Raw genomic sequence first — 57,671 nt, forward strand, 5'->3', positions numbered from 1 at the left:
GCGCAGTTCCATGACATGTTCGAGAACATACTGATTGCAGGAGACCTGGCTTGTTCAACAAGATACTGATCGCAAACCGTGACGACTCGCAGCGCGTGCCCTCACCCCGACCCCTCTCCCGCTGATGCGGGAGAGGGGAGAAGTCGGCGCTCGGTGGTGTCTCCCTCGCCCGCCTCAGCGGGAGAGGGTGGCGCGCAGCGCCGGGTGAGGGCAGCGGACGCGTTTGCCGCGCAGTTCCATGACATGTTCGAGAACATACTGATTGCAGGAGACCTGGCTTGTTCAACAAGATACTGATCGCAAACCGTGACGACTCGCAGCGCGCGCCCTCACCCCCTGCTCCTCTCCCGCTGATGCGGGAGAGGGGAGTAGTCGGCGCTCGGCGGTGTTCCCTCGCCTGCCTCAGCGGGAGAGGGTGGCGCGCAGCGCCGGGTGAGGGCAGCGAGCTCTTTTGCCGTCCAGTTCCATGACATGTTCAAGAACATACTGATCGTAGGAGACCTTCCGTGTTTAAAAAGATACTGATCGCAAATCGCGGCGAGATTGCGTGCCGCGTCATCCGCACGGCACGCCGCATGGGTATCGCCACGGTGGCCGTGTATTCCGAAGCCGACCGCGCCGCGCTGCATGTGGAGCTGGCCGACGAAGCCGTGTGCATTGGTCCGGCGGCGGCGCGCGAGTCCTATCTGGTGATCGACAAGATCATCGCCGCCTGCAAGGCGACCGGCGCCGAGGCGGTGCACCCGGGCTACGGTTTCCTGTCGGAGAACGAAGCCTTCTGTGCTGCGCTGGAACGCGAGGGCATTGTGTTCATCGGACCGAAGGCGCACGCCATCGGCGCCATGGGCGACAAGATCGCGTCGAAGAAGCTGGCGAAAGAGGCCGGCGTGACCACCATTCCGGGCTGGAATGACCCGATCGAAAGCCCGGAGCGCGCGGTCGAGATCGCGCGCGGCATCGGCTATCCGGTCATGATCAAGGCCAGTGCCGGCGGTGGCGGCAAGGGTTTGCGGGTGGCGTTCAACGATGCCGAGGCGCATGAAGGTTTCGCCTCCTGCGTCAATGAGGCGAAGAATGCCTTCAACGACGATCGCGTGTTCATCGAGAAATTCGTCGAAGAGCCGCGCCACATCGAAATCCAGGTGCTGGGCGATGGCCACGGCAACGTGGTGTATCTGAACGAGCGCGAGTGTTCGATCCAGCGTCGTCATCAGAAGGTGATCGAAGAGGCGCCGTCGCCGTTCATCGATCCGGACACCCGGCGCGCGATGGGCGAACAGGCGGTGCGGCTGGCCAAGGCGGTGCAGTACCAGTCTGCCGGTACGGTCGAGTTCGTGGTCGGGCGCGACAAGTCGTTCTACTTCCTCGAAATGAACACCCGGCTCCAGGTCGAGCACCCGGTGACCGAACTGATCACCGGCCTGGATCTGGTCGAACAGATGATCCGCGTGGCGGCGGGCGAAAAGCTCGCTTTCACACAGGCCGACGTGAAGCTCGAAGGCTGGGCGATGGAAGCGCGCATCTGCGCCGAAGACCCGGCGCGCGGTTTTCTGCCGTCGGTCGGTCGGCTGATCCGCTACCGTCCGCCGGTCGCCAGCGACCGCGTGCGCGTCGACACCGGCGTGTTCGAAGGCGGCGAAGTGTCGATGCATTACGATTCGATGATCGCCAAGCAGATCTGCTACGGCGCCACCCGTGCCGAAGCGATCGCGCAGCTGCGCGACGCGCTCGACGCGTTCTGCATCCGCGGCCCGAACCACAACATCGCCTTCGTGTCGGCGGTGCTCGGTCACCCGCGCTTCGCCTCCGGCGACTTCACGACCGCCTTCATCGCCGAAGAGTATCCACACGGTTACGATCCGGCGACCGCCGCGTACGAGGACGAGGCGTTGCTGGTGGCGGTGGCTGCCACGGTGCACCAGCGCTACATCGAACGCGCGTCGCGCATCGTCGGACAGTTGCCCGGACACGAATTCCGCATCAGCCCGGATGCGGTGGTGCGCCTGCGCGGCGTTGAACACCGGGTGCATATCGAAAACGACGGCGACCACCACGCGGTGCTGATCGACGGCGTGCGCCACCGAATGGTGAGCGACTGGCGCGTGTCCGAACCGGTGTATCGCGGCGAGATCGATGGCCGCCCGTTCACGCTGCAGGTCGAGCGCGTCGGCCTGCGCTACCGGCTGCAGCACCGCGGCGCGCGCGTTGACGCCGAAGTGATGAGCGAGCGCGCCGCCGAATTGCTCCAGCGCATGCCGGTCAAGGCCGCCCCCGATCTGTCGCGCTTCCTGCTGTCGCCGATGCCGGGCCTGCTGCGCGAAGTCGCGGTGAAGCCGGGCCAGGCGGTCAAGGCCGGCGAACGGCTGGCGGTGATCGAGGCGATGAAGATGGAAAACATCCTGCGCGCCGAACGCGACGGCGTGATCGGCAAGGTATCGGCGCAGCAGGGCGAAAGCCTGACGGTGGACCAGATCATTCTGGAATTCGCAGCCGACTGAGCCATGGCTGCGGCAGCAGTGCCGCAGCCATGGCTCAAGTCCGCGGCTCCGGGTGTCGTTAAACTTTACTGCCTCCCATTTCTGGCGTAACGACACTTCCGGACCCATGAATTTCCGACACTTCAGCCCCGCCCGGCCGCGGGTGGCAACCGGCCGTTCGCGCGTCGGCGGGGTACGCTGACATGCGCGCCCGGATCATGCTGGTGGAAGACCAGCCCGAGATTCGCCAGTTGATACGCATGACCCTCGAGTTCGGTGATTTCGAGCTGGCCGAGGCGCCGGATGCGGATGCCGGCTGGACGCTGTTGCAGCAATGCCCACCCGACCTGATCCTGCTCGACGTGATGATGCCGGGCTCGATGGACGGTCTCGAGTTGTGCCGCAGAGTGCGCCAGCATGCGGCGTTGCACGCAATTCCAGTCATCCTGCTCACCGCACGCAGCCAGCAGCGCGACATCGAGATCGGCTTCGAAGCCGGTGCAAATGCCTACCTGACCAAGCCCTTCAGCCCGATGGAACTGCTGGACCGCATCGCCGGGTTGTTGAATCCGCCTGACGCGAAATGAACCTGTACGACCGGGTGTCTGCCGAAACGTCCGGCGCATCCGGCAACGCCGTGCCGCCCTTGGCGCGCGCGCTGCGCGATCCGTCGCTGCTCGCCTGGCCGGCGCTGGCGCTCGGCATGCTGGTCACGCTGGTGATCACCTTTCTGCTGTGGGACAGGCTGGCCCAGGCCACGGCCGAGCGCTTCGACAACGAGGTCGACAAGGTGGTCGCCCAGATCAGCCTGCGCATGGAGGCGCACGAGAACATCCTGCGGGCGGCGGCCGGCCTGATCCAGGCCAGCGACGAGGTGACGCGCGCGGACTGGTACAACTACGTAAATCAACTGGGGCTGGAGCGCAACTTTCCCGGCGTGCTCGGAGTGGGGTTGTCGCTGCGCGTTCCGGCGGCACAACTGGCTGCTCATGAAGAGACGATCCGGCTCAATGACATGCCGGCCTATGCGGTCTGGCCGAAGCACGAGCGCGACGAGTACCACAGCGTCGTGTTTCTCGAGCCGCTGGATGCGCGCAACTTCAAGGCCATCGGCTACGACATGTATTCCGAGCCGGTGCGGGCCACCGCGATGCGGCGCGCGCGCGATACCGGCAACGTGGCGCTGTCCGGGCGGGTGACGCTGGTGCAGGAGGGAAAGGGGTCGATACAGCCGGGCTTCCTGCTGTACTACCCGCTGTACGCGCGCGACGAGCAGGCCGACACGCCGGCCGAACGCGGCCGCGCACTTCTTGGCTTTATCTACAGTCCATTCCGTGCGCACGATCTGTTTGGCGACATCCTGCTCGGCTTCGCCGACAAGGTGGTCGTGATGATCCACGACGGACGGGGCGTATCGCCCGCCACGCTGCTGTACAGCAGCGCCAACGACAAGCCGGTTTCGTCGCTCGAAGCGGTGCGCGAGATCGAGCTGGCGGGGCATGCGTGGACGGTGCGCCTGCGCGCACCGGCTGATTTCAGCGCCGACCACCTCGTGCTCTGGCTGGTTCCGCTGATGGGTGCCGGCCTGAGCGCGCTGCTCTTTTACCTGCTGCGCCTGCTGGCGACGACGGCGCGTGCCAATCGCAGCGCGCACGCGATGACGCAGGCGCTGACCCTCAGCGAATCCCGTCTGGTGACATTGCTCGATACCGCTGCCGACGGCATCGTCACCACCGACGAATCCGGCATGGTGCTGACCGTCAATCGTTCGGCCGCCGAAATGTTCGAGATCGGCATCGATGCAGTGATCGGGCTGCCGCTGGCGCGCCTGCTGCCGATGTTCGATGCCGCATGGTTTGCCGGCCAGGCGGACCCGCACTCGATCGGGCTGCGCTGGCGCTTCCGGCAGGACGTGCAGGGCGTACGACGCTCGCGACGTTTTCCGGTCACCGTGTCGGCCAGCCGCTTCAACCTGCACGGGCGACCGGTGTATTCGCTGCTGATGCGCGATATCACCGAACAGGTGGAGGCGCAGACGCGCATGCGTCTGCACGACCGCGCGCTCGAATCGTCGAGCGAGGCGGTGATCATCCGCGACGTTCAGCGCGGCGGTTACCCGGTGGTGTATGTGAATGCGGCGTTCGAACGACTGACCGCCCGTGTGGCCGACGAAGTGATCGGCCGCACCTTCACCCTGGCGTCGGGAGAACAGAACCCGGAGCACGTGCTGGATGAAATGCGCTGGGCGATCGCTCACCAGAAGCCGTTCAGCACCACGGTCGACGTCAGGCGCGCCGACGGCCGGTCGATCTGGGTGGCGCTGTCGTCGTCTCCGGTGCGCGATAACGAAGGCCGGGTCACGCATTACGTCGACGTGTTCGGCGACGTGACCGAGCGCATCGAGTTCGAACGCAAGCTGATCCGCCGCACCAACCGGCTGCACACCGTGTTTTCGTTGTCGCCGGACGGTTTCGTCACCTTCGACGTGGCCGGCACGCTGACCAATGTGAATCCGGCGTTCCTGCGCATGACCGAACTGGCGCAGTCCGAACTGATCGGTCTCAGCGCCGCCGCATTCGACAGCCGGCTGGCCCGGCTGGCCGACCCGGACAAGCCGTGGCCGGGACTGGTACTTGATGAATCGACCGCCGAACCGCAGCGCCTGTGGCTCCGGCTGCCCGAACCGCGGGTGCTCGAGCGCAGTGCTCGCGTGGCGCCCGAGGGCCGCTCCGAGACGGTGTTGTACTTCCGCGACATCACGCAGCAGTTCGAGGTCGACCGCATGAAGAGCGAGTTCCTTAGCACCGCGGCACACGAACTGCGTACGCCGCTGGCGTCGATCCTCGGCTTTGCCGAACTGCTGATCAACCGCGAGTACGACGAGCAGGCGCGTCGGCGCATGCACACCATCATTCATCGCCAGTCGCGCGTGCTGGTCAATCTGATCAACGATCTGCTCGACCTGGCGCGCATCGAGGCACGGGCAGGGCAGGATTTCCGGTTCGAAGATCTGTCGGCGAAGGGTGTCATCAGCGCCACGCTGGAAGCGCTGACCATGCCGGACGACAGCCATACCGTGCGGCTGGACATGCCGCCGGCGGTGCCGCGCATCCGGGTCGATCACTCGAAGATGGTGCGCGCGCTCGGCAACGTCATCACCAACGCCTTCAAGTATTCACCGGGCGGCGGCGAGGTGGTGGTGACGGTGTGCGAAGCCCTGCGCAATTCGCGCCTGATGGCCGGCATGTGCGTGATCGACCGCGGCATCGGCATGACGCCGGACCAGCAGGCGCGCATCTTCGAGCGTTTCTACCGCGCCGACCCGTCGGGCAACATTCCGGGCACCGGTCTGGGCATGTCGCTGGTGAAGGAAATCATGGATCTGCATGGCGGCGAGATCGAAATCGAAAGCGCGCCGGGGCTCGGCACGACGGTGACACTGTGGCTGCCGGTGATGGACACGGCGACCACCTGATCCTCGAAGTTCTGCCATGATCCGCGCATTCATCGGAGATTGACATGCGACTGGGCGACGGGCGGGAAAGCGACAACATCGAGGACCGCCGGGGCGCACGTGGCGGCGGCATGATGGGGGGCGGCGGGCGCAAGATCGGTATCGGCACCATCGTGCTGGCGCTGGTGGCGATGTATTTCGGCGTCGATCCGTCAGTGGTGCTCAATATGGGTGCCGGCGTGCCGCAGACTTCGCAGCAGGCGCCGGTGTCACCCGGGGTGCAGTCCACCGGTCGGGCCGAAGACGATGCACTGGCGCGTTTCACCGCACAGGTGCTGGCTGACACGGAAGACACGTGGAACGAACTGTTCCGCGCCGGCGGCAAGCAGTACCGCGAACCGAAACTGGTGCTCTACACCGGCGGCACGCAGACCGCCTGCGGCACCGGGCAGGCGGCGATGGGGCCGTTCTACTGCCCGGGCGATGAGCGTGTCTATCTTGACCTCGACTTCTACCGCGATCTGCAGGCGCGCTTCGCCGCGCCAGGCGATTTTGCGCAGGCCTACGTGATTGCGCACGAAATCGGCCATCACGTGCAGCACCAGCTGGGCATTGCGGAGAAGGTGCAGGTCACGAAGCAGCGGGTCAGCGAGCGCGAAGCCAATCAGCTGCAGGTGCGCATGGAACTGCAGGCCGACTGCTTCGCCGGCATCTGGGCGCACCACGCCGACCGCTCGCGCGGCATTCTCGAGCAGGGTGATATCGAAGAGGCGCTGCGCGCCGCCTCCGCCATCGGCGACGACACGCTGCAAAAACAGGCGCAGGGCTATGTGGTGCCGGAAAGTTTCACCCACGGCAGCGCCGAACAGCGCGTGCGCTGGTTCAAGCGCGGCCTCGACAGCGGCGAAATGAAGGCCTGCGACAGCTTCGGCGCGCGGGCGCTGTAGCCGCCCCGGTGGACGCGGCCGCTGGGGTGCGGCGCGATGGTCACCGCACTGATCGCGACGGGGGCGGAGCGGGGATTTCGGCGAGCACTGCTCGCCGCCCGCAGAGCCGGCTGGCCATGCAGGGCCAGCCGTGGATCGTCGCTCCCACGGGCCGCTCCCGCCGCCGCTCAGCCGATGCTCACGACAACCTTGCCGACGTGGGCCTGGCTCTGCTGATGTGCAAGCGCCGCGCGTGCTTCGTCGAAGCCGAACACGCGGTCGATGACAGGGTGGATCTTGTGCAGTGAAATCACGCGGTTCATCGACTCGAACATTTCACGCGAGCCGACGAATACGCCGCGTACCGTCGAGGTGGTGAACAGCAGCGGCAGCGGATTGATCTCGCCGCCGGTCAGCACGCCGATTAGATGCGCCTGACCGTTCTGGCCGAGCGAAGCGATCGAGCGCTGCAACGTGCCCGGGCCGCCGACTTCGACCACGTGGTCGACGCCCACGCCGCCGGTGGCCGCGCGCACTTCCTGATCCCAGTCCGGATGGCTGCGGTAGTTGATCAGCGTGGTCGCGCCGAGCGCCTTCGCCTTTTCGAGCTTGGCATCACTCGACGACGTGGCGATCACCTCGGCGCCCGCTGCTTTCGCCAGTTGCAGTGCGAACATCGACACGCCACCGGTGCCGAGCACCAGCACGCGGTCGCCAGCGCGCAGCGGGACCGGACCTTCGAACAGCGCATTCCACGCGGTCACGGCGGCGCACGGCAGGGTTGCCGCTTCCTCGAAGCTCAGGTGAGCCGGTTTGGCCACCAGCGATTCCTGCGGGAACAGGCGGTATTCGGTCAGCACGCCGGGCGCGGTGCCGCCCAGCGTCTTGCCGAAGTAGTCAGGCTGCAGCCGACCGGCGATCCAGGTTTCGAAGAAGGTGCCGATCACGTGGTCGCCCGCGGCAAAGCGATCAACGCCCGCACCTGTCTCGACCACTTCGCCTGCGCCGTCGGACAGCGGAACCAGATCCTTGGAGTCGACGCCGGGATACAAACCCTGAAGGATGAACAGATCGCGGTAGTTCAGTGACGCTGCGCGCATCTTCACCAGCACCTGACCGGGACCGGGGCGCGGCACGGCGGCGTCGATCATCGTCAGGCTGTCGGCATTGCACTGCTCAAGATAGGCTTGGTAACGCATTCGTGTGAACCTCCGTTTGATATTTTCGTGGGCGCAGGGACCGGGCTGCTTTGCGATGGTGCCATGCCCGGGTGCGGTCAGGTGTCTCGCACACGGCCCGCCTCTATGTAGACTGACGACCTTGCCGGATTGCCTTCCGAACGCGACATGCCGAAATTCCCGTCCTGCCTGCGCCACCTGCTGCCGGCCCTGCTGCTGTTCTGCGTACCTGCTGCAAACGCCCTCGGCCCTGGCGAACTTGCGATCATCGTCAATGTATCGGATCCGGCGAGCGTCGAAGCGGCCGCCTACTATCGCCAGCAGCGCGACATTCCGGCCGCCAACGTCATCGAGGTGAGCTTTCCGCACGAGCGCGGCGCGTTGTCGCGCGAAGAGTTCGAACGTGTCCATGCCGAGGTCGGCGCGAAGCTGGCGCCCGGCATCAAGGCCTTCGCACTGGCCTGGACGCGTCCGTGGCGTGCCGGATGCATGAGCATCACTTCCGCCTTTGCCTTCGGCTACGACGAAAGCTTCTGTTCATCGACCTGCGGCCCGACGCGGCCGAGCGGCTACTTCAACAACGGCCGCAATGCGCCCGAGAACGCCGCCATGCCGCGGCCGGCCATGTTGCTGGCGGGCGAATCGGTCGAGCAGGTGAAGCGCCTGATCGACCGCGGCGTGGCCGCCGACTACAGTTATCCGAAGGGCACGGTGTATCTGGTGCGCACCGAAGACACGGCGCGCAATGTTCGCTCGCTGCTGTTCGACGAAACGATGGCTCAGGTGCGTGGCCTCCAATTCGCCAGCCCGAGGGCGGCTGAAGCGTTCGGCCAGCAGGACGTGATCGGCTACTTCACCGGCGCGGTGCGCGTGCCGGCGCTGCCGACGCTGGGCTTTCTGCCGGGCGCACCGGCCGACCACCTGACATCGGTCGGCGGCACGCTGCTCGACAATACCGCGCAGATGAGCGCACTCGAATGGCTGACGGCGGGCGCCACCGGCAGCTACGGCACGGTGATCGAACCCTGCAACCACCTGGGGAAATTCCCGCACCCGGGCATCCTGATGAGCATGTACGCGGAAGGCGACACGCTGATCGAGGCCTACTGGAAAAGCGTCGCCTGGCCGGGCGAGGGCGTGTTCATCGGCGAGCCGCTGGCGCGCCCGTTCGGCACCCGCACCGTGCGGGATGAAGCGGGCTGGTGGGTCGAGTCACATTCGGCGACCGGCCGGCGCGCAGCGATCGAAGTGGCGCCAAGCGTGGTCGGGCGCTACCGCACGGTGGGTTTCGTAACCTTGCCCGCCGGTTATGCGAGGCAGAAGCTCCCGGTGCTGTCGGCGGGTGCGGTCAGGGTCAGATGACCGGAGCGCAGGGCGGGCGATCACCGTCTGCCAGCCGGTCGAGCCGGGGCTGCAGCAGGGGTCGGATCAGGGCCATGCAGCGTCCGGTCGCGCCACGATGCGAGGCCGCAAAGGCGCGACCTTCGTCTGACATGGTTTTCAGCGATGCCGGATCCGCAAGCAACCGGCATGTGGTCGCCGCCATCTCGTCGACATCGGCTGCGCGCAGCGCGGCGCCGGCAGCGAGTGCATCTTCGGTGGCCTGGGCGAAGTTGAACGTGTGCGGTCCGATGATTACCGGACAACCTGCCGCGCAAGCCTCGATCAGGTTCTGACCGCCCAGCGGCAACCAGCTGCCGCCGATGACCGCCAGATCGGCGAGTGCGTACCAGGCGAACATTTCACCCATCGAATCGCCGAGCCACACCCGGTCGTTGTCGCCCGGCAGCGTGCCGGCACTGCGCCGTGCCAGCGTCAGGCCGCGACCGGCCACCAGGCGCGCAACCGCGTCGAAACGCTGCGGGTGCCTCGGCACCAGCGCGATCAGCACGTCATCCGGCAGGCAGGCTTCGAGCGCCGTCAGCAGCAGCGTCTCTTCGCCGTCGCGCGTGCTGGCCAGCAGTACGATGCGGCGCCGGCCCAGCGCCGCGCGCCAGCGCTCGCCGAGAGCGAGTTGATCCGGCGGCGGTGACAGGTCGAACTTGAGGTTGCCGGCGACCGTCACCGCCCGCGCGCCCAGCGCGCGCAGTCGCCCGGCGTCCGCCTCCGTCTGGGCTGCAACGCCCGACAGGCTTTGCAGCATGGCGCCGACCAGCGACGGCAGACGCGCATAGCGGTGCGCCGATCGTTCGGACAGGCGGGCATTCGCCAGCACCACCGGCACGCCGGCGCGTCGGCATTCGGCGATCAGGTTGGGCCACAGTTCCGTTTCCAGCAGGATGCCGATGGCCGGACGCCAGACGCGCAGGAAGGCCCGCTGCGACCACGGCAGATCCCACGGCAACCACGCCAGCGTCACCGCGTCGCCATACAGCGACTGTGCGGTGGCCCGACCGGTCGCCGTGGTCTGGGTCAGCAGGATGCGGGCGTCCGGCCAGCGGGCGCGCAGGGCGTCGATCAGCGTTTGCGCGGCCCGGGTTTCGCCGACCGACACGGCATGCAGCCAGATGGTGGACCGCAGGGTGACCGCACGAAAAAATCCCAGCCGTTGCATGATATTCCGGGCATACCCCGCTTCGCTGCGCGAGCGCCAGAACAGCCGCAGCAGTGCCAGCGGCAGCACCAGGATCCAGAGGGTTGAATAAAGGAAGCGCATGCGTAGGTCGGCCGCAGTTCGGGGAAGCAAGGCGCCATGTTGTCCGGGGGCTCCGAATCGTACAGCGATGCGGTGACCTGACAAGACAGTCATGCGGCAGCGGAGTGCGTCCGTTCCATCGGCCGGGATGTGTGGCCACCTTCGGCCGCCCGAACACCGGTGGTCGGCCTGGCGGCTTTGCTGCCCAGCTTCAAGCGGCGGCGCGCTGCGTTTGTCGCCAGCCTGTTAATATTCGCACGTGCTCGCAAAGTGTTTCTGCGGGCTCGTCTGTGCGTTGGTCCAGAAGCTGCACCGCGGGTAGCACGCCCGCCCCGTCAGAGGCTGGGTTCGCCTCGCCGCTCGCGTAGGCAGCGGTTTCCGCTTCTTCAGACCTTACTTATTGATGGTTCTTTTTCGATGAAGGGCAACGCGCCCGTACCCGCCGGCACGAGTGGTCGCGGCGATGCGATGCTGCGCAGTACGCTGGTCGTAGCCGGCCTTGTCCTGCTCGGCCGGGTCACGGGATTCGGCCGGGAGTGGTTGATTGCACTGCGCGCCGGCGCAACGGACAGCACCGACGTCGCAATCGTCCTCCTTACATTTCCGGATCTCATGGTCAACCTGCTGCTCAGCGGCGGGCTTGCAGCTGCCCTGGTTCCGGCCTTCAAGCGACTTGAAGGTGGCGCCGACACAGCGCTGTTCTTGCAGGCATCCCGACTCGTCGGCGGGCTGTTCCTGCTGCTTGCTCTGGTGCTGTTCGCGCTGGCTCCGCAGATGCTCGGCGTTCTCGCTCCGGGTTTGCCTGCCGCGACGCTCGCGCCTCACGGCAACGCTTTTCGTCTCATGACTGTGGCGCTGCCACTGGCCGCGCTGTCCGGCGTCGTGGTGGCGCTGCTGAATGCGAACGGGCGCTTCGCAATCGGTGCTGCGGGAACACTGGTGTTCAACCTTGCAGTCATCTCCTGCCTGCTGATGGCGGACGCTGACAAGACCGTGCTGGCCATCGCTGTTGGCGTGACAGGGGGGTGTCTGCTGCGGCTGCTGATGCAGGCATCCGAACTCAGGCACGACTGGATCGCGCCGACTGAGCGCAAAAACCTCATCGACCGGTCGTTGATCCGGCATTTTCTGGGCAGTTTCAGCTTCATCACCATTCTGGTGGCGCTGCCACCGCTTGCCCGCGCCATCTCGTCACTCGAAGAGGCGGGCGCGCTGTCCCTGTTCAACTACGCCTACAAGTTGGTCGAGTTGCCCATGGGGGTGGTGATCGGGTCGATCAGCACGGTATTGCTGCCGCGTCTTGCCGCTGACGTTGCCCACGGTACGCGTGATCGCGTGCAGGCAAACCTGGCGCTCGGCATGCGGGTGGTGATCGGCATTTCCATCGGCATCGCGATTCCCGCGGCAATATTTTCGGATACGCTCGTGCAGCTTGCCTTCTTCAAGGCATCGTTCGAGTCCGGACAGGTCGAAGCCTTGTCGGTGCTTGCGGCGATCGGTTTTGTGTCCCTTCCGTTTCAGGGCTTGCTGACCATCTATGGTTCGGCGTTCGCGGCCAGCGGCCACACGCGCCCACTGGTCGTGACGGCGGCCATCATGCTCGTCGCCGTCGCAGCCACAGCCCCGATTGCCCGCAACCTGCTGGGTCTGCCCGGGGTGATGGCCGCTTATGCCGGCGTCTATGCGCTGGGTGCCGTCCTGTTGTCGTGGCAGGCGGGCAGGCGATTCGGTCCTGGCACTGTTCCGCTCGCCTTCAGGGACGCGCCGAAGGCTCTTTTACTTCCCGCATTGATTGCGGCGGGTATCGCGCTCCTTGGCGACCGCAGCAGCGATGGTCTGCTTGCCCGCGCTGCGTGGGCCAGTGCGTCCTTCGCGGCATTTCTGGCCAGCGCCGCGATCCTCGATGGCAGACTGCGTGCATCGTTTGCAAGGTCCACGAAAAAGAGTGCCTCATGATGAAACTGATGATGATCGTCAATCGGCCCGACATTGCACGGTTCGTTGCGCAATGTGGAGTCGATCGTATTTTTGTGGATCTGGAATACCTGGGAAAGCAGGAGCGACAGGGGCATCTGGATACCTGGGTTTCGCGCCATGTTCCGGCGGATATAAGCCGGGTAAGGGATGCGATCGGCGACACCACGCTGCTGGTGCGACTCAACCCCTGGCATGCGGGTTCAAGCGAGGAGATCGAAGACGCGATTGCCCGCGGGGCAGATATCCTGATGCTCCCCATGTTTCATAAGGTGAGCGAGGTAGAGGCCTTCTGTGCTGTGGTCGGCGGTCGCTTGCCTGTCATCCCGCTGGCGGAGACAGCCGCGGCACTCGACGTATTGCCCCAGGTCGCAAGCGTGCCCGGTGTTGCGGAAGTCTTCATCGGTCTGAACGACCTGCATCTTTCGCTTGGGCTGAAATTCATGTTCGAACCGCTGGCCGAAGGTCTGCTTGATGGCGCGGCCGCGCAGCTGCGCCAGCTCGGTGTTCCGTTCGGATTCGGCGGGCTGGCGCGGGTCGGTGAAGGGCTGCTGCCCGCTGAGCGCATCATCGGAGAACACGTCCGCCTGGGTTCGAGCTCCGCCATCCTGTCGCGTACCTTTCACCGACAGGCGGCGGATGTTCAGGCCATGCAGTCCGAGATGGATTTTCCGGGGGAGCTCGCGCGACTGCGCGCGGCATTCGACGAATACAGCAAGGCGGATGACGCCACCCTCGCGGCGAATCATGCGGAAGTCGTCCGCATCGTCCGCGAAATTGCCGGCAGATAGATTTCACTGACAAGGCCTCGCGCGTGCGCGCAGGTCCTCGGCCCCCTACGGAGCAGATCGATGTGCGGAATATTCGGCTATTACGACCGGCACCACGTCCGGATGGACGATGCAAGACTGCAGGCCATGGGACGCCTGCTTCGTCACCGGGGGCCTGACGACACCGGCGTCCGCGAGCGTGACGGCATCGCCATCGGCAACCGCCGCCTCTCCATCATTGATATCGCAGGAGGCCACCAGCCATTTGTCTCGGACGACAAAACGATTGCCATTGTCCAGAACGGCGAGATATTCAATCATGTAGAGCTGGCGGCGGAGCTGTCCGGCACCCCGTTCGAGTGCCGGACCCATTCCGATACCGAAGTTTTGCTCCGCCTCTACGAGCGTGATGGCATCGACTTCCTGCACCGTCTCAATGGCATGTTCGCCATTGCGATCCACGACGCGCGAATCGATACGCTGTTCCTGATACGCGACCGCATCGGCGTGAAGCCGCTCTATATCCACGACGACGGCACGCGGCTGTGCTTCGCCTCGGAAATCAAGTCACTGCTGAGCGCCGGTGTGCCGCGGAAGATGGACCCGGTCGCACTGCACCACTACCTGACGTTCAACTACGTCCCGCCACCTCACACGCTGTTCGAAGGCATTCGCCACCTGATGCCCGGGCATCTCGCACGCATCGATCGCGCGGGCTGTACCGAATCGCGCTGGTGGTCACTGGCCGACCAGCAGGCCGAAACGCGCACGGAAGGCGACTGGATCGATGCCTTCAATGAAACGCTGGACGACGCCGTGCGGCTTCGTCTGCGGTCGGATGTACCTTTCGGCGCCTTTCTTTCCGGCGGGGTGGATTCGAGCACCGTGGTGGGCATGATGAGCCGTCACATGACCGAGCCCGTCAATACGTATGCCATCGGATTTCATGAGGAGCGATTCGACGAAAGTCCCTATGCCGCCCGGGCGGCCGAACTGTTCGGCACCCGGCACACGCTGCAGAAGGTCGATGCAGACATGCTGGACCTCTGGCCACTCGCCGTGTGGCACTGTGACCAGCCGCACGGAGATGTGTCTTTCCTGCCCACTTACCGGGTCGCCCAGCTCGCCGCACGCGAGGTGAAGGTGGTATTGACCGGCGACGGAGGCGACGAGCTTTTCGCCGGCTACGACAAGCACCGCAATTTTTTCGCCCGTCCGACGGCCGCCTCAGCGTCCGATGCCGATTTCCGGCACGCCTATCACGCGAATCTCAGCCTGTTCGACGAAGCCGCAAAGCGCACCCTTTACTCGGGCACGCTGTCCAGGCAGATCGGTGACGTCGATTCCCGCAGCGTCACCGATCCGCTGTTCGACGATGCGCGGCACATGGACCGCATCAACCAGGCGCTGTACATCGACATGCAGCTGCTGCTGTCCGGCAACAATCTGGTCAAGCCCGACAGAATGGGCATGGCGGTATCGCTTGAGGCGCGTACGCCCTTTCTCGACTACCGGATGATGGAACTTGCCTTCCGCATGCCGGGCTCACTCAAGCTGAAGGACGGCGAGACGAAGTACCTCTACAAGAAGGCCGTGAGCTCGCTGATCGGAAATGATCTGGCCTATCGCCGGAAGCAGATGTTCACGGTTCCGGTCGGCGAGTGGTTCCGCGACAGCCTGTCCGGCTTTGTCGAAGAGGTTCTGCTCGGCGAACGAACCATCGGGCGGGGATTGTTCGATCCGAAGGTGGTCCGGACATTGATCGACGAACACCGGGGCAGCAAGACCGATCGGACGCGCGAACTGCGCGCGCTGATCGCCGTCGAGCTGTGGGCGCGTACATTCATCGATCCGACCGACTTCGTTGATGTGGCGGCCCCCGACTTCCAGTCGCTGGGTCTCGATCTTCGAACGGCGCCCGTTGCCCGTTCCTGAACGGACCCTGTGCATCAACACATGAAACGTCTGATCGACATTGTTTTCGCACTGCTCCTGCTGGCGCTGATCTGGCCACTGCTCGTCGTGCTTGCGCTGATCGTGCGAACCGACTCGCCCGGCCCCGTGGTGTACCGGCAAGTCAGGGTCGGCCTTCACGGGCGCTCGTTCGGGATGTTCAAATTCCGCAGCATGGTGATCGACGCCGACCGGATCGGTGGCTATCAGACGCACCAGGGCGATCCGCGCATCACGCGTTCAGGCAGATGGTTGCGAAAGACCAGCCTGGACGAATTGCCGCAGTTGTTCAACGTACTGCTCGGCGACATGAGTTTCGTCGGGCCGCGCCCTGACGTACCTGCGCAGCGAGAACTTTATTCGGAACAGGACTGGGCATTGCGAACATCGGTGCGCCCCGGCATCACCGGGCTGGCGCAGGCAACGCTGCGGTCCGAAGCCAGGGCTGGGCAGCGGCTCGCGCTTGACCTCGAGTATGTACGCCGGCAATCGTTCTGGCTCGATCTGAAAATACTGGTGATGACCGTGCGTCAGGTGCTCGGCAAAGGCAGCTACTGATGGGCGCTCGACGGTCGCACCTTGTGCGGATGTCACCCTGGCGGAGTGATGCGCTGTGACCCCCGTCGCGACGCCGCGCATGCACGCATTCGATCTGCTGCGAGGCTGTTGTGCCATCGCAGTCGCGTGCTACCACCTGCTCACCTGGCAACACGTGGTAACCCTGGACGCGATCGGTCTGTATGCGGTCTATGTGTTCTTCGTGCTGTCCGGCGCGAGCATCACGCTGGCCTACGCGGACAAACTGCGCACGCTGGCGGATTTCCGGTCATTCATGGCGATTCGCTATCTGCGGCTGGCGCCGCTTTACATGGCGGTACTGGCGCTGGCCATGGCGTATCGGGTCGTGGCCCGGGACAACGACGCGCTGCTGCACAAGGCGCTGCAACTGCTGCCGAACATCACGATGCTGTTCGGAGTCGGCAATCCCGGCGCATCTTCGCTCGTCATTGGTGGCTGGTCGCTCGGCATAGAGTTTCTTTTCTATCTGCTGTTTCCTGCATTCCTCGTCTGCGCGTCGCTGGCCCGAGGCAAACCCTGGCTTGCTGCAGCGATGCTCGCGCTGACGCTGTTGATCCAGCAGGGTTTCGTCAACAGCGTGCTTCAGTCCGGGATGGTCCGGTTCAGCGATCACGTGTTCGCCTATACGCAGTTCGCCGCATTCATTGCCTACTTTTCCGGTGGTTGCGCCATCGGCATGTTTCTGCGCTCCAGGCCGGGGCGTCGCTGGAGTGCGTGGGCGTGGATACCTGCCATCGCGTTGCTGGTACTGCTTTTTGCCGATCACACGAGCCCGCAGGCAAGCATGCTGACCGGACTGGAGGGGGGCGGCCGTGCGATGCTGACGGTACTTGTGGTCCTCGCGTGGAGCCGACTCCCGGTAGGAGATATCATGCAGAAGTTCTCGGGCAGCCTGGGCGATGCCAGCTACGGAATCTATCTTCTGCACCCGGTCCTCTTTCACGGTTTCGCCGCACTCGGTGGAAACGGCGGTTTCCTTCCGGCGTTATCCCAGGGTGCGAACGCAGCGGTGCTCTGCGTGATGATTGTGGTGTGTTCGTTCGTGCTGTCGATCGCCTTCCATCGTCTTGTCGAAATGCGTGTGCTGCGCTGGGGCAAGGAGCGATTCGTCTTCGACCATGCCGCGCGCGGCCACACCGGCGTGCCAGCCGCGGCAACCGGACGCACGCCGGAATTCAAGACGGATCGACACGAAAGAACCCCATGAGAGTCATCGCAAAACTTGACGTCAAACCGCCCTACGTCGTTAAGCCGGTTCATTTCGAGGGACTGCGCAAGATCGGTGAGCCGGCGGAGCTCGCGCGGCAGTACTACGAGCAGGGTGCAGACGAGATATTTTATGTGGATATCGTTGCGTCGCTGTATCGCAGGGAGATTCTGTTCGATGAGATCCGCAGAGCCTCGGCCGATATCTTCGTACCGTTTGCCGTCGGAGGAGGGATACGTTCTCTGGACGATATCTCGCGCATGTTCCACAGCGGCGCCGACAAGGTCACCCTGAACACCCACGCTGTCCAGCAGGAGCCCGACCTGATCGACCGCGCGGCGCGAACCTTCGGCTCGCAAGCCATCGTCATCAATGTCGAAGCAAAACGCTGGGATGGCTGGTGGGAGTGTTACACCGATTGCGGCCGCGAGCGCAGCGGCAAGGATGTGATGCCGTGGATACGCGAGGCGGAACAGCGCGGAGCGGGCGAGATTCTGGTGCAGTCGGTCGACTGTGACGGCCGTCGTGCGGGTTTCGACATCGAGCTGATTTCGCAGGTGAAGAACAGCGTTTCGGTTCCGGTCGTGGCGGCCAGCGGCGCCGGAAGTCTGGGTGACATCGTCGCCATGGCGCGCAAGGCCCGTCCGGATGCCGTTGCGGTGTCGAGCGTGCTTCACTATGGTCTTTGCAGCATCCAGGACATCAAGAACGCACTGAAAGACGGAGAGTAAAGGTCACATGTCGAGAACGATCGGTGTCGTGGATTACGGCTCGACGGGAAACATCGAGAGCATCCGCAAGGCGCTTGTCGCGGCGGGTGCGCAGGTACGGATCATCGACAACGCCTGCAATCTTTCAGGTGCAGACAAGCTCGTGCTGCCTGGTGTCGGCAGCTTTGCAGAGGCCATGCGGCAGGTTCGCGAGCGCGGCATGTTCGATCCGCTGATCAGTGCGGCGGAATCGACGCCTGTGCTGGGCATCTGTCTTGGCATGCAGATGCTGGCCAGAGTCGGCTACGAGTTCGGCGAAACGCCCGGTTTCGGCCTGATAGATGGCGAAGTGAGGCCGGTGATCTGCAAGGCAGCCATACCGCATATCGGTTTCAAGCAGGTGCGCACGATCGGCGATTCGCCGCTTTTTCGCGGCCTGGCCAGCGACGCCGAGTTTTACTTCATGCACTCGTACGAGTTCGTGAATTACACCGATGTGTCCGGCCTGACCATCCACGGCGAGCACCAGTTCGTCTCTGCCGTTGCGAAGAACCACCTGTTCGGCGTTCAGTTCCATCCCGAAAAAAGCCGGGACGCCGGTATTCGACTGCTGAAGAACTTCGTTGAGCTCTGACAAGATCATGACTGCCACACAGGGAAAGTACGGACTTCCTCTCGAAGTGAAGTTCTGCCGGAAATGCACGATGAGCAATCAGCGTCCGGCTTCAACGGTCGAGTTCAGGAACGTCAGGGGACAACCCAAGCAGTCGCTTGTGTTCGACGAGCACGGCGTCTGCGACGCCTGCAAGTTCGCCGAACTCAAGAAACAGATCGACTGGAATGCACGCGAGCAGCAACTGGTCGAACTTTGCGACCGTTTCCGCCGCAGTGATGGCCGCTACGACGTCGTTGTCCCTGGCAGCGGCGGCAAGGATAGTGTCATGGCGGCGCACGTGCTCAAATACAAGTATGGCATGAACCCCATCCTCGTGACGTGGCCCCCGGCCATCTACACCGGCATCGGACAGCTCAACTTCAACAAGTGGCTCGACATCGGGTTCGCCAATTACACGTATCACCAGAATCGCAAGGTGCACCGGATACTCACGCAACAGGCTTTTCTCAATCTGTGTCATCCATTCCAGCCCTTCATCCTCGGGCAGAAGAATCTGGCGCCCAAGATGTCGGCGCTGCTCGACATTCCTCTGGTCATCTTCGGCGAGAACGAGGCGGAGTACGGAAACCCGATCGTGGACAACGAGAAGCCGACGCGCGATCCGAAGTACTACAGCGCCGAGGGCCGTCTGGATGATCTGTACCTCGGCGGCGTGAGCGCCCGCGAGCTGATGGATCGCTACGAATTCACCAAAGCCGATCTCGAGGCCTACTTGCCGGTCGATCCCAACCGTCTTCTCGAAACCGGCACCGAAGTTCACTACCTGGGTTTCTACCTGCGCTGGCACCCGCAGGAAACGTATTACTTCGCTGTCGAGCATTCCGGATTCGTGCCGAACGTCCATCGGACCGAAGGCAGCTACAGCAAGTACAGTTCGCTGGACGATGAGATCGACTGGCTTCACTACTACACCGCCCATGTCAAATTCGGCATCGGCCGTGCGACCTACGATTCGGCGCAGGAAATCCGCAATGGCGACATCACGCGTGACGAAGGCATCGCCCTGATCAAGCGCTACGACGGTGAATATCCGCATCAGTACCTGGCCGACTGTCTCGAGTACATGGACATCACCGCCGATCAGTTCCATGCAGTGATCGAGGACGCTCGCACGCCGCACCTGTGGGTGAAGGACGGCGAACAATGGCGCCTGCGCCAGCCGATCTGGGAAAAAGGGTGATCGGCCGTCCGGCGGGCAGCTACAAGCACCTCTGCAATTCACACTGAATGGACACGCACGATGGTCACCGATGATCCGCGCAAGGGCTACTGGAACGAGGCGTACTACAAGTACTGGAAGTCGCGCGTTGATGAAGCCGGAGTCGGTAGCAGTCAGGTCATCAAGGGGGATGCCAATACCGAGGATGACGACGTCTATCGGGCGTTGTTCTCGACCTATGGTTTCAACAGCGGGCGCGTGCTCGAGGTCGGCTGCGCATGGGGCCGCATGTTTCCTTTGTACCTGGCACACGGCCTGACGCTCAGTGCCGTCGATATTTCCGCAGCGATGGTCGGGGCCGCCAGTGAGCGGTGGGCGGGACATCCCGACATCGAGAGCATCCAGGAGTCGCCCGCCGAAAGCCTGCCTTTCGATGACTGTACGTTCGACAATCTGGCCTGCATCGCGACCTTCGACGCAACTTTCCAGGATCAGGCCCTGCGCGAGTTCCTTCGCGTGACCAAGCCCGGTGCTCGCCTGTTCTTCACCGGCAAGAATGATCTTTATCACCGCGATGATCAGGCTGCGCTGGACGCGGAAATCGGTGCGCGGCGCAAGCAGCACCCGAATTTCTTCACGGATACGCGCCGCATGGTCGAACTGCTGCAAGCTGAGGGACACAAGGTCGACGCCTTGCTGTGCTTTCCGCGCCGCGGTGACTTCGCCAAGGCGGCTTACGTGACGCCGCCTCCGGATCATTTCTACGAATACATGATCGTCCTCACGCGGGGACCGGTGGTCGGTGACTTTCCGCCGTTTGCCAGCGAACATTCGAAAACTTTCCTCGCCGGTGAGCACGGATGATGAGCAGTGCGACCCACGCCGGCACGGTGGATGACACTGAGCCCATCATGATCTCGGGCGTTTACCGATCCGGGACCACCTTCCTCACCGCCATGCTCGGTGCGCACCCGGAGATCCGGGCGTCCTCGTCGACGGTCAAGTTCCTTCGCTTCTGCCTGAACCGATATGGCGATATGGGCGTCCGGGAAAACCGTGCGGCATTGATCGCCGACACGCACGCGCGCATTCGCAAGCGCTGGAAGCTGTCCCTTGATGAACAAGGCATCCTGCGCCAGGCTGATCTTTCAGCGTCGCCGAGCTACGCTCTGATGTACGACCTCATCATGCAGGACATGCTCGGCCAGGGAGCGGGGAAGCGCGTTCGATGGGCCGAAAAACTGGCCGCCCAATGGGAAGACATCCCGATCTTTCTGCAGATGTTCCCGCGCGGCAAGGCCATTCACATCTTCCGCGATCCGCGCGATGTCGCGGTGTCCTACAAGTTGATGACCTTCGAGCCGGGCAATACCTTCCTTGATGCTGCGTTCAATTTCCGGGGTTCGGCGGAGTACCTCGAGCAGCTGACGCAACAGTTTCCGGACCGCGTGCTGGCTGTGCGCGCCGAAGATGTAGCGCGGGCGCCCGAGCACCACGCACGTCTGATGTGCGATTTTCTCGGCCTGACGTACTCGCCGTCGATGATCGATGCCGGCAAGCTGCAGGCCGATGGCGAAGACTGGGCGTCGAACACGTCGTTCGGCACGACCTACAAGACATTGCCGGACGCGCGCCCGCGCTGGCCCGAACACCTGAGCCGTGCGGAAACCATTTTCATCGAACTCGTCTCGCAACCCCATTTCTCCCGTCTCGGCTATCAGACTTCAGGTTTCATCCCCGACAAGGGAGAGTGGGACCGGATGTTCGATTTCGTCACCGAGCCTTTTCTGGACGAACGATTCCGCACCTGGCTGACCACGGGACGAGGCTCGCAGGGCTATCGCACGGACCCCTACGAGTACGAGATGCGCCTTGTTTTCCCGGAACGCTTCGCAGGATGAACGGGAACAGGGGAACGCGATGACCGGAACCGTACATATCGTCCACGCGATCGACACCGAAGGTCCGCTTTACGAGTCGCTGCATGCCAAGTTCGAGCGACTCGAAGACCTTTTCGGCATCGTGGGCATCGAACCGACGCCCGGCAACCTTCGCAGACTGCAGGAGGGCGAGATCGATCTCGGCGATCGCACCGACGCCGTGCGAAGCATGCTGCGCAGCCACCGGGCCAACACGCTGGGTACCTGGACTGAAATCGACCAGATGCTGGAAGTTGCCTGTTCGCGCGAATTCCGGCACCGATATCCGGACAGTCAGGGGCGCGGCTGGGCCTACACGTGGTTCTGCATGGACCACGTCGGCTATCTCGAAAATCCGCGCAAGCGCGACATCGGCCATCACAATGTGCACGACCATTACACCGCACTCGTGAGCCGGCAGGCCTGGGCGCGGGATTCGGTCGAGTTCCATTTCCATCCCATGTCGACCTACCGCGATGCTCACCGCTGCGCGACGCATTACCTGCGTACCGACGATCTTTACCAGATTCTTTGCCGCCGCATCATCGACCGCGGTTTTTTCCCGTCCTCCTACCGTGCGGGTTTTCAGGCGGAACGACCCGACAGCCACTGGTTTCTGGAACAGTTCATCCCGTATGACATTTCCAACATGGCGACGGCGGACACGTCCGACATCGACGCTTCGATCGACTTCAGGAACGGACGCTCCGGCAACTGGCGCAAGGCACCGCATGACTGGACGGTCTATCACCCCGATCACGACGACTATCAGGTGCCCGGGCGCTGCCGCAGACTGATCGGACGCGCACTGAACCTGAACAGCCGGATCGCCCGGATGACGCAGGACGAAATGGATCAGGGGTTCGCGCGCGCGCGCAACGGCGAGGACGTGCTGATCGGATTATGCAGTCACGACTGGCGTGATCTCGTGCCTGAGGTGGAAAACGCCTTCCGCTTTCTACAAGAAGCGAAATCGAGGTATCCGGAGGTGCCCTTCCTGTACAGCAGCTGCCGCGACGCATTTCGCGCGCAACTGCCGCCGGATCGGGCCGCTGAAGCGCCCCTGTCCATGTCGCTTCGGTTTCAGCCGGAGCAACCCGGTCGGGACGTGCCATACATCGAAGTCCGAACGGAACAGGGTACGGTCTTCGGGCCTCAACCCTTTCTCGCGATCAAGACCCGGTCCCGCCGGTACATCCACGACAATTTCGACTTCGACACGTCGGGCCGTGTCTGGTACTACGCCTTTCACGGCGACACGCTGCCGTGGTCCGACGTCGATACGATCAGTGTCGCAGCCAACGACATGATGGGAAACACGGTCGTACTGCGTCACGACAACGAGGATCGCTGACCCGTGCGGCGGCACACGGTCAAGGTACTGATCGCCTGCTACGGCGGAGGGCACGTACAGAGCCTGCTTCCCGTCGTTCGCCAACTGTCGGATCAACCGGACATTTCCGTCACGGTGCTCGGCTTCACCACTGCCCTGGCGACATTCCGGAGTGCGGGCATCGCGGCCGACGGCTACTGTTCGCTGCTCGACGCCGACGATGCGCCCTGGCTTTCCCAGGCGCAGACCTGTGTTGAAAAACCGCTTCATCCGGATGTTTCGGAGCAGGATTCGGCTGCTTACTACGCACTCGGATTGCGCGATCTGCACATCGACCATGGCGCGGACAAGGCCCGCGAACTATTTGCCCGCGACGGCCGCAAGGCCTTCATGCCGGTGCATGCAATGCGTCGCCTCCTCCGGCGATCCACGCCCGATCTGGTGGTTGCCACTACAAGTCCGCGTTCAGAACTGGCGCTGGTGCGTGCCGCCCGGCTCGAGGGCATCGAATCGCTGGCCGTGTCCGACCTGTTTCTTCAGCATGAGTCGTCCTACATCTGCGCGCCGGGCTATGCGAACCACCTGACGGTGATGGCCGCGGCAGTGGGTGAAGACATGGCACGCAGGGGTTTTCCTGCCGAACGTATCCACGTCACCGGCAGCCCGGCGTTCGACAGCCTTTTCGACGGCACGCATGCGGCGGCGGCCGCCTCGCTGCGCCAACTGCTGGGCATGGGCGATCATCAGAAGCTGCTGCTGTGGGCCTGCCCGTCCGCACCCGTGTCGCTGATCGGAAAGCCGTTCATCGACACGGCTTCGATGATCGCCTTCCTCGAGGCGTACTGCGACAAGTGGCCGGACACCCGGTATCTGATCCGCCAGCATCCCAGCAAGCCGGTGGTGCCGCCGGGAACCCCGCTTCGACGCGGTTCGGTCTGCCCACCCGGCGTCACGATAGAAACCTGCCTGCACGCGTGCGATCAGGTCATTCTGGAAACGTCCACGGTCGGGCTCCAGGCTGCGCTGCTCGGCAAGCCCGTCGTCACCGTCGGCGCCGGGGACTATCCGCCTTACGCGGCATACGGGCTCGCCGTTGATGTTCCGGTGCTTGCCGAAGCGGGCGCTGCGCTGCGCCGGATGACAGCGCCGGATCTCGCTCGGCTTGCCTACCCCTTGCAGGAGCGCGCGACCGACCGCGTAGGCCGACTGGTGCGCGAACTCGCCGGTCTGGACGGTGTGAATTGACCTCGCGGGGACACGGATCATGACCCCGGCCCAGGCTTCGCTGCTCGACAGCCTCCGCGCTGCGGCCGCGCAGATCGTGCTGTTCGGGCATATCTATTCCCTGGTGCTGCGCCCCGAACGCACGCTCGGCATCGGTGACCTGGGCGTCGTCGTTTTCTTCGTGCTGTCGGGCTTTCTCATCGGCTATACGACCTTGAACAGGTGCAGCCTTGATGATTACGACCTCCGGCGCTATCTGGTTGATCGTTTCTGCAGGATTTTCGTGCCCTACCTGCCGGCGCTCATACTGATACTGCTCATCGACAGTGCGGTGTTCGCGTGGACCGATACCCGTACCTACATCGAGCATTACACGATCAAGGACTTTGTCGCGTCCCTGCTGATGCTGCAGCAACACCCGGCCGGGTTGTTTTTCGACGAGATTCTCGGTGCATCAAATCTTAAGCTATCGACCTTTTCGAGCGCCCGACCGCTGTGGACGGTGGCCGTCGAGTGGTGGCTCTACCTCTGCTTCGGTCTGCTCGTTTTCCGCGCAAGACAGATCGTGTCATCATGCCGCTGGCAACTGCTTTTCGTCGTATTCGCGAGTGTGCCGCTGTTCAATGCCACCGCCGGTACCGGCGCCGGATTGAGCCTGGTCTGGTTCGCCATGTGCGGACTGGCATGGGTATACTGGAAGGAGCGGAAGAAAATCGACGGTGGGGTCGCCGCCATCATGATCGGCGCGGGAGCCGGGCGCGCCCTCCTTCGCGCCGCGCCATACCTTCTGTTGTTGCTGATCGCTGCCCGCCTGCTGTGGACCGGATTTCTGGAAACACGACAGCCCTTCGATCGCTTGTTGTTCTACGACTTCAACCTGTACGGACTGATCATGGCGCTGTGCGTTGTGTTGTTTCTTCTGAAGGGCACAACGATCGACGGCGAGCGCAATCGCACGCTCGTTTCATTGCCGATTATTCCTATTCGCTGTACCTGATTCACTACAGCGTTATTTTCATGCTTCACGCCTTTGGCCTGAAGTCCGGCAGCGACATACTCGACCTATTCATGTATTTCTTTGCCTGCAATGTTGTTGCGATCGTATTCTGGTACGTTTTCGAACGGAACTATCGGAGATTCGGCGAACGTCTCGCCGGGCGTTTCAGGGCAGTGCCAGCGCGAGGCCTGCCATGATCAGCACATATATGTACGCGTCCGAGAGGTCTGGACAATGAGAGTGTTTCTCACCTGTTACGGGGGCGCTCACGTGTCGGCGATCATCCCGCTGTATCAGGTACTGGTGAGGCGCGGGCACACCTGCCACCTTCTTGCACTCACGACTGCAGCGGAGACGGCGCGGCGCTGCGAGTTGCCCTTCTTTCGCCCGATCGACTTCGTCGACACGGCCGACTCGGACATTCGAAAATGGGGGGAGCGACTGGCGCAACGACACCATACCGAGGGCAAGGGGCTTTCCCGCGAGGAGTCCATTGCCTATCTGGGCGTCTCGTTCTGCGAGCTGGCAGCGGATCTCGGTGAGGCGGAAGCCTGGCGACGCTACGAGAAATCGGGTCTGAATGCCTTCGCGCCGGTCCGTTTCATGCGCCGGGTCATTTCGCATTTCGAACCTGACGTCGTGGTCGCCACCACATCGCCACGCATGGAAAAGGCGGCCTTGCGCGCAGCTTTTCAACTCGACATACCCAGTCTGTGCATGGTCGAATTGTTCGGGCTGCTCGAAGAACCATGGCTCAGCCGGCCCGACAACGGTCATGTCCTGGCCGTGTCTCGTGAAGACGTCCGGAGACGCCTCGTGGCCGCCGGTCGCCAGGCCCGTGACATTCACCTCACGGGCAGTCCGATGTTCGATCAGCTTGCCGATCCGGATCTGCCCGCTGCGGGTCGCAGATGGCGCCATGAACGCGGGGTTGCCGACAACGAAAAACTCGTGTTCTGGGCTGAACAGCCGGAACCGGGTGATCCGGAACTTCCGCGCAGGGTTCGTCTGCATCTGGCGGATCTTTGCCGCAACAAGGGGTGGCGGCTGGTCGTACGCCTGCATCCCAGCAGTACCGATCATCGTGCGGAGAAGATTCCGTCCGACTGCCTGCAGAGCCATGCGCACGAACCGCTTTCGCATGTCATGCATGCATGCGATTCGGGCGTTACTCTTACGTCTACAGTTGGGTGGGAGCTTCTTCTCTGCAGCAAGCCTTTACTCGTCATCCGCATATCCGAGTTCAGCAATGCCGTAACCTATGGGGCCGATGATGGCGCCCTTGTCGTTGACACGCTTGAGCAGGCTGCCGGAGGTTTGTCCGATCTGTTGCATGACACCTCCGAATCAGCACGGCTGCAGCAGTTCAGATCACGGTTGCCGAGCCCCGGTGGCGCGTCGCACCGGATCTGCGATCTAATAGAGAAGACCGTCCATACGCGCAACTACAGTCTCGAAGATAGCAGGCGCGCCCGCACACATGCCAATTGATCAATTGAAGATACCGGTCCTGCACGTCGTGCACTGCATCGACACAGAAGGGCCACTTGATGAAGACATCGATGCGACTTTCAAGCGCATCGAGGGTCTCTTCGGCGTCCGGCTGCCCGTTTCAGCCGCGACGCTGACGGCGCTGCAGCGCCGGGACATTCCCCTCGATGGCCTGGAACATGAGATCGCTGCGGTCATCACCCCCAACCTGCTGGCCTACAACCGGAACTGGGCTGAAATCCGGAACATGCTGGGCGAGGCGCTCAGCCCCGCGTTCAGGCGCGAAATGACGGACGAAACAGGGCGCGGCTGGGTCTTCAGCTGGCATTGCCTCGATCACCTGGGTTACACGGCGAATCCACGCCGAAAGGATCTTGGCTACGGGAAGGTTTTTCACTTCTATCGCAGCGTGCTCGCAGAAACCGGAAGCCTCGACGACGAAATCAACTGGCACTTCCATCCGCTTTCGCTCACCCGGGAACCGCTCGCCGCCGCGACTTCCTACTCGAACAGCATGGATGTCCTGCTGTCAGTGCTGGCACGACGTATCATCGAAGACGGTTGGTTTCCGACCACCAACCGCCCGGGCTTTCACTCCGAAAGGCCCGATTCGCACGCGTTTCTTGAACAATGGATTCCGTTCGACTACGCAAATCAATCGTGTGTACTTTCGGAAAGCGAACAAAAGGACACGCATCTGGGGCGCTTCGGCGACTGGCGGCGCGCACCTCTCGACTGGATCGGCTATCACCCGCACCACGACGACTACCAGCTGCCGGGCCAGTGTCGCCGGTGGATTTTCCGGTGCCTGAACGTGGGAACCCGTCTGCGTCAGCTGACCGAAGCCGACGTGCATGATGCGTTCCGCGATGCACTGACGCAGGGAAGTGCGATTCTTGCATTCGCCGATCATGACTACCGCGACATCAGGCCAGATGTCAGACATGTCAGGATGTTGCTGGAGAAGGTCGGCAGGGACTATCCGGCGGTCCGGTTGCGCTTTTCCGGCGCAGAAGAGGCCGCCCGTCTGCACACCACCGCGCTGGCGAATGAAACGCCCGATGCGCCGCCTGAGTTTTCGATCGAACTCGAAGGCAATCGCGTGCATGTGCGGCTCGCGCAAGGCAGTCTGTTCGGTCCGCAGCCCTTTCTGGCATTGAAAGCCCTATCCGGTCAGTACCACCACGACAACTTCGATGTGGTTGAGCCGGGTCGCCACTGGACCTATGTGCTGGACGAGCAGACGCTGCCGTTATCCGACGTCGATTGCGTGGGTGTCGGGGGCGCCGGGCGATGCGGCGGCTACGGCGTCGCGAGGATCGTGGTCGGCGACTTGCAGCATTCATGACAGCTGCGAAAGTGCGAAGCGTTCCCGGTTGGCTGTTCCCGGCCTTGTTGTTTCTGCTGTGCGGCGCGATAGCGCTGCCGATGCTGCCAGTCTGGCAGGGTGGCGTTCGTCTGCTTGCGGGCATCGCACTGATCAGCGTTCTGGCCGATCGCCCGGGCATGCGCCGGATGATTGCAGCCGTTCTGGCCGTTTGTGCGCTGATCAGTGGCGCCGCGTGGCTGGCCTGGCTGGCCGCTGCGCCGTTCGACCATGTGATACACGCCCTGACCGATGTATTCGGACAGCCGCTCGGACTGTTGCCCGACTTCAGCCTGCTGCTGTATGACGCGCTTTGCGTTACGGGCCTGCTGTGTATCCTCTTGCGCCGTGACCGCCGAGGCGGATGGCCGTATCTTGCCTTTGTGGCCGGACTCGGGACTTTCTGGTGGTGGGGCGTGCTGACGGTTGCCGCGAGGGGCGCTGGTGCGGCGTCCGGAGCCGAGCTTTCACAGATGGCTACCGGTCTGTCGGGGTGGGCTACGTGGGTCTATTGGGCTGGACTGACCTTGCTGCTCGTTCGCGACGAGTCGCAGGTGCAGCACACCCTGAAGGCGCTGGGCATCGGCGGGTTGATTGTCGGCGCGGCCATTGCCCTGCAGTGGGTGGGCGCCGATTTTTCCTATGTCATCGCATCGGTTCCGGGCGTGTCGGAAGGCTTTCATCGGGTGCGCGGCACCGATTACTATCATGCGCCCGCCGCCTGCATCGTCGGCCTGACAGCCATCGCCCTTCTGGGCCTGACGGGCGAGCGACGACGCTTCGGAGCGTTGCTGGGCGCTGCGGCACTGATCGGACTGACCATCCTCAACAACACGCGAGCCGTCAGTCTGGCGCTCATGAGCGCCCTCGCCGTTCTGCTGATGGCCTCGCTGTGGCGACGCCAGTGGCGGACTGCTGCGATGTCGTTACTCGCTGTCGCACTCGTCGCACCACATCTGCTCTATCTGAAGCCCTCGCTGACGGGTGCGCCTGCGCAGGTGTCGACGACTGCAGCGCAGGATGGCTGGACAGATTTCGGACCGTCCTCCGATCCGACGGCCGCGACCGGGGGTACGCCTCCGCGCAGGGTGGGGGTGGCCGATGTGGCAAGGGCGAACGCTCCGCGTTCGGCGCTGGCTGAAAGCGGCCTTGCGATCCTGCCGGACGCCTGGCTGATCGGTCATGGTGTCGGCACGCTCGATCTGCCTCTCGAAGGCGATTCATTCGGCGGCCTGACCAGCACGTACTCCACGCACACTCTTTACCTGGACATGGCATTGATGGCGGGCATTCCGGCACTGCTTGCCGCGCTGGTCGTGTTCGCGTCGGGCGCAGTCGGAACCCTGCAGGCGCTCCTGGGCAGCAAGTCGTCGCCGGTTCGCGCCGGCAGCGCCGCGGCGTTGCTTGCAATGCTGACGATGTTTGCCGTCATATCGCTGTTCCTGCCGCAGGAGCGCAACGAAGTCATCGGCATCGCGTTTGCCGTTGCCGCGCTCGCGCTGGCCGCGGCCGGCCGGTCGAGCACTGAGGCAACCGGCCCGGCGCTGCAGCACGTAGCGGCCTGGGTCCCCGGCTATGTGCTGATTGCGCTGGGTGCAGCCGGATGGACCATCCTGACGAGTCCGACCTACATCTTCCCGGCTCTGGAACTGGTCGTTCGATACGGCGCCGAAATCGTTCGCGATCGCCAGCACGTCTATGTGAACGAACCTGCGATGCGCCCCGTGCTGGCGTCGCTGTTGCGACTGCGCGGCGGCGATGCCGCTCAGGTTTCGGTCCTTGCGGACGGCGCGCAGGCCCTCGAGGCGAGGCAGGCGTGGATTGTCTGGAACCCAGGTCGCCTTCCGGCCTACCCGGCGCTGGCCAGCCAGCTTGGAAAGCCGCGCCATCCGCATCGCAACCAGGCCCTCGCCATTTCGATGCCGGCGCACTGGTGGCTGATGCCCTCCGCGCAGCCGACGGCGAGTTTCCTGTTTGCCGGGGCAAGGACCAAAGTTCCGGCGGGCGGCCTTCACCGGAACGTTGATGACGCGTCGATTCAGGTGCCTGTATTGCCCAACCATGCCCCTTTCGCCACTATCCGCCTCGGGCCGACCATCGGCGGGCGGGCCGAACATGTTGCCGACTTCAACCAGGGATCCGCGGTGTCGTGGAATGCCGCGCACAATGCGGAAATCCGCTTTCATGTCCCTGAAATGGCGCAGCAACCGCTGCGGGCATACCGGATGAACGCGTTGATTAACCGCAGCATGCAGGCGGCGGAGCGCTACACCTGGACGATGGAAGGGTCCGCAGACGGTCGTGACTGGACGCAGATCGACAGTCGAAGCGGCGAGCGGGTCAGCCACGATGTTTCGAGGCCTTCGACTTACTTGATTCCGGATGCGCCAGCATTTCCGTTTTACCGTATCCGCTTCGTGCCGGCCGGAAATGCGCCCGGCGCTTCCGCCGGTCTTTCGGAGATGGAACTGTATTTTTCACCAGACGGCCGATTTACTGATTGACGACACGATGAACGAAAAGATTGCAGTCCGTGATATTCACGCAGCAGGTGTAGCCGAAGAATTCGACCGTCTGATGCAACTCGACATTGACGATCTGCGCGCGCATGAGCACGCCTTTGTCGACACGGCGTGCCCGGCTTGTCATGGAAACGATGTGCCGCACGCCTTCGTGCATCAGTCGCTGTCCTACCGTCGGTGTGGCCGGTGCGAAACGCTGTTCGTCTCGCCCGGCCCGACCGAGAGCCTGCACCTCGATTTCGTCCGCAGCAGCCGTGCCATGGAGTTCTGGCGCGAACACTTGCCGGCGGACATGAAACGAACACGCCGCCCGATGTATCAGGAGCGGGTCGCCTACGCGCTCGATGTCTGGGCGCGTACCGGTGTCAGACCGCACACAACGCTGGAATTCGGAGCGGGCAACGGCGAATTCGCCGAAGAACTTTCGGCGACGGGTGCCGTGGAACGCATCGTGCTGCTGGAACCCCAGGCTTTGAACCTGGAGCAGCCCGGAATCGAGATCATGACCGAAGGTTTCGAGGCGCTCGAGACCGCCGGCCGCAGTTTCGATGCGGTGTTCGCCTGGGAGCTGATCGAGCACCTCATCGAACCCGATCAGTTCCTGCGCGTGGTGCGCCAGGTGTTGAAGCCGGGTGCCCCGTTCATCCTGTCGACGCCCAATGAACGCAGTGTCGAGACACGCAGGCTGGGTACCGATTCGTCGAACATCCTGTTTGATCACGTGCGTCTCTACAATCCGGCATCGATCTCCACGCTGCTCGAACGCAATGGATTCCGCGTCGTCGAGCTGTGCACGCCGGGCAAACTCGACGTTGCGCGGCTGCAGGGATACCGGGCGGAGCGTCCGGAGGTGTTCGGCGACGACCCGTGTCTGAATCTCATCCTGAGCGACGAGCGAGCGAGCGAGTCTTTTCAGACTTTTCTTCAGCAGAGCCTGCTGTCGAGTCATATGCGCGTCGTCGCCGTGGCCGACGGGGACTGGCGTGGCAGCCGGACGCCCTTGCTGCGCGGCTGATATCGGCGAGTTTCACAGCCATGGAAATGATCTACAGCGACTTCGTCGGCAGCCAGACGGATCCGCTCACCTGGTACGACCTGCTGCCGGGCGACCCGGTGCGGATATCCGGCATGCCCGACAATTGCCCGGGCGCCGACCTGGCCGACGCGCTGCTTGCCGCCGATCTGCCTGACGATCCCGCTTTGCTCGACCTGCTCACTGCCCGGCTGTTGAACGATACAGACGACCTCTCCCGGTACCCGCACTGGCGCGAGCTTGCAACGCGACTGTCGCGCCTCATGTGTTCGCAACTGGTCGCAGGGGGCGCACGTCCGCTGAGGATGCGGGCACAGCGTCTGAATTACTGCATCCAGAGCCTGCTCGATCGCGGGCGTCCGGCAGCCTTCACGCCGTCGGATTTGATCGAAACCACGCTGCCGGGGAGCAAACCCTGGGACTGCGTTGTGCATCAGGGTGCGCGCTGGTGGCTGACTTCCGACGAACTCAACGTTCATCGAGAAGACGCATCCGGTGCGGTCGGCTGGCGACGCGGCTTGCCGACCCAGCTCGACCCGCTGCCCGACGGACGCTTGTCGGTCGGGTCGATCTACACGCCGGGCGCGCATCTGATCGATGGCCTGACGTGGACCGAAATCACGCACGATCGGCCGGTTCCGCTTGTTTTCGAGCACGACGGCGCAGTGTGTTTCCTCGACCACTCCGGCGCTATCTGGCGCGACCGTCCGCGCGCCGTCCTGTGGCGCACACCCTGCGCCCAGGTGCATTTTGCACGGTTGATCGATGGGGTCATATTTTGTCTGGACAATGCTGATTTCGGACATCTGACGAGCTGCGACCTCGCGTCGGGCGCGATCACGCGCCACGCGACAGACCCGGTTCAGGTGTGCAATGACGTCACGCTGGCCGACGGCCACCTTTACATGATCGACAAGCAGCAGGGCAGCGTCTTCAAGTTCGACCGGGATTTCCGTTTCGTCGGGCGCGCGTTGCGTTTCGGTCGAGGTCCGGGCGAACTGCTGGACCCGGTCGGGCTGCGGTTCCAGGGCGAAAAGCTGCACGTGGTAAGCTGGCTTTCAGGTCGGCTGACGGAGCTGACACCCTTCTGAACCGCGCCCGGAACCTGCTGCCCACTGCGCTGCAAGCCATCGCCCTCCACGGCGGATGAAACCGGGCTGTCGGTGCCGCTTCAGGCTCGGCGGCAAGCGGAAAATGAACACCGCTTCATGCGGGCTGCAACGGACTGACTCACAGGACCGATTCCCTTACGAACACGATGGCTGAACGAATGCTTTGCACGATCTGCGCCCGCGGCGGTTCCAAAGGCGTGCCCAACAAGAACGCGCGCGTAGTCGCCGGCAAGCCGCTGCTTGCACACACGGTCGAACAGGCCATCGAAAGCGGGCTGTTCGATGCCATTGCCTTCAGCAGCGACAGCGAAACCTATCTCGATCTGGCGGCCAGGGCCGGCGCAACGGTGCTGATCCACCGACCGGCAGAACTTGCCACCGATGTCGCAGGCAAGCTGCCGGTGATCCGGCATTGCGTGTCGGAGGCTGAAACCAGCCTGGGTTTCCGTGCGGACGTGGTCATCGATCTCGACTGCACATCGCCGCTTCGCCTGCCGTCGGACATCCGCGCCTGTGCAGAGCTGCTCCGCATGAGCGGCGCCGGAAACGTCGTGACGGCTGCACCGGCGCGACGTTCGCCCTATTTCAATCTGCTCGAACGCTTGCCCGATGGACGGATAGATCTCGCCAAGCGGCCGGAAGTGCCCATCCTGCGTCGACAGGATGCGCCCGCCTGCTTCGACATGAACGCATCGATATACGCATGGACACGTGACGCCCTGTTCAGCCGTGACGGGCTGTTTCATCCAGATACCCAGCTTTATGTCATGGCCGAGGAGCGCTCCATCGACATCGACAGCGAACTTGATTTCGAGATCGTCAGTCTGCTGCTGGAACGCAGGGCCGCTGAGTCATGAAGTGTCTGGTAATCGGCTTCGGATCGATTGGCCGGCGTCATGCCCGGGTGCTGGGCGAGATCGGATGCGAGGTTGCAGTGGTCACGTCCGCAACGGACACGTCCCTGCCCGCTTTTCGTGATCTCCGGAGCGCGCTCGATGAGTTTGCACCGGGCTATGTCGTGATCGCCAACGATACCCGCCTGCATGGCCCGGCACTCGCTGCGCTGGCCGGGCACGGCTTTTCCGGGACCACGCTGGTTGAAAAACCGATGCTCGCCGGATCGGGCGAATTGCCCGTGCTGCCGTCAGGGCCGGTTTTCGTCGGCTACACCCTGCGATTCCACCCGCTGATCACCCGCTTGATGGAACAAGTCGATGGACAGGCGCTGTGGACCTTCACGGCCTATGTCGGTCAGTATCTTCCTGATTGGCGTCCCGACCGTGATTACCGGCAAAGTTACTCGGCAAGACGCGAGGACGGCGGTGTGGTTCGCGACCTCAGCCACGAACTCGATTACGCCCAGTTGCTCGCGGGGCGATGGCGCAGCACCATCGCCGCAGGCGGCAAGCTGAGTACGCTGGACATAGACAGTGAAGATGCCGTGACGGTGCTCGCCCGCTGCGAGCGCTGCGAGCTGGTGACCGTGCACATGAATTACCTCGATCGAACAGTGTCGCGATGGATTCTGGTCAATGGCCCGTTCGGCACCCTGAAGGCCGATCTTGTCAAAGGCACGCTGGCGATCAATGGCCATGAGTATCAGGTCGTGGTCGAGCGGGACGCGATGATGCGGCAGCAGCATCTGGCTGCGATGTCGGGCGACGATCCGCGGTCGTGCGACGCAGCGACCGCGCTGTCGACCGTGCGCTGGGTGGATGCCATTCATCAGTCACTTGCAGACGGGCGCCGGATCGATGCAGACCCACACATTGCTTGAACGAACCAACCGGATCCGCTGAATGGACACTCGAACATCCTACTTGCGCCTCGAGGACAAGGTCGCCGTCGTGACCGGCGCGGCTGGCATCATCGGCAACGTGATCGCGCGGCGTCTCGCCGGATTCGGAGCGAAGGTCGCGCTGGTGGACATCGACGCAGCCGGCCTTGAAAGGCTGGCTGAGGAGATCGGCAGGGAACAGGGCGATACGACCTGCGTTCGCGCCTTTGCCTGCGATCTGGCGGATGCCGGTGCCATCACGCGCACGGTCGGCAACATCGTCGCCTGGAGTTCGCGCATCGACGTGTTGTTCAATAACGCGGCAAGCAAGACCGGCGATCTCGCGCGCTTCTTCGACCCGGTCGACGAGTACTCGCTGGACACCTGGCATGAAGTCATGGCGGTCAATGTCGATGGCCTGTTCGTCATGGCGCGGGAATGCGCTGCACACATGCGCGAACAGGGCGGTGGCGCCATTGTGCAGACGGCGTCCATCTACGGTGCCATGGCGCCCGACATGCGCATTTACGAAGGCTCGTTCTATCTTGGTCAGCAGATCAACACGCCGCCGGTCTATGCGGCCTCCAAAGGCGCCGTCATTTCGCTGACGCGCTATCTGGCCGCTCTGTGGGCGGCCGACGGCATCCGCGTGAATGCCATCTCGCCGGGTGGCGTATCGAGCGGGCAGAACGGTGTTTTCCATGACAGGTATCGGGCTCGCGTGCCGATGGGGCGGATGGCCGAGGCACAGGAGATCGCCGACGCTGCGCTGTTTCTCGCCTCACCGGCATCTGCCTACATGACCGGCCAGAACCTGCTGGTCGACGGGGGGTTGTCGATATGGTGAGCAGCGGGGTATCGACGGCCCTGCAGCGCTGCCTGATCATCGCCGAGGCCGGCGTCAATCACAACGGTTCGGAAGACAACGCGCTGAGACTGGTGGATGCCGCCGTGGCGGCTGGCGCCGACATCGTCAAGTTCCAGACCTTCAAGGCGGAGCGTCTGGTGACGCGCGCCGCGAAGAAGGCCGCATACCAGGAAACGCAGACCGGCGAAGGCGACCAGTATTCCATGCTCAAGGCGCTCGAGCTGGACGAGGACGCGCATGCGCGCATTGCCCGTCACTGTGCGGAGCAGGGCATCGAATTCCTGTCGACCGGGTTTGACGAGGCGTCGACCGATTTCCTGTTGTCACTGGGCATACGCCGGCTCAAGCTGCCCTCCGGCGAACTGACGAATGCGCCTTTCGTCCGTTTTCTTGCGTCCAAGGGTTTGCCGCTCATCGTGTCGACCGGCATGGCCACCCTTGATGAGGTTGCGCAGGCGGTCGACTGGGTGCGTGACGCCCGGCAGGCCGCAGGCCAGGATGCCCCTTTGATCGAAGTCCTGACGCTGCTGCATTGCACGTCGAACTATCCGACGCCGCTGACCGACGTGAACCTGCTGGCGATGCGCACGCTGCAGGACCGTTTCGGCTTGCCGGTCGGCTACTCCGATCACACTGCCGGCATCTTCGTCGCGCCGCTGGCGCGCACACTCGGTGCCAGGGTGTTCGAAAAACACTTTACCCTCGACCGCTCGATGCCGGGCCCCGACCACGCTGCGTCGCTCGAGCCTGCCGAGCTGGCCCGGATGATCAGCGCCATCCGCGATACCGAACTGATACTGGGAGATGGCTTCAAGGCGCCGACCGGGCCCGAACTCGAGGTCAGGGTGGCGGCTCGACGCAGTGTGACGCTCGCGGGAGACGTCCAGGCGGGTCAGCAGCTCCGTGCGGAAGACCTGACCCTGATGCGGCCTGGCAACGGCATCCCGCCGGCGGAACTGGACAGCGTCGTTGGATGCACGGTCATCCGCTCGATGCATGCGGGCGATACGCTGCGCCGGGAGGATATTGCGCCGTGAGACGCATTGTCTATGTCACGGGTACTCGCGCAGATTTCGGGCTGATGCAGCGTACGCTGAGCGCGATCGACCGTGATTCCCGGCTAGACCTCGGACTGTGCGTCACCGGCATGCACCTGCTGCCGGCCTATGGTGAAACAGTGAACGAAATCGAAGGCTTCGGCCTGAAGATCATCGGTCGGGTGCCGGTGGTTCTCGACGGCTCTTCGGGCGCGACGATGGCCCGGGCGCTGGCTGTCCAGCTGGATGGAATGACCCGCCTGTTCGAAGACTATCGCCCGGATCTCGTGCTGGTGCTGGGTGATCGCGGGGAAATGCTGGCGGCCGCGCTGGCCGCCCTTCACCTGAATATCCCGACGGCACACATCCACGGAGGCGAATTGTCGGGCACCGTGGACGAGCCCGTCCGTCACGCGATCTCGAAGATTTCGCACTACCATTTCACCAGTACCGAAGGGGCGCGGCAGCGGCTGATACGCATGGGTGAGCGACCCGAGCACGTGTTCGTTTCGGGCGCGCCAGGCCTGGACGGACTGACCGAAGCGGTCGCAGCCGACCGCTCGGCGCTGAGCCTTCGCTTCGGATTCGATCCGGTACGTCCGCTGGCGCTGATGGTGTTTCACCCTGTGCTGCAGGAAGCCGATACCGCGCGACACCAGGCACGCATGCTGCTCGATGCATTGCATGACCGGGGGTGCCAGACGATCTGCCTTCTGCCGAACAGTGATGCAGGTGGTGCCGCAGTGCGGGCAGAGATCGAGGCGCGTGTGTTGGCGCCGGACTGCGCTGTGCTCGCGCATCTGCCGCGCGACGAGTATCTGACGTGTCTGGCGTCCGCTGATGTGCTCGTCGGCAATTCGAGCAGCGGCATCATCGAGGCGGCGAGTTTCGGGTTGCCGGTCGTCAATGTTGGCACCCGTCAGCACGGTCGCGAACGCAGCAGCAACGTGATCGACAGCGAAGCAAGCCGTCCGGCGCTCGACGACGCACTCGACGCCGCGCTGAAGCGCGGCCGGCAGGTCTGCGAAAACGTCTATGGCGACGGGCAGACGAGTCGGCGTATCGTCGAATGGCTTGCCACGCTGCCGCTCGACGCCGACTTGATGAAAAAACAGAATGCCTACTGATACCTGCCTGCTGATAGGCGCGGGCGGCCACGGCTGCGTGGTTCTCGATGCGCTGCTTCTGGCCAGCCCCGAAATCGACGTGTGTGTGCGCGACGACTTTCCGACATCGCTGCCTCTTCTGGGCCGGACGGTCGTCAGTCCGGCATTGCCGCCCGGAGTGTTCGAAGGGGCGGTGCATGTCGCCATCGGTTCCAATGAAGTCCGTTGTCGTCTCGCCAGCCTGATGTGCGAGCGGGGCGGTCGATTGTTGTCGGTCGTGCATCCCGTGGCTACGGTATCGCCGCATGCGACGCTGGGCGAGGGCGTGTTCGTCGCCGCACGGGCCGTCATCGCGCCTCGCGCGCGCGTAGGTGACGGTGTGATCGTGAATCACGGCGCAGTTGTGGATCACGACTGCGAGGTAGGGGCGTGGAGCCACATTGCGCCGGGATCGGTGCTGGGTGGTGGCGTCACCACAGGGCGGCGCGTACTGGTAGGCAGCGGTGCCATCATCCTGCCTGGCCTGCATATCGGGGATGACGCTATCATCGCAGCCGGTGCAGTAGTCACGAAAGACGTTGCTGAGGGACAATTGAAAGTCGGCATTCCGGCGCGAAACAGACATGGATAGCGTAAAGAAACTTCTGATAGACGAGCAGGCCGACATACGTACGGCCCTGGCCCAGCTGGAGCGAACCGCACGCGGCCTGCTGCTGCTCGTCGATGGCGACGGCCGCCTCAAGCGGACGGTGACCGACGGGGACTTGCGTCGGCTGCTGCTCAGCGGAGCGAATCTTGACGACCGGCTGTCGGATCTGCCCGCCTGCGAGCCAAAAACCATCAGCGACGACGCCAGCCCGGAGGCTGCACTTGAATTGATGAACCGCCACCGGGTGGACCACATTCCACAGATCGATGCGGCGGGACGTCCTTCGGGCCTGTTGCTCCGGCGCGATCTATGCAGTCCCATCCTGCTGTCCACGCCGCATCTCGGCAGCGGCGAGCGGGGCTTTGTGGACGATGCGTTCCGAACGAACTGGATCGCCCCGCTAGGGCCGAACGTTGATGCGTTCGAAACCGAGCTCGCGGCTCACGTCGGCATCGGCCACGCGGCTGCACTGTCCTCCGGTACTGCAGCGATCCATCTGGCGCTAGACCTGCTGGGCGTGGGCCCGGACGACGAGGTGCTCTGCTCGACCCTGACTTTCGTCGCCACGGCCAATCCGATCCTGTATCAGCGTGCCACGCCGATCTTCATTGATTCGGAACCTGGCACATGGAACATGTCGGTGCCCGCCCTGCAGCGGGCGCTGGCTGACGCAGATCGACGCGGACGCCTTCCGGCAGCCGTCATCGTCGTCAATCTTTACGGCCAGAGCGCTGACATGGACCCGATTCTCGAGGCGTGCGGGCGCTACGGTGTTCCGGTGGTCGAGGACGCTGCCGAGTCGCTCGGTGCGACGTATCGCGGAAAGGCGAGCGGCACGCTCGGAAAGATCGGCATCTATTCCTTCAACGGCAACAAGATCATCACGACATCGGGCGGAGGCATGCTCGTGTCCGACGATGGCGAACTGGTCGAACGTGCCCGGTTTCTGTCCACCCAGGGACGCGAGCCCGCTCCCTGGTATCTTCACAAGCGTGTTGCATACAACTACCGCATGAGCAACATTCTCGCCGGCGTAGGACGCGGACAGCTGCAGGTGCTCGAAGAACGGGTGGCCGCGCGCCGCCGCGTGCTTGATCGCTATCGTGAAGCGCTGTCGGACATCGAGGGGCTTGGATGGATGCCCGAGGCGGACTTCGGCCGCTCGACCCGCTGGCTGAGCGTGTGCGTGCTCGATCCGCAAGCCACCGAGGTGACGCCGGCCGATTTCATCGCAGCACTGGCAAGACAGAACATCGAGGCGCGACACGTCTGGAACCCGATGCATCGGCAACCTCTTTTCGCAGGCTGCGCCTATTACCCCCACGAAGAAGGCTGCAGCTTCAGCGACCAGGCATTTCTGACCGGTGTCTGCCTGCCATCGGGCTCCAGTCTGGAAGATTCGCAGATCGATCGGGTGTGCCGCGTCATTCGCGATGCGCTCGTCCGTCGCTGAGGGTGCAATGACTACCGCACCCGCACATTTCCGATCACTGATGTGGCGCCCGGGCACCCGCGAGCGGTTGTCCCACGATAAGGCCCGGCCATGAAGATGCTGTCGCGTTCCAACGTTGTGTTTCTGGGCGATGCAGCGCTGGCTGGCGTTGCCTGGTATCTGTCGTTCCTGCTCCGCTTCAATCTTTCGATTCCACCCGAATACGTACCATCCATGCTGGCCATCCTGCCCTGGGTGGTCTGTGCGCAAGCGGTGGTGTTCCGGCTGTTCGGCCTGTATCGGAGCATCTGGCGCTTTGCCAGCCTGCCGGATCTGCAACGCCTGGTCATCACGATTGCGGCGGCGTCCCTGCTTGCTCCGTTGCTGGTGTGGTTGATCAGGCCCGAAGGCATCGTGCCGCGCACGATCTACGTGCTTGATCCCATCCTGCTGATCCTGCTCATGGGTGGCGCGCGCTTCGCCTATCGCGCATGGCGCGATCATCGCGAATTCGGCGCTGCCGCGACGCAGGGGAAACCGGTGCTCATTCTGGGTTCCGGCGAGTCGGCGCTGAGCCTGCTGCGCGAGATCGGCCGCTCGGGTCAGTGGCGAGTGGTCGGGCTGCTCGACGACAATCCGAAGAAGCACGACCGCACGGTCTATGGACACAAGGTTCTGGGCGGCGTGGACTCGCTGGCCCGGCACGCGCTCGATCTGAAGGTGTCGCACGCCATCATCGCCATGCCGAACGCGTCGCACGAGGCGCGGCGCAAGGCGGCAAACGCCTGCGTTCGCGCCGGCGTCAAGCCGATGACGGTGCCGTCCTTCGATGACCTGATCAGCGGCAAGGTGGCGGTGGCTGCGGTGCGCGAGGTGGAAGTCGAAGACCTTCTCGGACGCGATCCGGTGAAGATCGACGCGCCGCGTCTGCGTCAGCTGATCGAAGGTCAGGTGGTCATGGTCACCGGCGCCGGAGGGTCGATCGGTTCGGAGCTGTGCCGGCAGATCGCGCGCTTCGCACCATCGGCCATCGTGGCGTTCGAGCGCGGCGAGTTCCTTCTCTACAACCTGGTCGAGGAGTTCTCCGAAGTCTTCCCGCAGGTTCGCATCGAACCGGTGATCGGCGACGTGCGAGAAGAGGCGCGACTGACCGCGGCGATGCAGCAGTTCCATCCGGTGGTGGTGTTCCATGCCGCCGCGTACAAGCACGTGCCGCTGATGGAAGGCGTGAATGCAGTCGAGGCCATACGCAACAACGTCGGCGGTACGCTGGCCGCTGCGCGCGCAGCACAGGTCTGCGGCGTTCTGCGCTTCGTGCTGGTGTCCACCGACAAGGCGGTGAACCCGGTCAATGTCATGGGCGCGACCAAGCGGCTCGCCGAAATGGCCTGTCAGGCACTGGCCGCACGTGGCGGCACGACCGCCTTCAGCACGGTGCGCTTCGGCAACGTGCTGGGCAGCGCAGGCAGCGTGATTCCGAAGTTTCAGGAGCAGATCGCCCGCGGCGGACCGGTCACGGTCACCCACCCGGACATCATCCGGTACTTCATGTCGATTCCCGAAGCCGCGCAGCTCGTGCTGCAGGCTGCGCTGATGGGTGAGGGCGGCGAGATTTTCGTGCTCGACATGGGCGAACCGGTACGCATCGCCGATCTGGCGCGCGACATGATCCGGCTGTCCGGCGCGTCCGAATCCGAGGTGAAGATTCATTTCACCGGCCTGCGCGCCGGTGAGAAGCTGTATGAAGAACTGCTGGCAAGCGACGAAACGACACGGCCGACGCATCACCCCAAGGTGCGCATCGCGCGTGCCCGCGCGATGGATGACACGCTTTGGCTGGGCCGGCTCGAACGCTGGCTGTCCGGGCCGCTGCCTGTGGAGCCGGCGGCCCTGCGCAACGAACTGGCGCAGTGGGTGCCGGAATACAAGCCGCAGCATGAAATGCCGTCGGCGGTGCTGCCTGCTGCGGGCGCGACGACTGCCAGCGGAAGTGCGGACCACCGAACGGGCCACGCGTGAGCACCTACGCAATCGGCGATCTGCAGGGCTGTTTCGATCCGCTTGAAGCGCTGCTCGACCATTGCGGCTTCGATCGCAGCCACGATCGCCTGTGGTTCGTCGGCGATCTGGTCAATCGCGGCCCGAAATCGCTCGAAACGCTGCGCTTCGTGCGCGATCTGGGCGACGCGGCCGTCACCGTGCTCGGCAACCACGACCTGTCGCTGCTGATGATCGCGGCCGGCCAGGGCAAGCGACACCGTCTCGACACCTTTCACCACGTACTCGACGCACCCGATGGCGACGAACTGATCGACTGGCTGCGCCACCGCCCGATGATGCACGTCGAGGGCGATTACGCCATGGTGCACGCGGGCCTGCTGCCGCAGTGGGACATCGCGCAGGCGCTCGCGCTGGCACACGAGGTGGAGGCGGCGCTGCGCGGGCCGCAGTCGGTCGAGTTCATGCAGCGCATGTGGGGCAGCGAACCGGCACGGTGGCAGGATGAACTGCACGGCTGGGACCGCCTGCGCATCGTCGTCAATGCGCTCACCCGCATGCGCTTCTGCACGTCGGATGGCCGCATGGAATTCCGCAGCAAGGGCGCGCCCGAAGAGCCGCCGGACGGCTATCTGCCGTGGTTCGACAACGCTGCCGCACGCTGGCGCAGCCACACGGTAGTGTGCGGTCACTGGTCGGCGCTCGGCTATCGCACCGCCGACCACGTGATCGCACTCGATTCCGGCTGTCTGTGGGGCGGCGCGCTCACCGCGCTGCGGCTCGACGACCGTGCCGTATTCCAGGTGCCGTGCGAGCGCTGCGCGACGTTCTGAGCCAGCGGGCGCCCACAGGGCGCCGCTTCCGCGGCTGTTGCTTTGGATCCTGAGGCAGTGCTCTCCTGCGTCGTCTGGCCCGGACGGTGCATGGAAGATGTCGCGCGATCCGCGATTCGGGGCCAACAGACCCTAGAATGCGGGCTCGCCTACGGAGGAATTCCATGATCGGGTTGTTTCTGATCACCCACAGCAGTTACGGCGAGTCGCTGATCCAGTGTGCCTGCCACGTGTTGAACACCCGGCCGGTGCAGATGGCGCAGCTGGGCGTGTCGGGTCAGGACGATCCGCTCGACCTGCTGCCGCTGGCCCGCAAGTGGCTGTCGGTCGTCGATTCCGGCGACGGCGTGCTGCTGCTGACCGATGTGTTCGGCGCCACGCCGTCCAACCTTGCGCAAAAGCTGTGCGAGCCGGGGCGGATCGAGGCGGTGGCCGGCGTGAATCTGCCGATGCTGCTACGTACGCTGACCTATCGCGAACGCGAAACGCTGCACGGTCTGGTGAACCGGGCGGTCAGCGGCGGTCGTGACGGAGTGATGGCCATGAGGACGACGCGCGATGCCAAAACGTGACATCACCATCATCAACAAGCTGGGCCTGCACGCGCGCGCCTCGGCCAAGCTGACCCAGCTGGCCAGCCGTCACCAGTGCGAAGTCTGGCTGGAGCGCAACGGCCGCCGCATCAACGCCAAGAGCATCATGGGTGTGATGATGCTGGCCGCCGGCAAGGGCAGCACAATCACCATCGACACCGAAGGCAGCGATGCCGACGCTGCGATGGCCGGGCTGGTCGCACTGATCGAAGACCGTTTTGGCGAAGGCGAGTAACGTGACCTTCACGCTGCACGGTCTCGCGGTGTCGGGCGGCATCGCGATCGGCCATGCCTACCTCGTGTCGCACGCCACGCTCGAAGTGGCGCACTACGCGGTGGCGCCGCGCAAGGTCGAGGACGAAATACTGCGCCTGTCGCGCGCCTTCGACACGGTGCGCGCCGAGCTGGCCGAGCTGCGCAGCGGGCTGGTCACCGACAGTTCCGAAGCGCTGAGCGAACTGCTCGCCTTTGTCGACCTGCACAGCATGATTCTCGACGACCCGATGCTGCTCGACGAGGCGCGCGAATTCATGCGCACACGCCGCTGCAACGCCGAGTGGGCGATCAAGCGGCAGATGGACCGGCTGGTCGAGCAGTTCGATCAGATCGACGACGCCTACCTGCGCAGCCGCAGCGCCGACGTGGTGCAGGTGGTCGAGCGCGTGCTCAAGGTGCTGGCCGGCAAGCGCAATCGCATGAGCACGCGCCGGCGCGACACCGACAGCATCGTCGTCGCGCATGACCTGTCACCGGCCGACACCATCCAGTTCAAGGCACAGCGCATCGCCGCCTTCGTGACCGATCTGGGCGGCGCCACCTCGCACACCGCCATCGTCGCGCGCAGTCTGGCCATTCCGGCGCTGGTCGGCATGCACCAGGCGCGCTCGCTGATCCAGGACGACGACATGCTCATCGTCGATGGCCTGCGCGGCGTGCTGATCATCAATCCGGACGAAAACATCCTCGACGAGTACCGGCTGCGCGCGCGCGAGATCGAGATCGAACGCTCGAAGCTCAAGCGGCTGGTCGGCGGTATCGCGAGCACGCTCGATGGCGAAGTGGTGCAGCTGTACGCCAACATCGAGCTGCCGCAGGACGTCGAGCAGGTACGCGAGGTCGACGCCGACGGCATCGGCCTGTTCCGCACCGAATTCATGTTCCTGAACCGCGACACGCTGCCGGACGAAGACGAACAGTTCGAGGCCTACCGCAGCGTCGTGCAGGCGATGAAGGGCAAGCCGGTCACGCTGCGCACGCTGGACATCGGCGCCGACAAGGCGCTGCGCGGCGCGCAGCGCAGCGAAGCCAATCCGGCGCTGGGCCTGCGCGCGATCCGATACTGCCTGGCCGAACCACGCATGTTCGTCACGCAGTTGCGTGCCATCCTGCGCGCGTCGCACTACGGCAGTGTGCGCATCATGCTGCCCATGGTGGCGTTCCAGCACGAGATCGAATCGGCGCTGGCCCTGGTCGCGCTGGCGCGTCAGCAGTTGCGCGAGGCCGGACGCAAGTTCGACGAGCGCGTGCCGGTCGGTGCCATGGTCGAAATTCCGGCCGCCGCGCTGGCATTGGGTACGCTGATGAACCACTTCAGCTTCCTGTCCATCGGCACCAATGACCTGATCCAGTACACGCTGGCCATCGACCGTGCCGACGAGGCGGTGGCGCATCTTTACGATCCGCTGCATCCGGCGGTGCTGCGGCTGATCCAGCAGGTGATCGCGCAGGCCAAGCGCGCCGGCATGCCGGTGGCGGTGTGCGGCGAAATGGCCGGCGAGGCGCAGTTCGCCCGCCTGCTGCTCGGCATGGGGCTGCGCCAGTTCTCGATGCATCCATCGCAACTGCTCGAAGTGAAGCGCGAAGTGCTGCGCTGCGACTGCGGCGACGTGGCGCCCCGCGTGCTCAAGCTGCTGCGTTCCGATGATCCGCTGCGCATCCGCGAACAGCTGGAACGCATCAACACCGGCATGACGCCGGTGCAGTGATGCGCATACTCGGGATCGACCCCGGCCTGCGCATCACCGGTTTCGGCGTGCTGGAAGCGGTGGGCGCGAACTTGCAGTACGTGGCAAGCGGCCGCATCACGTCGAACGAGCGCGATCCGCTGCCGTCGCGCATCGCCACGCTGTTCGAGGGCATCCGCGAGGTGGTCGAGACCTGGCAACCGACCCATGCCGCGGTCGAAATCGTGTTCGTGAACGTCAATCCGCAATCGACGCTGCTGCTCGGTCAGGCGCGCGGTGCGGCGCTGTCAGCGCTGACGGCAGGCGGCCTGCCAGTGGCCGAGTACACCGCATTGCAGGTGAAGCAGGCGGTGGTCGGCCACGGCAAGGCGAACAAGGAACAGGTGCAGTTCATGGTGACGCGCCTGCTGGCGCTGGCTGCGACGCCCGGTACTGATGCCGCCGACGCACTGGCCTGCGCCATCTGCCACGCGCACGCCGCCCGCGGCATCGGTGCACTGGCCGGCCCTGGCGGCCGCCGCCGCGGCGGCCGCATCATCGCGCGTCGCCCGGCCTGACGCGGGTCCCACAGCCAGCTCCCACCAGCCTTTCCTCTCAGGCTGCATCCCGGGGCGGCCGCTCGCCTACAATCGCGGCATTCACGGGGAGCGCGCGCTTGCGGCCACGCATGCATGCGGAGCGCCCCCGGTCACCCCTGATTCCGGAGTCCCCATGATCGGTCGCCTCACCGGCACGCTGCTTGAGAAGAACCCGCCGCGCATCCTGCTCGACGTGCAGGGCGTCGGCTATGAAATCGATGTGCCGATGAGCACCTTCTACAACCTGCCGGCGGCCGGTGAGCGGGTGACGCTGCATACCCACTTCGTCGTACGCGAAGACGGACACTTCCTGTTCGGCTTTGCGTCGCCGGCCGAGCAGGCGGCCTTTCGCCAGCTGGTGAAGATCACCGGCATCGGGCCGCGCATGGCGCTGGCCGTGCTGTCCGGCATGTCGGTGGATGAACTGGCACGCGTGGTGGCCATGCAGGAAGCCGGACGACTGACGAAGATCCCCGGCATCGGCAAGAAGACCGCCGAACGCCTGCTGCTGGAGCTGCGCGACAAGCTGCTGCCGACCGCCTCGCTGGCCAGCGCCGTGGCGCCCGATGCCGGTGCCGACATCCTGAATGCGCTGATGGCGCTCGGCTACAGCGAGCGCGAAGCGCAGGCTGCGCTGCGCACGCTGCCCGAGGACGTGGGCGTGTCGGATGGCATCCGGCAGGCCTTGAAGGCCTTGTCGAAGGCTTGAGTCGCAGTTTCGCCACGCGCCGCTGCTGCGGCGCAACATCCGTTTGACGTGCATCAATCCCGTGATCAGGCGCCGGTCGTAGCGTGTACGCATCGTTCCGAAGCCTTCAATCATCAGGGAGTTTCATCATGCACATCGTCCACACCGCACTGGCTGCCGGCCTCGTGTCGCTCAGCCTGATCAGTACGCCTGCGCTGGCCGATCCGGCGAAAGACACCGCCATGCTCAAGCTGGCCGCCAGCAGCGGCTGCACCGTCTGTCACAGCGTGGAGCCCGCAGCCAAGGCCGACGGGCGTGTGCCGGTCGGCCCGCCCTGGCGCGACGTCGCCGCGCGCTACTACGGCGTGAAGAATGCGCAGACCACGCTGACGCAGATCGTCATGCACGGCTCCAGCCCGTATTCGAGCCACTGGAAGGGCAAGGTCGGCGGGCTGGCGATGCCGCCGAACGAGGTCGCCATCAGCGAAGCCGATGCGACCAAGCTGGTGGGCTGGATCCTTTCGCTCGATGTGAGATAGGGTCGCTTGACTTGATGCGCACACGCTTTTAATGTGCGCACTCGCGCCGATTTGAGCCACAGCTTGCGGGCGCGTTACAAATGCAGCTAAAGAGAGTCCCGACCCGTCGGTACGCTTCCTGCGTTCGACGGGTTTTTGCATTGGTGCCGCCATGATGGCGTGACGTCATTGCCGCGACCCTCTGCAGTGCCGACAGCCACGCACCCCGGAGACCCTGATGATTCGCCCCGACTGCACCGACCTGCTAAAAAGCCTGATGACCCGCCGCATCCTGATCCTGGATGGCGCGATGGGCACCATGGTGCAGCGGCACAAACTGGTCGAGGCCGATTACCGGGGTGAGCGCTTCACCGCGCATCCGAAGGATCTCAAGGGCAACAACGACCTGCTGCTGCTGACCCGGCCCGACGTGATCCGCGGCATCCACGCTGCCTACCTCGAAGCGGGCGCCGACATTGTCGAAACCAACACCTTCAACGCAACGGTGATTTCGCAGGCCGAGTACGGCCTGGAAGCCATCGTGCACGAGCTGAACGTGACCGGCGCCCGGCTGGCGCGCGAGGTGTGCGACGAATACACCACGAAGAATCCGGACAAGCCGCGCTTCGTCGCTGGCGTGCTCGGCCCGACGTCGCGCACCTGTTCGCTGTCGCCCGACGTGAACGACCCGGGCTACCGCAATGTGAGTTTCGACCAACTGGTGGACGACTACGTGGCTGCCGCCCGCGGCCTGACCGAAGGCGGCGCCGACCTGCTGCTGATCGAAACGATATTCGACACGCTCAACGCCAAGGCAGCCATCTTTGCGGTCGAAAAGTTCTTCGACGAAGAAGGCCGCCGCTGGCCGGTCATGATTTCCGGCACCATCACCGATGCGTCCGGCCGCACGCTGTCGGGCCAGACCGGCGAGGCGTTCTGGAATTCGCTGTGCCACGCCAGGCCGATCTCGTTCGGCTTCAACTGCGCGCTCGGCCCGAAGGAATTGCGGCCGCACGTCGAAGAGCTGTCGCGCATCGCCGACACCCATGTGTCGGCGCACCCGAACGCCGGCCTGCCGAATGCCTTCGGCGAATACGACGAATCGCCGGCAGACATGGTGAAGCACATCGCCGAGTGGGCGAAATCCGGTTTCCTGAACATCGTCGGCGGCTGCTGTGGCACCACGCCTGATCACATCCGCGCGTTTGCCGAAGCCATGGAAGGCATCGCGCCGCGCCGCGTGCCGGAGATCGAACGCAAGCTGCGCCTGTCCGGGCTGGAGGCCTTCAACGTGGCATCGGACGCGCTGTTCGTGAATGTTGGCGAGCGTACCAACGTGACCGGCTCGAAGGCCTTCGCACGGATGATTCTGGAAGGCCGCTTCGACGACGCGCTGGCGGTCGCCCGCCAGCAGGTCGAGAACGGCGCCCAGGTCATCGACATCAACATGGACGAGGCGATGCTCGATTCGGTCGCCGCGATGGACCGTTTCCTGAAGCTGATCGCCTCCGAACCCGACATTTCGCGCGTGCCCATCATGCTCGATTCGTCGAAGTGGGCGGTCATCGAAGCTGGCCTGAAGTGCATCCAGGGCAAGGGCGTCATCAATTCGATCTCGATGAAGGAAGGCGAAGCCGAATTCCTGCGTCAGGCCAAGCTGGCGCGCCGCTACGGCGCGGCGGTCATCGTCATGGCGTTCGATGAAAAGGGTCAGGCCGACACCTACGCGCGCAAGACCGAAATCTGCCAGCGCGCCTACACCCTGCTGACCGAAACGGTGGGCTTCCCGCCGGAAGACATCATCTTCGACCCGAACATCTTTGCCATCGCCACAGGTATCGCCGAGCACGACAACTACGCGGTCGATTACATCGAAGCGGTCGGCTGGATCAAGCAGAACCTGCCGCATGCCAAAACCTCGGGCGGCGTGTCGAATGTGAGCTTTTCGTTCCGCGGCAACGACCCGGTGCGCGAAGCCATCCACACGGTGTTCCTGTACCACGCCATCCGCAACGGCCTGTCGATGGGCATCGTCAATGCCGGGCAGCTCGGCGTGTACGAAGACATTCCGCAGCCGCTGCGCGACAAGGTCGAGGACGTGGTGCTGAACCGCAGCCCCGGTGCCGGCGAGGCGCTGGTCGACTTCGCCATCACGGTGAAGGGCTCGGCGCGCGAGAACGAGAAGGATCTGGCCTGGCGCGAGTGGCCGGTCGACAAGAGGCTGGAGCACGCGCTGGTCAAGGGCATCACCGAATTCGTCGTCGAGGACACCGAAGAGGTGCGCGCTCGCCTTGAAGCCGAAGGCAAGCCGCCGCTGGCGGTGATCGAAGGTCCGCTGATGGCCGGCATGAACCACGTCGGCGACCTGTTCGGCGCCGGCAAGATGTTCCTGCCGCAGGTGGTGAAATCGGCGCGCGTGATGAAGCAGGCGGTGGCCCACCTGCAGCCCTACATCGAAGCATCGAAGAAGGTCGGCGAAACCAAGGGCCGTGTGCTGATGGCGACGGTGAAGGGCGATGTGCACGACATCGGCAAGAACATCGTCGGCGTGGTGCTTGGTTGCAACGGCTACGACGTGATCGACCTCGGCGTCATGGTGTCGTGCGAGAAGATTCTCGCCGCCGCGCGCGAGCACAAGGTGAACGTGATCGGCCTGTCCGGCCTGATCACGCCGTCGCTCGAGGAAATGAGCCATGTCGCATCGGAAATGAAGCGCGAAGGCTTCGACCTTCCGCTGCTGATCGGCGGCGCGACCACGTCGCGTGCGCACACCGCGATCAAGATCGCGCCCTTCTACGATCATCCGGTGGTGTACGTGCCGGACGCCTCGCGCGCCGTCGGCGTGGCGACCAGCCTGCTGTCGGTAGACCAGCGCGCCGGCTTCGCCGCCGACGTGGCCGCCGATTACGTGAAGATCCGCGAACAGCACGCCGCCAAGAAGGGCCAGAAGCTGGTGTCGCTGAACGAAGCGCGCGACAACGCTTATGCCAGCGGCTGGGGCAGCGACGTCATTCCCGTGCGCCCGAAGAAGACCGGCCGCCAGGTCATCGTCGACCAGGATCTTGCGGCGCTGGTCGACTACATCGACTGGAGCCCGTTCTTCCAGACCTGGGAGTTGTCCGGCCCGTATCCCGCCATCCTCGACGACGAGGTGGTCGGCGACGAGGCACGCAAGCTGCTCATCGACGCGCAGGCCATGCTGCAGCGGATCATCGACGAGAAGTGGCTCACCGCGCGCGCCGTGTTCGGCGTGTGGCCGGCCAACAGCAGCGGCGACGACATCGAGTTCTATACCGACGACACGCGCCTGAACACCGCGATGGTGTGGCACAACCTGCGCCAGCAGCACGAACGCCCGGCCGGCAAGCCGCACTTTTGCCTGTCCGATTTCGTCGCGCCGCGCGCCAGCGCCGTAGCCGACTGGGCGGGCGCCTTCGTGGTGACCGCCGGCATCGGCATCGAAACGAAGCTGGCCGAATTCGCAAAAACCCATGACGACTACAGCAGCATCATGCTCAAGTCGCTGGCTGACCGGCTGGCCGAAGCCTTCGCCGAGTACCTGCACGCGCGCGTGCGGCGCGAGGACTGGGGCTACGCCGCCGACGAGACGCTCGACAACGCCGCGCTGATCGCCGAAAAGTATTGCGGCATCCGCCCGGCGCCGGGCTACCCGGCCTGCCCGGACCACACCGAAAAGGGCGATCTGTTCAAACTGCTCGATGTCGAAGCGGCCATCGGCGTGTCGCTCACCGAAAGCTACGCCATGTTTCCGACGGCTGCGGTCAGCGGCTTCTACCTCGCGCACCCTGATGCGCAGTACTTCGCCATCACCAAGGTCGGCCCCGACCAGGTCGCCGATCTGGCAGCACGCAAGGACATACCCGAGCCGGTGATGAAGCGCTGGCTGGCGCCGGTGTTGTAGGCGGACGCGAATTCCTTCGGTGACGCAGCTGCTGGACGACGCAAGTCGTCCACGTCGCGCCGGGTGCGGCTTCAGCCCCGGAACAACGGATCGTCCGCCGGCAGCCCCAGCGCCTCGAACACCTTCAGCGCCGCCCAGGCGTCGTTCGCTGCATACAGCACCTGGGCCGGTGAGAGCACCGGCAGTGACCAGTTCGATGTAGTCACCGACTTCGACTTGCGGAAGTTCTGCCCCAGCACGACGCCGACCGCAGCGCGCACGCCGATCGAGTTGTTGTAGCCCTGCTTGCGGAACACGCGGTCGAGATCGACCAGCCCGCGCGCCACCACGCCGAGCTTGGCCAGCACCTGCGAGCGGTCCGAAGACAGGCCGAAACCGATCTTCAGCACGTCCTCGTCATGCAGAAGATCGGCCAGCACCGGCCAGCAATCGCGGTGATGCAACTGGAACACGTAGGCGCAGTCGGTCAGTGCGAACTGCACCACATGCGGGCCGGTACTCGCTTCGCCCACCTTGAAGGTCGGTTTCGACTCGGTGTCGAAGCCGACCTGCCGCGCAGCGCGGATGTGTTCCGCCGCTGCAGCAAAGGCTGCGGGCGTTGCCGGCACATGGATGCAGTCCGGCGGTACGCCGGGAAACACCGGCAACAGGTCGGTTTCCGCTTTGGAGGGGGCGGTTTTTCTCATCGAGATGATGTCGGGTTCGTCAGGGATGGGGCGGTGGGATGATCGCTCAGTCCGGCGGATTGCGACAGCACAAGGCGACGATCGCGGGCCCTGCCCCGCGACGCGCACTGTGTGATCAGGTGGCGTCGCACGTGACGGTGTTGTGCTTCGCGGGAGCGGACCGTGTCCGCGACGCAAGCGTCGCTCATGCATCGTCACGCACTCGAAGACGGAAATCGCCTGCAGGGGCAGGCTCCTACGAAAAACAGCGGGATGTTCGCTTTTCGTAGGAGCGGACCCTGTCCGCGACGCAAGCGTCGCTCAAGCATCGTCACGCACTCGAAGACGGAAATCGCCTGCGGGGGCAGGCTCCTACGAAAAACAGCGGGATGTTCGCTTTTCGTAGGAGCGGACCTTGTCCGCGATGCAAGCGTCGCTCATGCATCGTCACGCACTCGAAGACGGAAATCGCCTGCAGGGGCGGAGCGGGGGGAGCGAGCACCGCTCGCCGAATCCCATGACAAACCGATGCTTCAGCCCTTCAGCGCCGCGTAGCTGGTCATCAGGTTGCGGTAGTCCGGGATGTGGTTCGACAGCAGCGTCGCCAGACCTTCGACGTCGTTGCGCCAGTCGCGGTGCAGTTCGCAGGCCACGCCGAACCAGTTGATCAGTTGCGCGCCGGCCTGCGACATGCGGTCCCAGGCGGAATGGCGGGCGATGTCGTTGAAGGTGCCGGAGGCGTCGGTGACGACGAATACGTCGAACCCTTCTTCGATCGCCGACAGCGCCGGAAAGGCGACGCACACTTCGGTGACCACGCCGGCGATGAGGAGCTGCTTGCGGCCGGTGGCCTTGATCGCCTTGACGAAGTCTTCGTTGTCCCAGGGCCCTACAGGTTGGTGTTTAGAAGGCTGCGCACTGCGTTGCGCTCCTCGTCGAGACGGCCAGTCTCGACAGCGTCGCGCGCCTTGTTCGCAGCCTTCTAAACGCCAACGCATTGGACAAACCGACCGAGAACAGCCCCCTGTTGATCTGACCGGGGCGGGCGATGTAGGGCGCGTCCGGGAACAGCGCCTTCAGTTCCGGCATCAGCGGGCAGTTCGGGCGCTGTTCGAAGCGGGTGGTCAGGATGCTCGGCAACTGTAAGTACTTCGCCAGGTCAGCGGTGGCCAGCACGTTGTTGCGGAACTTGTCGGGGTCGATGTCGCGCACCAGCGACAGCAGACCGGCCTGATGGTCCACCAGCAGCATCACGGCGTTGTCCTTGTCCAGCTTTCTGTAGGGCTTGTTCATGTCATTCTCCTTGCGGTTTGGTGCCGTTTGCCTTCGTGGCCTCGGGCGGATGAAAACCTGCGCGCCCGGTGCGCGCAGGGCGGAAAAGTCAGGCGGTCACGCCTTCGAAACGGCCGCTGTTGAAGTCGTCGATGGCCTCGCGGATTTCCTCCTTCGTGTTCATCACGAAGGGGCCGTAGCCGGCGATCGGTTCGTCGATCGGTTCGCCGGCCAGCAGCAGCACGCTGGCGTCGGCATCGGTGGCGATCGAAAACGTGCTGCCCTCGCGGTGGTACAGCGCCATCTGCGCCTCGCGCACCGGCTGGCTGCCGTTGGCGCGGATCAGGCCGTGCAGCACCACCAGCGCCAGCGTGTGGCCGTCCGGCACCGTCAGTTCGACGTTCGCACCGGCCTTCAGCTTCAGGTCCCACACTTTGATCGGCGTGAAGGTGCGGGCCGGGCCGCGATGGCCAAGATACTCGCCGGCGATGACGCGCAGATGTCCCACGCCCCCGGGCAGTTCGACCACCGGAATGTCGGTCTTCGCCAGATGCTGGTAGCCCGGCGTGGCGCGCTTGTCGCGCGCCGGCAGATTCACCCACAGCTGCACCATCTCCAGCGGACCGCCGCGGCGGGTGAATTCGGGCGAGTGGAATTCCTCGTGGATGATGCCCGCACCGGCGGTCATCCACTGCACGTCGCCCGGACCGATGACGCCGCCGGCGCCGGTCGAATCCTGATGCGCCACTTCGCCGGCATACACGATGGTGACCGTTTCGAAGCCACGGTGCGGGTGGCGGCCGACGCCGCGCGGTGTGTCCGACGGCGCGAATTCGGCCGGGCCGGCGTAGTCGAGCAACAGGAAGGGGCTGACGTGGCGGCCCATCGAGTCGTACGAGAACAGCGAACGCACCGGAAAGCCGTCGCCGACCCAGTGACCGTTCGGTGCGCTGTACAGACCTGAAATCTTCTTCATGGTGTTTCTCCCGTCCGTTGGCAGCGTTCCGTCGGAAGCGTGCTGCGGTGAGGTGAATACTAGATTCAGGACAATCGATGCACTAGACGGCAAAATGGCACTTCAGCGTTCCATTGATGGAACGATGGAGGATGAGATGGCAACTGCCATGCAGGACCTGAACGATCTGTATTTCTTCACCCGCGTGGTGTTTCCGTCACGGCGCGGCCTGCTGCCGGCAGTACGCGGGCTGGTCGACGCGCTGAGCCGGGGTTATCAGGTGGCCATCCAGCCTCGATCCGCAGGAATGGATGGCGTTGAATTGACCGATGCGTCGCGGGTCGCGATCGGCGGTGGCAGCGCGCGCGATCTGCACGAGACGCTGTCGGGAACCGCCGCGCAGGCGGAAACTGTCGGTTCGCCGGGGGCTGCCCTGTTCTTTCGCCCGTCGTTCGACTTCTATTCCCGCTGGAGGTGGCATGAGCAGGCAAGGCGCGACCGCTCAAGAATTGCTCGAAGCCTTGCGCACGCAGCGTGCGTTCGGGGCGCTTGATCCGGAAGCGCTTGCCGGCGTCGCGTCGGTGATGCACGTGAAGACGTTCTCTGCGGATGACCTGCAGGACGATATTGACGGGCTTTATTTCATCCTTCGCGGGGCGGTGCGCCTGATCGATGCCGACAGCGGAACCGAGGTTGCGCTGCACCCGGGGGAGTTGTTCGGTTACGGCACGCCCGCGAGCGCTGCGGGTGCCTGGTCGGCCACGGTGTCCGACGACGCGCTGCTGGCACGGTTTGCGAGCACCGATATCGATGCGCTGTGCGCGGCGCAGCCGTCGCTGCGATGCTTCCTCGCACCGGAGGCAACCGTGGTCGCGGACGCGCATCCGGCCCCGCCGGGCCTGAATCTGCTGCCGACGTCGGTGCGCGCGCTGATCAAGCGCGGCCCCGTCACACTGGCGCCCGATACCTCGATCCGCGATGCCGCGACGCTGATGACCGAGCAACGCGTGTCGTCCGTGCTTATCGTGTCGCAAGGGCACCTGTCGGGCGTGGTGACGGATCGCGACCTGCGCAGCCGCGTGATTGCACAGGGCACCGACACGTCGCGCCCGCTCAGCGACATTGCCACGCCGCGGCCGCTGACGATAGACGTACGAAATCCGGCTTTCGAGGCCCTGTTGCTGATGACCCGCCACAACATTCATCACCTCCCGGTGACGGATGGCGATGCACTGGTCGGTGTGATCACGGCGACTGACCTGAACGCGCATCACAGCACGTCTCCAGTCTTTCTGGCGGGCGAAATCTTCAAGCAGGACACACTCGAAGGCCTCGCCGCTGCCGCTGCACGGGTCGCACTGCTGCAGCAGAATCTCGCCGCGTCGGGTGCATCTGCATATAGCAGCGGTCGCATGATCACGGCCATCACCGACGCCATCACCTGCCGGCTGCTGCAGTTGGCCGAGGCGAAACTGGGGCCGCCACCGATTGATTACGTATGGGTGGCAGCCGGATCGCAGGCACGCAGCGAGCAGACCGCCCGATCCGACCAGGACAACTGCATGGTCATCGACGATGGCTTCGATCCCGCGCGTCACGGCGAATATTTCAACGCGCTGTCCGTTTTCGTGTGCGACGGCCTGGCGGCCTGCGGGTACATCCACTGCCCCGGCGAAATGATGGCGATGACGGATCTGTGGCGGCAGCCGAAGTCGCGCTGGCTGCAGTATTTCCGCAAGTGGACGGACGAGCCCGACCCCAAGGCGCTGATGCTCACCTGTGTGTTCTTCGACCTCAGGGCGATTTACGGCAAGGCGTCCCTGCTCGATGAACTGCGGCGCGACATGCTGTCGATGACGCAGGGCAAGCGCATGTTCCTGGCCCATATGGTTGGCAATGCGCTCACCCACACGCCTCCGCTGGGCCTGTTCCGCGCGATTTCGACGATACGCTCCGGCGCGCACCGCGGCACCATCGACTTCAAGCACAGCGGCATCGTTCCGGTGGTCGATCTCGCCCGCGTCTATGCGCTGGCCGGCGGGCACGAAGCCATCAATACATACGACCGGCTTGATGTGGCGGCGACGAGTGGCGAAATCAGCGGGCAAAGTGCGCGTGACCTGCGCGAAACGCTGGAATTCATTGCCCGGATACGCATCCGGCATCAGGTCAGTCAGCTTGCGGCCAGGCTGAAGGCAGACAACTTCGTCAAGCCGGACGAACTGTCGAACTTCGAACGCAGCCAGCTCAAGGATGCCTTCGGCGTCGTGCAGACCCTGCAGAGCGTCCTGGGGCAGCGTTACCAGGCGGGACGGTTCTAGGGTCTGTTCTCACTTTATTCGTGCGTCACGTTGCCCAGGGGCAACCCGCAGGGCGCGCAGCCAGCGCGCCACATGGCCGCGTTGCACCGCCTGGCCTGACGGCCAGTCAGGCGGCGTTGGTGCGCCTTGCCCTGCGACGCGCTGGATGCACGCGTCACGTACGAATAAAGTGAGAACAGACCCTAATACTTCAACCGCGCGTAATACGTCTGCTGCGCCGCCTCGCGTGCTTCACCCAGTGTGTGGATGCCCTTTTCGGCGAGCAGCGGAATCAGCCGCAGGAACACTTCGGCGGTGACGATGGCATCGCCGAGCGCCGTGTGGCGGCCGATTACGGTGATGTTGAAGCGCTCGGCAATGGCTTCCAGCCGGTGCGATTCCTGATTCGGGTGCACCAGCGCCGACAGCAGCAGCGTGTCCAGCACCGGCTGTTCGAAGCGCAAGCCGGTGGCTGCCTCCTTCAGTTGCAGGAAGCGCATGTCGAAGGCCGCGTTGTGGGCCACCAGTACGGTGTCCTGCGCGAACGCATGGAAAGCCGGCAGCACGGTGGCGATGGTCGGCTGACCATCCACCTGGACCTGCGTGATGCCATGGATCGGGATCGAGGCGGCAGGAATCGTCCGCTGCGGGTCCACCAGCTGTTCGAAACTTTCCTGCCTCAAAAGCTTGCCATTGACGATGCGCGCGGCGCCGATCTGGATGATTTCGTCGCCTTCGCTCGGATTCAGCCCGGTGGTTTCGGTGTCGAATACGGTGTAGGTCAGCTCGGTCAACGGTCGGTCGGCAAGCGTGCGGCTCGACTCGGTCGAGCGGAACAGGTCGAAGTCGTAATACTCGGGGCGGCTGCCTTGCGGCACGAAGGTGGCGGTGTCGAGCTGTTCGCGTTCGCTGGCCAGCGGCAGCAGGAAGCGGAAAAAGGCGCGGTGGCGGACGCGTTCGCGCTCGAGCCAGAATTCGCCGCCGTGGCGCTCGACCACGTCGCGCACAGAAAGCGGCGATCGCTCGCTGCCCGTGGTCATGCCGTCCATCTGCCAGTTCATCACGGTTTCGGTGCTCATGGTCTGGCCCTGCCAGATCAGATCGAGTTGCGCGCGCGCACCCTGCGGCGCCGCGCCGAGCCGCAGCTGCACGGCGCGGATGTCGTATTCGTCGGCCAGCCGGAAAGCCAGACAGGCGAGGGCCTGCAGCAGCGAAAAGCTGTCTACCTTGAGCCACAGCGAGCCGTCGACCTCGTCCGCCGCGGCGCGTGGCGCGCCCAGCGATTCGATGCGCCGCAGCGCGGCCGACACGAGGTCGGCGCCGAGCATGTCTTCCAGCGGCCAGCGCGCCTTGATGCCGCGCGTGGATTCATCGGCGAGTTTGCCCACCCGCGTGCTCATGGCGCCGACCTCGTCGCGGATGACGCCGTGAAAGCGCTCGCGCATCGCCGTGTCGAGATCGGGGAAGTCGAGCATGTCGATGGCCGCCTGCATGTTGGCGAGCGAGGCGCGGCTGCCTTCGGTCAGGCCGAGCAGCAGCCGGTCGCGCGCCGATTCCTCTTCGAAGTCGCGCGTGATGTTGTCGAGCATCAGCACGAAGCCGCCGATGCTCTTGTCGTCGCCCTCGCCGCCCGCCCGCACCGGTGTCATCTGCGCCCGCAGCAACTGGCCGGCGCGCGTGGTGGTGACGAACTGCGCCGACGGACTGGCCACGCCGCGCTGCATGCGCTGCTGGATGTTTTCCAGCGCGTGCGCCACCAGCTTGCGGTCGAACACGGTATAGATCGAGCGGCCGAGCCCGATCAGTTCGGCGCCCGAGGCA

General features: G+C 64.2%; 46 protein-coding genes, 2 pseudogenes and 1 riboswitch (1 of these 49 running past the window's edge). Of the genes and pseudogenes, 41 read left to right on the forward strand and 7 right to left on the reverse strand.

From position 1 onward, the window contains the following. Positions 1 to 506 precede the first annotated feature (506 nt). From Q8R75_RS01925 to Q8R75_RS01940, 4 genes are all read left to right on the forward strand, one after another. Entirely contained in the window at positions 507 to 2,498 is a 1,992-nt protein-coding gene (locus Q8R75_RS01925) for an acetyl/propionyl/methylcrotonyl-CoA carboxylase subunit alpha (protein WP_305627159.1), read from the forward strand. Between the two features lie 182 nt (positions 2,499 to 2,680). Continuing rightward, positions 2,681 to 3,064, forward strand: coding sequence for a response regulator (locus tag Q8R75_RS01930; RefSeq protein WP_305627158.1), 384 nt, complete (start codon positions 2,681 to 2,683; stop codon positions 3,062 to 3,064). After that, entirely contained in the window at positions 3,061 to 5,952 is a 2,892-nt protein-coding gene (locus Q8R75_RS01935) for a CHASE domain-containing protein (RefSeq protein ID WP_305627156.1), read from the forward strand. Before Q8R75_RS01930 ends, Q8R75_RS01935 begins: the two co-directional genes overlap by 4 nt. A 44-nt stretch (positions 5,953 to 5,996) precedes the next feature. Further along, complete coding sequence (locus tag Q8R75_RS01940; RefSeq protein WP_305627154.1) at positions 5,997 to 6,878, forward strand: neutral zinc metallopeptidase; 882 nt, start codon at positions 5,997 to 5,999, stop codon at positions 6,876 to 6,878. A 167-nt stretch (positions 6,879 to 7,045) separates the two neighbouring features. On the opposite strand, the gene Q8R75_RS01945 is transcribed toward Q8R75_RS01940, so the two are convergent. Then, complete coding sequence (locus tag Q8R75_RS01945) at positions 7,046 to 8,056, reverse strand: NAD(P)-dependent alcohol dehydrogenase (RefSeq protein WP_305627152.1); 1,011 nt, start codon at positions 8,054 to 8,056, stop codon at positions 7,046 to 7,048. A gap of 147 nt (positions 8,057 to 8,203) precedes the next feature. On the opposite strand from Q8R75_RS01945, the gene Q8R75_RS01950 reads away from it, so the two are divergent. Continuing rightward, positions 8,204 to 9,397, forward strand: coding sequence for a TIGR03790 family protein (locus Q8R75_RS01950; RefSeq protein ID WP_305627150.1), 1,194 nt, complete (start codon positions 8,204 to 8,206; stop codon positions 9,395 to 9,397). On the opposite strand, the gene waaA is transcribed toward Q8R75_RS01950, so the two are convergent. After that, positions 9,390 to 10,691, reverse strand: coding sequence for a lipid IV(A) 3-deoxy-D-manno-octulosonic acid transferase (gene waaA, locus Q8R75_RS01955; RefSeq protein ID WP_305627148.1), 1,302 nt, complete (start codon positions 10,689 to 10,691; stop codon positions 9,390 to 9,392). The two genes, Q8R75_RS01950 and waaA, sit on opposite strands and share 8 nt — an antisense overlap. Before the next feature lie 396 nt (positions 10,692 to 11,087). Between waaA and Q8R75_RS01960 the strand changes: the two genes are divergently transcribed. The 34 genes from Q8R75_RS01960 to metH all read left to right on the forward strand — a co-directional run bounded on the left by Q8R75_RS01960 (position 11,088) and on the right by metH (position 50,658). After that, positions 11,088 to 12,626, forward strand: a complete 1,539-nt coding sequence (locus Q8R75_RS01960) for a lipid II flippase MurJ (RefSeq protein WP_305627146.1) — start codon at positions 11,088 to 11,090, stop codon at positions 12,624 to 12,626. After that, the gene (locus Q8R75_RS01965; protein ID WP_305627144.1) at positions 12,623 to 13,435 is read left to right on the forward strand and encodes an aldolase/citrate lyase family protein; all 813 of its coding nucleotides are present in this window, start codon (positions 12,623 to 12,625) and stop codon (positions 13,433 to 13,435) included. Before Q8R75_RS01960 ends, Q8R75_RS01965 begins: the two co-directional genes overlap by 4 nt. Before the next feature lie 60 nt (positions 13,436 to 13,495). Further along, entirely contained in the window at positions 13,496 to 15,349 is a 1,854-nt protein-coding gene (gene asnB, locus Q8R75_RS01970; protein WP_305627142.1) for an asparagine synthase (glutamine-hydrolyzing), read from the forward strand. Positions 15,350 to 15,370: 21 nt separating this feature from the next. Continuing rightward, positions 15,371 to 15,925 carry a sugar transferase gene (locus Q8R75_RS01975; RefSeq protein WP_305627140.1) on the forward strand — a complete coding sequence of 185 codons (555 nt, stop codon included), beginning with the start codon at positions 15,371 to 15,373 and terminating at the stop codon, positions 15,923 to 15,925. Between the two features lie 55 nt (positions 15,926 to 15,980). Continuing rightward, positions 15,981 to 17,153 carry an acyltransferase gene (locus tag Q8R75_RS01980; RefSeq protein ID WP_305627138.1) on the forward strand — a complete coding sequence of 391 codons (1,173 nt, stop codon included), beginning with the start codon at positions 15,981 to 15,983 and terminating at the stop codon, positions 17,151 to 17,153. Beyond that, entirely contained in the window at positions 17,150 to 17,884 is a 735-nt protein-coding gene (locus Q8R75_RS01985; protein WP_305627136.1) for an imidazole glycerol phosphate synthase cyclase subunit, read from the forward strand. The genes Q8R75_RS01980 and Q8R75_RS01985 overlap by 4 nt, the downstream gene beginning before the upstream one ends. A 7-nt stretch (positions 17,885 to 17,891) precedes the next feature. Then, positions 17,892 to 18,497: an imidazole glycerol phosphate synthase subunit HisH gene (hisH, locus tag Q8R75_RS01990; RefSeq protein ID WP_305614896.1), complete on the forward strand. Its 606-nt coding sequence runs from the start codon at positions 17,892 to 17,894 to the stop codon at positions 18,495 to 18,497. 7 nt (positions 18,498 to 18,504) lie between these two features. Beyond that, entirely contained in the window at positions 18,505 to 19,719 is a 1,215-nt protein-coding gene (locus Q8R75_RS01995; protein ID WP_305614895.1) for an N-acetyl sugar amidotransferase, read from the forward strand. Between the two features lie 60 nt (positions 19,720 to 19,779). Beyond that, positions 19,780 to 20,562 carry a class I SAM-dependent methyltransferase gene (locus tag Q8R75_RS02000; RefSeq protein WP_305614894.1) on the forward strand — a complete coding sequence of 261 codons (783 nt, stop codon included), beginning with the start codon at positions 19,780 to 19,782 and terminating at the stop codon, positions 20,560 to 20,562. Then, positions 20,559 to 21,599, forward strand: a complete 1,041-nt coding sequence (locus tag Q8R75_RS02005) for a sulfotransferase (protein WP_305614893.1) — start codon at positions 20,559 to 20,561, stop codon at positions 21,597 to 21,599. Before Q8R75_RS02000 ends, Q8R75_RS02005 begins: the two co-directional genes overlap by 4 nt. Positions 21,600 to 21,618: 19 nt before the next feature. After that, on the forward strand, positions 21,619 to 22,971 hold the full coding sequence (locus Q8R75_RS02010) for a hypothetical protein (protein WP_305614892.1): 1,353 nt from the start codon (positions 21,619 to 21,621) through the stop codon (positions 22,969 to 22,971). Positions 22,972 to 22,974: 3 nt separating this feature from the next. Continuing rightward, positions 22,975 to 24,195 (forward strand): hypothetical protein, encoded by a 1,221-nt coding sequence (locus Q8R75_RS02015; protein ID WP_305614891.1) that lies wholly within the window; start codon positions 22,975 to 22,977, stop codon positions 24,193 to 24,195. 19 nt (positions 24,196 to 24,214) lie between these two features. Beyond that, positions 24,215 to 25,171, forward strand: coding sequence for an acyltransferase (locus tag Q8R75_RS02020; RefSeq protein WP_305614890.1), 957 nt, complete (start codon positions 24,215 to 24,217; stop codon positions 25,169 to 25,171). Positions 25,172 to 25,441: 270 nt separating this feature from the next. After that, a complete protein-coding gene (locus Q8R75_RS02025; protein ID WP_305614889.1) occupies positions 25,442 to 26,662 on the forward strand; it encodes a hypothetical protein in 1,221 nt (406 codons plus the stop codon). Beyond that, positions 26,652 to 28,010, forward strand: coding sequence for a hypothetical protein (locus Q8R75_RS02030; protein WP_305614888.1), 1,359 nt, complete (start codon positions 26,652 to 26,654; stop codon positions 28,008 to 28,010). The genes Q8R75_RS02025 and Q8R75_RS02030 overlap by 11 nt, the downstream gene beginning before the upstream one ends. Then, positions 27,956 to 30,532 (forward strand): hypothetical protein, encoded by a 2,577-nt coding sequence (locus Q8R75_RS02035; protein ID WP_305663491.1) that lies wholly within the window; start codon positions 27,956 to 27,958, stop codon positions 30,530 to 30,532. The genes Q8R75_RS02030 and Q8R75_RS02035 overlap by 55 nt, the downstream gene beginning before the upstream one ends. 7 nt (positions 30,533 to 30,539) lie before the next feature. Continuing rightward, positions 30,540 to 31,565, forward strand: coding sequence for a class I SAM-dependent methyltransferase (locus Q8R75_RS02040; RefSeq protein ID WP_305614885.1), 1,026 nt, complete (start codon positions 30,540 to 30,542; stop codon positions 31,563 to 31,565). Positions 31,566 to 31,585: 20 nt separating this feature from the next. After that, positions 31,586 to 32,674, forward strand: a complete 1,089-nt coding sequence (locus tag Q8R75_RS02045; RefSeq protein WP_305614884.1) for a hypothetical protein — start codon at positions 31,586 to 31,588, stop codon at positions 32,672 to 32,674. Positions 32,675 to 32,853: 179 nt separating this feature from the next. Next, on the forward strand, positions 32,854 to 33,552 hold the full coding sequence (locus Q8R75_RS02050; RefSeq protein ID WP_305614898.1) for an acylneuraminate cytidylyltransferase family protein: 699 nt from the start codon (positions 32,854 to 32,856) through the stop codon (positions 33,550 to 33,552). Positions 33,553 to 33,599: 47 nt separating this feature from the next. Continuing rightward, positions 33,600 to 34,472, forward strand: a complete 873-nt coding sequence (locus Q8R75_RS02055; protein WP_305614883.1) for a hypothetical protein — start codon at positions 33,600 to 33,602, stop codon at positions 34,470 to 34,472. A 22-nt stretch (positions 34,473 to 34,494) separates the two neighbouring features. Beyond that, on the forward strand, positions 34,495 to 35,319 hold the full coding sequence (locus Q8R75_RS02060; protein ID WP_305614882.1) for an SDR family oxidoreductase: 825 nt from the start codon (positions 34,495 to 34,497) through the stop codon (positions 35,317 to 35,319). Then, complete coding sequence (gene neuB, locus Q8R75_RS02065; RefSeq protein ID WP_305614881.1) at positions 35,313 to 36,377, forward strand: N-acetylneuraminate synthase; 1,065 nt, start codon at positions 35,313 to 35,315, stop codon at positions 36,375 to 36,377. Before Q8R75_RS02060 ends, neuB begins: the two co-directional genes overlap by 7 nt. After that, on the forward strand, positions 36,374 to 37,504 hold the full coding sequence (gene neuC / locus Q8R75_RS02070; RefSeq protein WP_305614880.1) for a UDP-N-acetylglucosamine 2-epimerase: 1,131 nt from the start codon (positions 36,374 to 36,376) through the stop codon (positions 37,502 to 37,504). The genes neuB and neuC overlap by 4 nt, the downstream gene beginning before the upstream one ends. Next, a complete protein-coding gene (locus tag Q8R75_RS02075) occupies positions 37,494 to 38,114 on the forward strand; it encodes an acetyltransferase (RefSeq protein ID WP_305614879.1) in 621 nt (206 codons plus the stop codon). Before neuC ends, Q8R75_RS02075 begins: the two co-directional genes overlap by 11 nt. Further along, on the forward strand, positions 38,107 to 39,585 hold the full coding sequence (locus Q8R75_RS02080; RefSeq protein WP_305614878.1) for an aminotransferase class I/II-fold pyridoxal phosphate-dependent enzyme: 1,479 nt from the start codon (positions 38,107 to 38,109) through the stop codon (positions 39,583 to 39,585). The genes Q8R75_RS02075 and Q8R75_RS02080 overlap by 8 nt, the downstream gene beginning before the upstream one ends. Before the next feature lie 90 nt (positions 39,586 to 39,675). Next, positions 39,676 to 41,583, forward strand: coding sequence for a nucleoside-diphosphate sugar epimerase/dehydratase (locus Q8R75_RS02085; protein WP_305614877.1), 1,908 nt, complete (start codon positions 39,676 to 39,678; stop codon positions 41,581 to 41,583). After that, positions 41,580 to 42,395, forward strand: a complete 816-nt coding sequence (locus Q8R75_RS02090) for a symmetrical bis(5'-nucleosyl)-tetraphosphatase (RefSeq protein ID WP_305614876.1) — start codon at positions 41,580 to 41,582, stop codon at positions 42,393 to 42,395. Before Q8R75_RS02085 ends, Q8R75_RS02090 begins: the two co-directional genes overlap by 4 nt. 164 nt (positions 42,396 to 42,559) lie before the next feature. Further along, positions 42,560 to 42,967, forward strand: a complete 408-nt coding sequence (locus tag Q8R75_RS02095; protein WP_305614875.1) for a PTS fructose transporter subunit IIA — start codon at positions 42,560 to 42,562, stop codon at positions 42,965 to 42,967. Next, a complete protein-coding gene (locus tag Q8R75_RS02100) occupies positions 42,954 to 43,223 on the forward strand; it encodes an HPr family phosphocarrier protein (RefSeq protein ID WP_305614874.1) in 270 nt (89 codons plus the stop codon). Before Q8R75_RS02095 ends, Q8R75_RS02100 begins: the two co-directional genes overlap by 14 nt. A gap of 1 nt (position 43,224) precedes the next feature. Beyond that, positions 43,225 to 44,973 carry a phosphoenolpyruvate--protein phosphotransferase gene (gene ptsP, locus Q8R75_RS02105; protein ID WP_305627125.1) on the forward strand — a complete coding sequence of 583 codons (1,749 nt, stop codon included), beginning with the start codon at positions 43,225 to 43,227 and terminating at the stop codon, positions 44,971 to 44,973. Then, positions 44,973 to 45,509 (forward strand): crossover junction endodeoxyribonuclease RuvC, encoded by a 537-nt coding sequence (gene ruvC, locus Q8R75_RS02110; RefSeq protein WP_305614872.1) that lies wholly within the window; start codon positions 44,973 to 44,975, stop codon positions 45,507 to 45,509. Before ptsP ends, ruvC begins: the two co-directional genes overlap by 1 nt. A gap of 154 nt (positions 45,510 to 45,663) precedes the next feature. After that, on the forward strand, positions 45,664 to 46,239 hold the full coding sequence (gene ruvA / locus Q8R75_RS02115) for a Holliday junction branch migration protein RuvA (protein ID WP_305614871.1): 576 nt from the start codon (positions 45,664 to 45,666) through the stop codon (positions 46,237 to 46,239). Between the two features lie 128 nt (positions 46,240 to 46,367). Further along, a complete protein-coding gene (locus Q8R75_RS02120; protein WP_305614870.1) occupies positions 46,368 to 46,757 on the forward strand; it encodes a c-type cytochrome in 390 nt (129 codons plus the stop codon). 33 nt (positions 46,758 to 46,790) lie between these two features. After that, positions 46,791 to 46,869, forward strand: a riboswitch (SAM riboswitch). A 105-nt stretch (positions 46,870 to 46,974) separates the two neighbouring features. Further along, positions 46,975 to 50,658: a methionine synthase gene (gene metH / locus Q8R75_RS02125; protein WP_305663492.1), complete on the forward strand. Its 3,684-nt coding sequence runs from the start codon at positions 46,975 to 46,977 to the stop codon at positions 50,656 to 50,658. Positions 50,659 to 50,729: 71 nt separating this feature from the next. On the opposite strand, the gene Q8R75_RS02130 is transcribed toward metH, so the two are convergent. The 4 genes and pseudogenes from Q8R75_RS02130 to Q8R75_RS02145 form a co-directional block, all read right to left on the reverse strand. Further along, the gene (locus tag Q8R75_RS02130; RefSeq protein ID WP_305614868.1) at positions 50,730 to 51,344 is read right to left on the reverse strand and encodes a 3'-5' exonuclease; all 615 of its coding nucleotides are present in this window, start codon (positions 51,342 to 51,344) and stop codon (positions 50,730 to 50,732) included. A 512-nt stretch (positions 51,345 to 51,856) separates the two neighbouring features. Further along, positions 51,857 to 52,207 (reverse strand): annotated as a pseudogene (locus Q8R75_RS02135) (isochorismatase family protein); the annotation flags it as partial. 142 nt (positions 52,208 to 52,349) lie between these two features. Then, positions 52,350 to 52,616 (reverse strand): annotated as a pseudogene (locus Q8R75_RS02140) (hydrolase); the annotation flags it as partial. An 88-nt stretch (positions 52,617 to 52,704) separates the two neighbouring features. Further along, positions 52,705 to 53,571: a pirin family protein gene (locus tag Q8R75_RS02145; protein WP_305614867.1), complete on the reverse strand. Its 867-nt coding sequence runs from the start codon at positions 53,569 to 53,571 to the stop codon at positions 52,705 to 52,707. A 136-nt stretch (positions 53,572 to 53,707) separates the two neighbouring features. Between Q8R75_RS02145 and Q8R75_RS02150 the strand changes: the two genes are divergently transcribed. Beyond that, positions 53,708 to 54,103, forward strand: coding sequence for a hypothetical protein (locus Q8R75_RS02150; protein ID WP_305663493.1), 396 nt, complete (start codon positions 53,708 to 53,710; stop codon positions 54,101 to 54,103). Beyond that, the gene (locus Q8R75_RS02155) at positions 54,030 to 55,871 is read left to right on the forward strand and encodes a putative nucleotidyltransferase substrate binding domain-containing protein (protein WP_305614865.1); all 1,842 of its coding nucleotides are present in this window, start codon (positions 54,030 to 54,032) and stop codon (positions 55,869 to 55,871) included. The genes Q8R75_RS02150 and Q8R75_RS02155 overlap by 74 nt, the downstream gene beginning before the upstream one ends. Positions 55,872 to 56,053: 182 nt before the next feature. On the opposite strand, the gene Q8R75_RS02160 is transcribed toward Q8R75_RS02155, so the two are convergent. Beyond that, positions 56,054 to 57,671, reverse strand: partial view of an exonuclease domain-containing protein gene (locus Q8R75_RS02160; RefSeq protein ID WP_305614864.1) — the 3' portion only. Its footprint extends 563 nt past the window's final position; the window shows 1,618 of its 2,181 coding nt (coding positions 564–2,181); its start codon lies beyond the right edge, outside the window; it ends in the stop codon at positions 56,054 to 56,056.

It is taken from the genome of Methyloversatilis sp. (genome assembly GCF_030696805.1).
Classification (GTDB): Bacteria; Pseudomonadota; Gammaproteobacteria; order Burkholderiales; family Rhodocyclaceae; genus Methyloversatilis.

Coding starts and splice junctions, on each gene's coding strand:
- Q8R75_RS01930 (WP_305627158.1), top strand. CDS start 2,681: ATGCGCGCCCGGATCATGCTGGTGGAAGACCAGCCCGAGATTCGCCAG.
- Q8R75_RS01935 (WP_305627156.1), top strand. CDS start 3,061: ATGAACCTGTACGACCGGGTGTCTGCCGAAACGTCCGGCGCATCCGGC.
- Q8R75_RS01940 (WP_305627154.1), top strand. CDS start 5,997: ATGCGACTGGGCGACGGGCGGGAAAGCGACAACATCGAGGACCGCCGG.
- Q8R75_RS01945 (WP_305627152.1), bottom strand. CDS start 8,056: ATGCGTTACCAAGCCTATCTTGAGCAGTGCAATGCCGACAGCCTGACG.
- Q8R75_RS01950 (WP_305627150.1), top strand. CDS start 8,204: ATGCCGAAATTCCCGTCCTGCCTGCGCCACCTGCTGCCGGCCCTGCTG.
- waaA (WP_305627148.1), bottom strand. CDS start 10,691: ATGCGCTTCCTTTATTCAACCCTCTGGATCCTGGTGCTGCCGCTGGCA.
- Q8R75_RS01960 (WP_305627146.1), top strand. CDS start 11,088: ATGAAGGGCAACGCGCCCGTACCCGCCGGCACGAGTGGTCGCGGCGAT.
- Q8R75_RS01965 (WP_305627144.1), top strand. CDS start 12,623: ATGATGAAACTGATGATGATCGTCAATCGGCCCGACATTGCACGGTTC.
- asnB (WP_305627142.1), top strand. CDS start 13,496: ATGTGCGGAATATTCGGCTATTACGACCGGCACCACGTCCGGATGGAC.
- Q8R75_RS01975 (WP_305627140.1), top strand. CDS start 15,371: ATGAAACGTCTGATCGACATTGTTTTCGCACTGCTCCTGCTGGCGCTG.
- Q8R75_RS01985 (WP_305627136.1), top strand. CDS start 17,150: ATGAGAGTCATCGCAAAACTTGACGTCAAACCGCCCTACGTCGTTAAG.
- hisH (WP_305614896.1), top strand. CDS start 17,892: ATGTCGAGAACGATCGGTGTCGTGGATTACGGCTCGACGGGAAACATC.
- Q8R75_RS01995 (WP_305614895.1), top strand. CDS start 18,505: ATGACTGCCACACAGGGAAAGTACGGACTTCCTCTCGAAGTGAAGTTC.
- Q8R75_RS02000 (WP_305614894.1), top strand. CDS start 19,780: ATGGTCACCGATGATCCGCGCAAGGGCTACTGGAACGAGGCGTACTAC.
- Q8R75_RS02005 (WP_305614893.1), top strand. CDS start 20,559: ATGATGAGCAGTGCGACCCACGCCGGCACGGTGGATGACACTGAGCCC.
- Q8R75_RS02010 (WP_305614892.1), top strand. CDS start 21,619: ATGACCGGAACCGTACATATCGTCCACGCGATCGACACCGAAGGTCCG.
- Q8R75_RS02020 (WP_305614890.1), top strand. CDS start 24,215: ATGACCCCGGCCCAGGCTTCGCTGCTCGACAGCCTCCGCGCTGCGGCC.
- Q8R75_RS02030 (WP_305614888.1), top strand. CDS start 26,652: ATGCCAATTGATCAATTGAAGATACCGGTCCTGCACGTCGTGCACTGC.
- Q8R75_RS02035 (WP_305663491.1), top strand. CDS start 27,956: ATGCGGCGGCTACGGCGTCGCGAGGATCGTGGTCGGCGACTTGCAGCA.
- Q8R75_RS02040 (WP_305614885.1), top strand. CDS start 30,540: ATGAACGAAAAGATTGCAGTCCGTGATATTCACGCAGCAGGTGTAGCC.
- Q8R75_RS02045 (WP_305614884.1), top strand. CDS start 31,586: ATGGAAATGATCTACAGCGACTTCGTCGGCAGCCAGACGGATCCGCTC.
- Q8R75_RS02050 (WP_305614898.1), top strand. CDS start 32,854: ATGCTTTGCACGATCTGCGCCCGCGGCGGTTCCAAAGGCGTGCCCAAC.
- Q8R75_RS02060 (WP_305614882.1), top strand. CDS start 34,495: ATGGACACTCGAACATCCTACTTGCGCCTCGAGGACAAGGTCGCCGTC.
- neuB (WP_305614881.1), top strand. CDS start 35,313: ATGGTGAGCAGCGGGGTATCGACGGCCCTGCAGCGCTGCCTGATCATC.
- Q8R75_RS02075 (WP_305614879.1), top strand. CDS start 37,494: ATGCCTACTGATACCTGCCTGCTGATAGGCGCGGGCGGCCACGGCTGC.
- Q8R75_RS02080 (WP_305614878.1), top strand. CDS start 38,107: ATGGATAGCGTAAAGAAACTTCTGATAGACGAGCAGGCCGACATACGT.
- Q8R75_RS02085 (WP_305614877.1), top strand. CDS start 39,676: ATGAAGATGCTGTCGCGTTCCAACGTTGTGTTTCTGGGCGATGCAGCG.
- Q8R75_RS02095 (WP_305614875.1), top strand. CDS start 42,560: ATGATCGGGTTGTTTCTGATCACCCACAGCAGTTACGGCGAGTCGCTG.
- Q8R75_RS02100 (WP_305614874.1), top strand. CDS start 42,954: ATGCCAAAACGTGACATCACCATCATCAACAAGCTGGGCCTGCACGCG.
- ruvC (WP_305614872.1), top strand. CDS start 44,973: ATGCGCATACTCGGGATCGACCCCGGCCTGCGCATCACCGGTTTCGGC.
- ruvA (WP_305614871.1), top strand. CDS start 45,664: ATGATCGGTCGCCTCACCGGCACGCTGCTTGAGAAGAACCCGCCGCGC.
- Q8R75_RS02120 (WP_305614870.1), top strand. CDS start 46,368: ATGCACATCGTCCACACCGCACTGGCTGCCGGCCTCGTGTCGCTCAGC.
- metH (WP_305663492.1), top strand. CDS start 46,975: ATGATTCGCCCCGACTGCACCGACCTGCTAAAAAGCCTGATGACCCGC.
- Q8R75_RS02130 (WP_305614868.1), bottom strand. CDS start 51,344: ATGAGAAAAACCGCCCCCTCCAAAGCGGAAACCGACCTGTTGCCGGTG.
- Q8R75_RS02145 (WP_305614867.1), bottom strand. CDS start 53,571: ATGAAGAAGATTTCAGGTCTGTACAGCGCACCGAACGGTCACTGGGTC.
- Q8R75_RS02150 (WP_305663493.1), top strand. CDS start 53,708: ATGGCAACTGCCATGCAGGACCTGAACGATCTGTATTTCTTCACCCGC.
- Q8R75_RS02155 (WP_305614865.1), top strand. CDS start 54,030: ATGAGCAGGCAAGGCGCGACCGCTCAAGAATTGCTCGAAGCCTTGCGC.